At 66.2% G+C, this 55,910-nt stretch carries 55 protein-coding genes (2 of these 55 only partly in view); 31 read left to right on the top strand and 24 right to left on the bottom strand.

All coding sequences use genetic code 11. The features are described 5' to 3' along the window. From gspE to IPP28_03740, 4 genes are all read left to right on the top strand, one after another. Positions 1-1,463 carry the 3' portion of a type II secretion system ATPase GspE gene (gene gspE / locus IPP28_03725; protein MBL0040159.1) on the top strand. Its footprint begins 16 nt before the window's first position, so 1,463 of the gene's 1,479 nt are visible here — the last part of the coding sequence; the start codon falls outside the window, past its left edge; the stop codon is at positions 1,461-1,463. 1 nt (position 1,464) lies between these two features. Then, the gene (locus IPP28_03730; protein ID MBL0040160.1) at positions 1,465-2,019 is read left to right on the top strand and encodes a hypothetical protein; all 555 of its coding nucleotides are present in this window, start codon (positions 1,465-1,467) and stop codon (positions 2,017-2,019) included. Between the two features lie 145 nt (positions 2,020-2,164). Beyond that, positions 2,165-2,935 (top strand): DUF2884 family protein, encoded by a 771-nt coding sequence (locus tag IPP28_03735; protein MBL0040161.1) that lies wholly within the window; start codon positions 2,165-2,167, stop codon positions 2,933-2,935. Positions 2,936-3,089: 154 nt separating this feature from the next. After that, the gene (locus tag IPP28_03740) at positions 3,090-4,094 is read left to right on the top strand and encodes a CPBP family intramembrane metalloprotease (protein MBL0040162.1); all 1,005 of its coding nucleotides are present in this window, start codon (positions 3,090-3,092) and stop codon (positions 4,092-4,094) included. On the opposite strand, the gene IPP28_03745 is transcribed toward IPP28_03740, so the two are convergent. From IPP28_03745 to IPP28_03760, 4 genes are all read right to left on the bottom strand, one after another. After that, complete coding sequence (locus IPP28_03745; GenBank protein ID MBL0040163.1) at positions 4,051-4,683, bottom strand: glutathione S-transferase family protein; 633 nt, start codon at positions 4,681-4,683, stop codon at positions 4,051-4,053. The genes IPP28_03740 and IPP28_03745 overlap by 44 nt on opposite strands. Before the next feature lie 70 nt (positions 4,684-4,753). Then, a complete protein-coding gene (locus IPP28_03750; GenBank protein MBL0040164.1) occupies positions 4,754-8,362 on the bottom strand; it encodes a hypothetical protein in 3,609 nt (1,202 codons plus the stop codon). A gap of 9 nt (positions 8,363-8,371) precedes the next feature. After that, positions 8,372-9,256 (bottom strand): ABC transporter ATP-binding protein, encoded by an 885-nt coding sequence (locus IPP28_03755; GenBank protein MBL0040165.1) that lies wholly within the window; start codon positions 9,254-9,256, stop codon positions 8,372-8,374. Between the two features lie 110 nt (positions 9,257-9,366). Beyond that, positions 9,367-9,948 (bottom strand): GNAT family N-acetyltransferase, encoded by a 582-nt coding sequence (locus IPP28_03760; GenBank protein ID MBL0040166.1) that lies wholly within the window; start codon positions 9,946-9,948, stop codon positions 9,367-9,369. A 90-nt stretch (positions 9,949-10,038) separates the two neighbouring features. Between IPP28_03760 and IPP28_03765 the strand changes: the two genes are divergently transcribed. The 3 genes from IPP28_03765 (at position 10,039) to lpdA (ending at position 13,740) form a co-directional block, all read left to right on the top strand. Further along, a complete protein-coding gene (locus IPP28_03765) occupies positions 10,039-10,470 on the top strand; it encodes an organic hydroperoxide resistance protein (protein MBL0040167.1) in 432 nt (143 codons plus the stop codon). A 105-nt stretch (positions 10,471-10,575) separates the two neighbouring features. Continuing rightward, complete coding sequence (aceF, locus tag IPP28_03770) at positions 10,576-11,907, top strand: dihydrolipoyllysine-residue acetyltransferase (GenBank protein ID MBL0040168.1); 1,332 nt, start codon at positions 10,576-10,578, stop codon at positions 11,905-11,907. Positions 11,908-11,922: 15 nt separating this feature from the next. Further along, on the top strand, positions 11,923-13,740 hold the full coding sequence (lpdA, locus tag IPP28_03775) for a dihydrolipoyl dehydrogenase (GenBank protein ID MBL0040169.1): 1,818 nt from the start codon (positions 11,923-11,925) through the stop codon (positions 13,738-13,740). 42 nt (positions 13,741-13,782) lie between these two features. On the opposite strand, the gene IPP28_03780 is transcribed toward lpdA, so the two are convergent. Together IPP28_03780 and IPP28_03785 are read right to left on the bottom strand one after the other, a co-directional pair. Then, positions 13,783-14,064 (bottom strand): hypothetical protein, encoded by a 282-nt coding sequence (locus tag IPP28_03780; protein MBL0040170.1) that lies wholly within the window; start codon positions 14,062-14,064, stop codon positions 13,783-13,785. Beyond that, positions 14,061-14,321, bottom strand: coding sequence for a hypothetical protein (locus IPP28_03785; protein ID MBL0040171.1), 261 nt, complete (start codon positions 14,319-14,321; stop codon positions 14,061-14,063). Before IPP28_03785 ends, IPP28_03780 begins: the two co-directional genes overlap by 4 nt. Before the next feature lie 200 nt (positions 14,322-14,521). Between IPP28_03785 and IPP28_03790 the strand changes: the two genes are divergently transcribed. The 6 genes from IPP28_03790 to IPP28_03815 all read left to right on the top strand — a co-directional run bounded on the left by IPP28_03790 (position 14,522) and on the right by IPP28_03815 (position 21,290). Further along, the gene (locus IPP28_03790; protein MBL0040172.1) at positions 14,522-15,700 is read left to right on the top strand and encodes a carboxylate-amine ligase; all 1,179 of its coding nucleotides are present in this window, start codon (positions 14,522-14,524) and stop codon (positions 15,698-15,700) included. Beyond that, complete coding sequence (locus IPP28_03795) at positions 15,697-16,473, top strand: gamma-glutamyl-gamma-aminobutyrate hydrolase family protein (protein MBL0040173.1); 777 nt, start codon at positions 15,697-15,699, stop codon at positions 16,471-16,473. The genes IPP28_03790 and IPP28_03795 overlap by 4 nt, the downstream gene beginning before the upstream one ends. Positions 16,474-16,547: 74 nt before the next feature. Beyond that, positions 16,548-18,578: an FG-GAP repeat protein gene (locus IPP28_03800; GenBank protein MBL0040174.1), complete on the top strand. Its 2,031-nt coding sequence runs from the start codon at positions 16,548-16,550 to the stop codon at positions 18,576-18,578. 40 nt (positions 18,579-18,618) lie between these two features. Continuing rightward, positions 18,619-19,602, top strand: a complete 984-nt coding sequence (ubiA, locus tag IPP28_03805) for a 4-hydroxybenzoate octaprenyltransferase (protein ID MBL0040175.1) — start codon at positions 18,619-18,621, stop codon at positions 19,600-19,602. Between the two features lie 74 nt (positions 19,603-19,676). Next, positions 19,677-20,525: a hypothetical protein gene (locus IPP28_03810; protein ID MBL0040176.1), complete on the top strand. Its 849-nt coding sequence runs from the start codon at positions 19,677-19,679 to the stop codon at positions 20,523-20,525. A gap of 9 nt (positions 20,526-20,534) precedes the next feature. Further along, positions 20,535-21,290, top strand: a complete 756-nt coding sequence (locus tag IPP28_03815; protein MBL0040177.1) for a hypothetical protein — start codon at positions 20,535-20,537, stop codon at positions 21,288-21,290. A gap of 5 nt (positions 21,291-21,295) precedes the next feature. Here the strand turns inward: IPP28_03815 and IPP28_03820 are convergent, their stop codons facing one another. Beyond that, positions 21,296-21,994, bottom strand: a complete 699-nt coding sequence (locus tag IPP28_03820) for a ComF family protein (protein MBL0040178.1) — start codon at positions 21,992-21,994, stop codon at positions 21,296-21,298. Between the two features lie 183 nt (positions 21,995-22,177). Between IPP28_03820 and bioB the strand changes: the two genes are divergently transcribed. From bioB to IPP28_03870, 10 genes are read left to right on the top strand one after another with little or no spacing between them, the layout of a single operon-like run. Next, complete coding sequence (gene bioB / locus IPP28_03825) at positions 22,178-23,179, top strand: biotin synthase BioB (protein ID MBL0040179.1); 1,002 nt, start codon at positions 22,178-22,180, stop codon at positions 23,177-23,179. After that, a complete protein-coding gene (gene bioF / locus IPP28_03830; GenBank protein ID MBL0040180.1) occupies positions 23,176-24,342 on the top strand; it encodes an 8-amino-7-oxononanoate synthase in 1,167 nt (388 codons plus the stop codon). The genes bioB and bioF overlap by 4 nt, the downstream gene beginning before the upstream one ends. Further along, complete coding sequence (locus tag IPP28_03835; protein ID MBL0040181.1) at positions 24,339-24,728, top strand: ACT domain-containing protein; 390 nt, start codon at positions 24,339-24,341, stop codon at positions 24,726-24,728. The genes bioF and IPP28_03835 overlap by 4 nt, the downstream gene beginning before the upstream one ends. Before the next feature lie 3 nt (positions 24,729-24,731). Then, positions 24,732-25,505: a pimeloyl-ACP methyl ester esterase BioH gene (gene bioH, locus IPP28_03840; protein MBL0040182.1), complete on the top strand. Its 774-nt coding sequence runs from the start codon at positions 24,732-24,734 to the stop codon at positions 25,503-25,505. Continuing rightward, positions 25,502-26,389 carry a malonyl-ACP O-methyltransferase BioC gene (bioC, locus tag IPP28_03845; GenBank protein ID MBL0040183.1) on the top strand — a complete coding sequence of 296 codons (888 nt, stop codon included), beginning with the start codon at positions 25,502-25,504 and terminating at the stop codon, positions 26,387-26,389. Before bioH ends, bioC begins: the two co-directional genes overlap by 4 nt. 24 nt (positions 26,390-26,413) lie before the next feature. Continuing rightward, positions 26,414-26,962 carry an RNA polymerase sigma factor gene (locus IPP28_03850; GenBank protein ID MBL0040184.1) on the top strand — a complete coding sequence of 183 codons (549 nt, stop codon included), beginning with the start codon at positions 26,414-26,416 and terminating at the stop codon, positions 26,960-26,962. Then, positions 26,959-27,657, top strand: a complete 699-nt coding sequence (locus IPP28_03855; protein MBL0040185.1) for a hypothetical protein — start codon at positions 26,959-26,961, stop codon at positions 27,655-27,657. The genes IPP28_03850 and IPP28_03855 overlap by 4 nt, the downstream gene beginning before the upstream one ends. A 21-nt stretch (positions 27,658-27,678) precedes the next feature. Then, complete coding sequence (locus IPP28_03860) at positions 27,679-28,740, top strand: HEAT repeat domain-containing protein (GenBank protein ID MBL0040186.1); 1,062 nt, start codon at positions 27,679-27,681, stop codon at positions 28,738-28,740. Further along, a complete protein-coding gene (locus IPP28_03865) occupies positions 28,737-29,495 on the top strand; it encodes a hypothetical protein (GenBank protein MBL0040187.1) in 759 nt (252 codons plus the stop codon). Before IPP28_03860 ends, IPP28_03865 begins: the two co-directional genes overlap by 4 nt. Positions 29,496-29,542: 47 nt before the next feature. Then, positions 29,543-30,793: a putative Na+/H+ antiporter gene (locus tag IPP28_03870; GenBank protein ID MBL0040188.1), complete on the top strand. Its 1,251-nt coding sequence runs from the start codon at positions 29,543-29,545 to the stop codon at positions 30,791-30,793. On the opposite strand, the gene IPP28_03875 is transcribed toward IPP28_03870, so the two are convergent. Both IPP28_03875 and radC read right to left on the bottom strand, forming a co-directional pair. Next, positions 30,785-31,849 carry a hypothetical protein gene (locus IPP28_03875; GenBank protein MBL0040189.1) on the bottom strand — a complete coding sequence of 355 codons (1,065 nt, stop codon included), beginning with the start codon at positions 31,847-31,849 and terminating at the stop codon, positions 30,785-30,787. The two genes, IPP28_03870 and IPP28_03875, sit on opposite strands and share 9 nt — an antisense overlap. Positions 31,850-31,927: 78 nt before the next feature. Then, positions 31,928-32,602, bottom strand: a complete 675-nt coding sequence (gene radC, locus IPP28_03880; protein ID MBL0040190.1) for a DNA repair protein RadC — start codon at positions 32,600-32,602, stop codon at positions 31,928-31,930. A 41-nt stretch (positions 32,603-32,643) separates the two neighbouring features. Between radC and coaBC the strand changes: the two genes are divergently transcribed. From coaBC to IPP28_03895, 3 genes are all read left to right on the top strand, one after another. After that, positions 32,644-33,918, top strand: a complete 1,275-nt coding sequence (coaBC, locus tag IPP28_03885; GenBank protein ID MBL0040191.1) for a bifunctional phosphopantothenoylcysteine decarboxylase/phosphopantothenate--cysteine ligase CoaBC — start codon at positions 32,644-32,646, stop codon at positions 33,916-33,918. Next, complete coding sequence (dut, locus tag IPP28_03890) at positions 33,915-34,373, top strand: dUTP diphosphatase (GenBank protein MBL0040192.1); 459 nt, start codon at positions 33,915-33,917, stop codon at positions 34,371-34,373. Before coaBC ends, dut begins: the two co-directional genes overlap by 4 nt. Before the next feature lie 63 nt (positions 34,374-34,436). Further along, positions 34,437-36,833 carry a phosphomannomutase/phosphoglucomutase gene (locus tag IPP28_03895; protein MBL0040193.1) on the top strand — a complete coding sequence of 799 codons (2,397 nt, stop codon included), beginning with the start codon at positions 34,437-34,439 and terminating at the stop codon, positions 36,831-36,833. Between the two features lie 44 nt (positions 36,834-36,877). Here IPP28_03895 and IPP28_03900 read toward each other — a convergent pair whose 3' ends face one another. After that, positions 36,878-37,162 carry a type II toxin-antitoxin system RelE/ParE family toxin gene (locus IPP28_03900; protein MBL0040194.1) on the bottom strand — a complete coding sequence of 95 codons (285 nt, stop codon included), beginning with the start codon at positions 37,160-37,162 and terminating at the stop codon, positions 36,878-36,880. Beyond that, positions 37,159-37,437, bottom strand: coding sequence for an antitoxin of toxin-antitoxin stability system (locus tag IPP28_03905; GenBank protein ID MBL0040195.1), 279 nt, complete (start codon positions 37,435-37,437; stop codon positions 37,159-37,161). Before IPP28_03905 ends, IPP28_03900 begins: the two co-directional genes overlap by 4 nt. 209 nt (positions 37,438-37,646) lie before the next feature. On the opposite strand from IPP28_03905, the gene IPP28_03910 reads away from it, so the two are divergent. Continuing rightward, positions 37,647-40,391, top strand: coding sequence for an insulinase family protein (locus IPP28_03910; GenBank protein MBL0040196.1), 2,745 nt, complete (start codon positions 37,647-37,649; stop codon positions 40,389-40,391). Between the two features lie 52 nt (positions 40,392-40,443). Beyond that, positions 40,444-41,511 carry an acyltransferase gene (locus tag IPP28_03915; protein MBL0040197.1) on the top strand — a complete coding sequence of 356 codons (1,068 nt, stop codon included), beginning with the start codon at positions 40,444-40,446 and terminating at the stop codon, positions 41,509-41,511. Here the strand turns inward: IPP28_03915 and IPP28_03920 are convergent. Further along, positions 41,505-41,747 carry a hypothetical protein gene (locus IPP28_03920; GenBank protein MBL0040198.1) on the bottom strand — a complete coding sequence of 81 codons (243 nt, stop codon included), beginning with the start codon at positions 41,745-41,747 and terminating at the stop codon, positions 41,505-41,507. The genes IPP28_03915 and IPP28_03920 overlap by 7 nt on opposite strands. A 52-nt stretch (positions 41,748-41,799) precedes the next feature. Between IPP28_03920 and IPP28_03925 the strand changes: the two genes are divergently transcribed. Beyond that, on the top strand, positions 41,800-42,573 hold the full coding sequence (locus IPP28_03925; GenBank protein MBL0040199.1) for an SDR family oxidoreductase: 774 nt from the start codon (positions 41,800-41,802) through the stop codon (positions 42,571-42,573). Positions 42,574-42,586: 13 nt separating this feature from the next. On the opposite strand, the gene IPP28_03930 is transcribed toward IPP28_03925, so the two are convergent. The 3 genes from IPP28_03930 to IPP28_03940 all read right to left on the bottom strand — a co-directional run bounded on the left by IPP28_03930 (position 42,587) and on the right by IPP28_03940 (position 45,835). Beyond that, a complete protein-coding gene (locus IPP28_03930; GenBank protein ID MBL0040200.1) occupies positions 42,587-43,297 on the bottom strand; it encodes a hypothetical protein in 711 nt (236 codons plus the stop codon). 91 nt (positions 43,298-43,388) lie between these two features. Continuing rightward, positions 43,389-44,327 carry a hypothetical protein gene (locus tag IPP28_03935; protein ID MBL0040201.1) on the bottom strand — a complete coding sequence of 313 codons (939 nt, stop codon included), beginning with the start codon at positions 44,325-44,327 and terminating at the stop codon, positions 43,389-43,391. A 5-nt stretch (positions 44,328-44,332) separates the two neighbouring features. Continuing rightward, positions 44,333-45,835, bottom strand: a complete 1,503-nt coding sequence (locus IPP28_03940; GenBank protein ID MBL0040202.1) for a tail fiber domain-containing protein — start codon at positions 45,833-45,835, stop codon at positions 44,333-44,335. Between the two features lie 95 nt (positions 45,836-45,930). On the opposite strand from IPP28_03940, the gene IPP28_03945 reads away from it, so the two are divergent. After that, complete coding sequence (locus tag IPP28_03945; protein ID MBL0040203.1) at positions 45,931-47,574, top strand: CRTAC1 family protein; 1,644 nt, start codon at positions 45,931-45,933, stop codon at positions 47,572-47,574. 137 nt (positions 47,575-47,711) lie between these two features. Here IPP28_03945 and IPP28_03950 read toward each other — a convergent pair whose 3' ends face one another. From IPP28_03950 to thiD, 8 genes are all read right to left on the bottom strand, one after another. After that, positions 47,712-48,368 (bottom strand): response regulator transcription factor, encoded by a 657-nt coding sequence (locus tag IPP28_03950; protein MBL0040204.1) that lies wholly within the window; start codon positions 48,366-48,368, stop codon positions 47,712-47,714. Then, a complete protein-coding gene (locus IPP28_03955; protein MBL0040205.1) occupies positions 48,365-49,054 on the bottom strand; it encodes an ATP-binding protein in 690 nt (229 codons plus the stop codon). Before IPP28_03955 ends, IPP28_03950 begins: the two co-directional genes overlap by 4 nt. Before the next feature lie 38 nt (positions 49,055-49,092). Next, entirely contained in the window at positions 49,093-49,713 is a 621-nt protein-coding gene (locus tag IPP28_03960; GenBank protein ID MBL0040206.1) for a 2-hydroxychromene-2-carboxylate isomerase, read from the bottom strand. Further along, complete coding sequence (locus tag IPP28_03965) at positions 49,710-50,534, bottom strand: alpha/beta fold hydrolase (protein MBL0040207.1); 825 nt, start codon at positions 50,532-50,534, stop codon at positions 49,710-49,712. The genes IPP28_03960 and IPP28_03965 overlap by 4 nt, the downstream gene beginning before the upstream one ends. Before the next feature lie 16 nt (positions 50,535-50,550). Then, a complete protein-coding gene (locus IPP28_03970) occupies positions 50,551-51,111 on the bottom strand; it encodes a TetR/AcrR family transcriptional regulator (protein MBL0040208.1) in 561 nt (186 codons plus the stop codon). A 122-nt stretch (positions 51,112-51,233) separates the two neighbouring features. Continuing rightward, entirely contained in the window at positions 51,234-52,478 is a 1,245-nt protein-coding gene (locus IPP28_03975; GenBank protein ID MBL0040209.1) for an amidohydrolase family protein, read from the bottom strand. Further along, positions 52,475-53,827, bottom strand: a complete 1,353-nt coding sequence (locus IPP28_03980; GenBank protein MBL0040210.1) for an amidohydrolase — start codon at positions 53,825-53,827, stop codon at positions 52,475-52,477. The genes IPP28_03975 and IPP28_03980 overlap by 4 nt, the downstream gene beginning before the upstream one ends. Positions 53,828-53,973: 146 nt before the next feature. Then, positions 53,974-54,771: a bifunctional hydroxymethylpyrimidine kinase/phosphomethylpyrimidine kinase gene (gene thiD / locus IPP28_03985; protein MBL0040211.1), complete on the bottom strand. Its 798-nt coding sequence runs from the start codon at positions 54,769-54,771 to the stop codon at positions 53,974-53,976. 129 nt (positions 54,772-54,900) lie between these two features. Here thiD and IPP28_03990 point away from each other — a divergent pair, with 129 nt between their 5' ends. Beyond that, a complete protein-coding gene (locus IPP28_03990) occupies positions 54,901-55,680 on the top strand; it encodes an AMP nucleosidase (protein MBL0040212.1) in 780 nt (259 codons plus the stop codon). 42 nt (positions 55,681-55,722) lie between these two features. Here IPP28_03990 and IPP28_03995 read toward each other — a convergent pair whose 3' ends face one another. Next, a protein-coding gene (locus tag IPP28_03995) for a hypothetical protein (GenBank protein ID MBL0040213.1) crosses the window boundary here: on the bottom strand, positions 55,723-55,910 show its 3' portion. Its footprint extends 160 nt past the window's final position; 188 of the gene's 348 nt are visible here — the last part of the coding sequence; its start codon lies off the right edge, out of view; its stop codon occupies positions 55,723-55,725.

The raw sequence follows: 55,910 nt of genomic DNA on the forward strand, positions 1-55,910 counted from the left end.
CACGCCCGCCCTTCGCGTTCGCGAAACGCCATGGCGTGACCCTGCTCGAATGGCGCGATGCGGCGGCGGTGGTCGCGCATCGGCCGGACGCACGCATCGAGGCCTTGGCGGAAATGCGCCGTTATTGCGATGCACCGATCACGCTGCAGGAACTCGATGCGACCGCGTTCGAACGCTTGTTGCGCGATCTCTATGAGCAGGGTGGCGACGATGCCCGGCAAATGGTCGCGGACATGGACGGGCGCGTCGATCTCGGGGCGCTGGCCGAGGAATTGCCCGAACCCGAAGACCTGATGGAGAGCGACGACGACGCCATCGTCATCCGCCTGATCAACGCGCTGCTGACGCAGGCGGTGAAGGAAAACGCCTCCGACATCCACATCGAGCCGTTCGAGAATCGACTGGTCGTGCGCTTCCGTGTCGATGGCCAGTTGCGCGAGGTGCTGGCGCCGCAACGGGCCGCGGCCGCGCCGATCGTGTCGCGCATCAAGGTCATGGCCAAGCTCGACATCGCCGAGAAGCGCCTGCCGCAGGACGGCCGCATCGCGCTGCGCATCGCCGGGCGTCCGGTCGATGTGCGTGTCTCGACCATTCCGGCCGGATACGGCGAACGCGTGGTGCTGCGCCTGCTCGACAAGCAGGCGGGCCGTCTCGATCTGGAAAAGCTCGGGATGCAGTCGGCGATGCTGGCGCAGGTGAATGACCTGATCGCGCGCCCGCACGGGATCCTGCTGGTTACCGGCCCCACCGGGTCCGGCAAGACCACGACCTTGTATGCCGGCCTGTCGCGCTTGAACGACGCGACGCGCAACATCCTTACGGTCGAGGACCCGATCGAGTACTACCTCGACGGCGTCGGCCAGACCCAGGTGAACACCAAAGTCGACATGAGCTTTGCACGCGGACTGCGCGCAATCCTGCGCCAGGACCCGGATGTCGTGATGGTCGGCGAAATCCGCGATCTGGAGACCGCGCAGATCGCGGTACAGGCCTCGCTGACCGGGCATCTGGTGCTGTCGACCCTGCATACCAATTCCGCAGTCGGCGCGGTCATGCGCCTGCGCGACATGGGCATCGAACCCTTTCTGCTGTCGAGTTCGATGATCGGCGTGCTGGCGCAGCGTCTGGTGCGCGTGCTCGATCCGGAAACGCGCGAGGCCTATGCCGCGACGCCGACCGAACTCGCGGCTTTCGGGTTGCCGGCGAACACGCAGGTCACGCTGTATCGGCCGCGTGCCGGCCTGCCCGGCAAGTTCGCCGGTTACAAGGGTCGCACCGGCGTGTACGAACTGGTGCTGGTCGACGACGCGATGCGCAAGCTGATCCACGAAGGTGCGTCGGAAGCGGTGCTCGAGGCCGAAGCGCGCAAGCGCACGCCCTCGATGTCTGCCGACGGCTGGGCCAAGTGCGTGGCCGGCATAACCTCGGTCGACGAAGTGTTGCGCGTCACCCGCGAGGACTGAGATGTCGGGGCCGGCGCCGCGTTCCCTGTTCGTGTCGTCCACGGCCTGGTCGCTGATCGTGCTCGGCGTGCTCATGCTCCTGCTGGCTTTGCTGACGGCATTGCTGTGGCTGATGCTGAGCGCCGTCGGCACCGAAGAAGTGCTGGCCGACATGCCGCTGTTCGCGATCCTGCCGCCGGCCCTGCAATGGCTGATGCGTCATCTTGGCGTCGCTGCGCTGGTCCTGTTCGTCACCGGCGTCGCCGCCATTCCGCTCGGCACCGGATTGAATCGGCGTCGCGAATGGGCACGCGCCGCCAGCGTCTGGATCTGCGTGGTGCTGGCCGTGCTGCATGCGATCGCAGTGCCCTGGCAGTGGTCGCAGTTGGCGGCATGGCACGCGTCCCTGACGGCCGATCTGCCGAGTTTCATCCGCGACGGCATCGATTCGATCTACTGGCCGACCCAGATCAGCAGTGCGCTCATGACTCTGGCGCTGGCCATTGCCCTGGCTTGGACGGCCCGGAGATTGGCCGACCCCGGTGTCCGGGCTGAATTCGCCGTCGAGCAAACATGAACATGATCAACGTCTTGGGGCAATCCTCGGACATCTAGGTCATCAGTAATGGTGTAATGGTGTTCCAATACACCTACTAAACCACTACAGTTTCTCCCGCACCCCAAACGCCGCCCATTCCGGGCGCGACACCAGGAGAACTGACGTGAACCACCGCCTGACTGCCCTTGCCCTCGCTACCGCCAGCCTGCTGCCGTTCGGCGTCGCGAATGCCGGACATTTCGATCACGACTGCGACGTGCGCGTCAACAGCGCCTACGACCTGCGCATCGGCAGCGACGGCCTGAGCTTCGCACCCGAAACCGGCAGTGGCGCCAAGATCCGCGTCGACGCCGGCCGGCTGTTCGTCGATGGCCGCGAAGTGTCGGTCAACGCCGCCGATCGCACCCGCCTGATGCGCTTCGAAGACGAAGTGCTGGGCATTCGCGAAGAAGCCATCGGCATCGCGCTGGAAGGCATCGAACTGGGACTGACCGCGGTGCGTGAAGTGAATGCCGCGTTCGAGGAAGACGCGGACCGCATCGATGATTTCAATCATCGTCTCGACAAGATCCGTGTCGAGATGGTCAAGGCGGTGCGCAGCGACCTTTCGCATGGCCGCCCGACCGACGAGGAAATCGATCGTGTCGTCGACAAGGTGGTCGAGCCGCTGGTGAAGGAACTGGTCGCCTCGATCGCCGCGAACGTGGCCGGTGACGCCATCGCGATGGCGCTCTCGGGCGACGAGTCGCGCGCCAAGGAGATCGAGGCCAAGGCCAAGCGCCTTGAACGCACGATCGAGGACAAGGTCGAAGGTGCTGCCAAGAAACTCGAAGCCCGCGCCAAGGACCTCTGCCCGCGCGTGCAGGCACTGGCCGAACTCAATGCCGGCTTCGAAGTCGAAGTCGCCAACGGCAGCAAGCTTGATTTGATGTAATCCCGATCACGCCGATGGTCCACCGACGGCCCGCGCAATGCGGGCCGTTTGCGTATCCGGTCGCGCGATGCGCCGCGCTGATGCAGTGACTTCTGTGTGTTGCCGGCAGTGGGTGGGCGTGGCATGGTCCCGGCTTCTTCGCGGAGCACGGCCGATGACCACGGAAGACACGATGCAGGTGCCAGCGGATGTGGATGTGCCGCCGGCTGAAACGACGTTGGCCGAGACGCCGCCGTTGCCGGTGGACCAATCGCCGCCACGTTGGGTGCGGATCATGCGCAATCCGTTGCTGCGGATCCTGATCTTCATCGCGATGACGGTGGCCTTCAGTCTGCTGGTGCGCTGGGTGACCGGCACGCATCGCACCGGTCTCCGCGGCATGGCGACGGCATCACCACTGGCGCTGTGCGGTCAGGTGCTGATGGCGTCTTTGCCCATCATTCTCGCTTACGTGCTGCTGGTACGTGCGATCGAAGGTCGGCGGATCGACGAACTGGCATGGCGCAAGTTGCTGCCGCATTCGGCCCTGGGTCTGCTGGCAGGCGCCGGCCTGATGGGCTTGGCGGCAGCCTTGATGGCCGCGTTCGGCAGCTATCGCATCGAGGGCGTCAATGCATCGGCGAACCTCTGGTTTCCGCTGTTGATGGTCGGCATCGTGCCCGGCATCACCGAGGAGCTGATCTTCCGTGGCGTATTGTTCCGCGTCGTCGAGGATGCGCTCGGCACCTGGATCGCCATCGCGATTTCCGGCGCATTCTTCGGGCTCGTCCACTTCGGCAATCCGAACGCGACCTGGTGGAGCAGCGCCGCCATCGCGCTCGAAGCCGGCATCCTGCTCGGCATGCTCTACGCGTGGACACGTTCGCTGTACTTCGTCATGGGCCTGCACGCCGCGTGGAATTTCACGCAGGGCGGCGTGCTCGGCATTGCGGTCTCCGGCTTCGAACTGCCCAGCCTGTTTCAGGCGAAGACGCAGGGTCCGGAATGGCTGTCGGGCGGCGAGTTCGGCGCCGAGGCGTCCTTGCTCACCGTCCTGCTCTGCCTCGCGCTGTCGATCTTCGCGACCCGGCGCGCGTTGGCCGCCGGGCGCCTCCGCAAGCCTTACTGGTCGCGGGTCACGCCCATTCCGACAGACCTTCCCGCGCATACAGTGTCTTGAACGAGGGTCGCGCCTTCATCGACGCGACGAACATCGCGAGATACGGCCATTCGGTCGCCGGCTTCGGCATGTTGCGCGACCAGCGGCACAGCATGAACAGGAAGAAATCGGCTGCGGTGAGTTGTGCGCCGCAGACATAGGGCCCGTTCTGTTCGAGGTGCGCATTGACGCGGTCCCACATCCCCTCGATGCGCAGGCGCGCACTCGCCTTCACCGCGTCGGTCGCTGACTCGCCGGCCGGTTCCTCCGGATAAAACCAGGCGCGGAACGGCGGCTGCAGGCCGTTCGCGAGCAGCAGAAACCATTGCAAGTAATCGCGGCGCGCGCGGCCGCCGTCACCGGGCACGAAGCGTGCCTGCGGATCCTGTTCGGCCAGCCACATCAGCATCGCGCTGGATTCGACCATCGGTTCGCCGTCGACGACCAGGGTCGGCACCACGCCGCCCGGATTGAGTTTCAGGTACTCCGGCGACTTCTGTTGCTTCGCATCGGTATCGACTTTCTCCAGCCGATGCTCGACGCCGAGTTCGATCAGGAACTGGTGCACGCACAAGCTGGCGGTGCCGGGGGCGTAGTAGAGGGTGAGCATGGGTGAACTCCGGAATGGGCGCCAGCGAAGCAGCTCGATGGCGCAATGGTAACTGCAGGCGCAGCGGCACTCAGCCGTCGAGCGACACCCGCTTGCGGTTGTCGCTGGAGACGCGGTCGATGAGCTTGTTGAGCGGGTCGATGCCGGCGTCGTAGGGCAGTTCATCGACGACGACCGTGATCTTGCCCTCGGGTTGGTCGATGCGGTGCTTCTTCAGGTACAGCACCTTTTCGTCCTTTTCCTCGGCGCCCTTGGCGCGCGCGAAGATGCCGATGTCGATGTCGTCGGCCAGCACGAGATCGCTCTCCTTGCCGATGCCGTCGGACAGTTTCTTCGAGGCTTTCCAGGCAATCGTCACTTCGTACTTGCCGTTGTCGAGCTTCCTCGCGGTCACTTCCTCGGCGCGGTTGTCGTAGAAGCTGATGCGCTCGAACAGGTCGGTGATCAGTTGCTGCTTGTCAGCCGGTGCGACGGCGCGGAACTCCGCGATCAGCTCCTTCGAGATCGTGTACGGCGGCTCCTGGAACTTCACCTTGGCGATGTAGTTGCGCAGCGCCAGATTGATGGCGTCGGCGCCGATCTCGTCCTTGAGGCGATACATCACCAGCGAACCCTTGCGATAGTGGACGTAGCCCTGACTGTCCTCGACGTGGTCGAGCGGCAGTTCCTCGATGACTTCGCCGCCACGGCCGCGCAGGTACGCATCGAGTTCGTACTTGAGGAACTTGCGCATCTTGTTTGCGCCGTACTCCCGCTCCATCACCATCAGGGCCGAATACTGCGCCATCGTCTCGCTCATCAGGGTCGCGCCCTGCGCATTGGCGCCGATCACCTGGTGTGCCCACCACTGGTGCGCAAGTTCATGCGCGGTGACGTAGAACACGTAGTCGACCGCGTCCTCGGCGTCGACATCGGCGATGAAGCCGATCGCTTCCGAATACGGAATCGTGTTCGGGAACGACTGCGCGAAGCTGGCGTAGCCCGGGAATTCGAGGATGCGGAACTGGCGATGCTGGTAGGGCCCGAAGTGCGTCGTGAAATAGTCCAGCGACTTCTTGCTGGACTCGATCATGCGGTCAACGTTGTACGGGTGCTTGCGGTCGTAATAAACCTCGATCGCGACATCGTGCCAGCGGTCCTTCTTCACGGCCCAGTCGGCGCTCAGGTAGGACCAGAAGCCGAGGATCGGTGCATCCATCTCGTAGCGGAAGCAGCGGCGGTCGGCACCGGCAGCGTCGTGATCGGACCACTCCCGTTGCAGGTAGCCGGGTGCCATCGCGATCTGGTCGGGGCTGGTACAGACCGTGCTCTTGAAGTCGAGCCAGTCGGAGTCGTCGCTGAGATAGCTCTCGGTCCGCGCGGCGGTCTCCAACTTCGGCATGCGCCGCGGATCGCCGAGTCCGCGTTCGCGGCGTTCGTTGCGGTCCTGGATTTCGAGACCGGCCTGGTATCCGAACTGCGGGAAATAGGCGAGGTTGTCGAAGAACGTCCCGTTGTGATGGATGCGCCCGGCCTGTCCGTTGTTGGTGAAGCCCGGATTGCGGATGTCGATGCGATAGCCGAAGTCGAATTCGGCGCCGGGCGGCAAGGGCGTCGCAAACGCGTAGACGCGCATGCCGTTGGCAGGATCGTCCTGCTTCAGGGTGGCACCCGGCACATCCAGCACGACGTCGCCGCGGTCCGGGTCGCCGAACACCAGCAATTCCGGGATCGGCTGGGTCGTCTTGTTCTTCATCCGGTAGTGGCCGTCGATGGTGACGCGACGTTCGGACGGATAGATCTGCACGATGTTGTCGGTGGCGATGATGCGCGGCTGCGCGACGTTTTCGGCCTTGCGCCAGGTGGTCTCGTAGCGCGCCTGTTCATCGAGCGCGGTGTCGCTGGCCTGATAGCGGTTCAGCACCGTCGTGTTGTAGAGGATCCAGGCGCCGACCGCGATCGTCGCGACAACGCCCACGCCGAGCAGCAGGGCGGGACGGCCGGCGAGGCGCGATTTCGCGATCGCGACGCGAGCCCGGAACGGTTCCGGCGTACCGCGCACCCAGAAGGCGGCCGCGATCAGCAACGCGCACAACGTGAACAGGGTCCAGTAGCCCTCGAACCAGAACCAGCCCTTGAGGAAATGGCCGTAGCCGTTCATGTCCGAATACGGAATCGCCGGCGTACCGGCGAACGACACCAGGTTGTGGTCGAAATCGAGCGTGCCCAACACCATCCACGACACCATGATCGCGATCGTCGCGAGGTAGCCGACGAACTTGTGATTGGTCAGGGTCTGGAACACGATGGCCAGCCAGCCGGTCAGGATGAACAAGCCCGATGCAAGCGCCAGTCCCTTCAGGTACAGCAGCGGTTCGAGCTGGGTGTAGCCCTTGATCAGCTGGTAACCCATGCACCAGAGTGCGGCGGCGAGCATGAACACGGCGACCACCGCGACCAGGGCGCTGGCCTTCGCCGCGAGCGGTACCCAGTTCGGCACCGGAAAGGCGTCGATGACGCCGTCGAGCTTGGCGGAGCGTTCGCGCCAGACCAGTTCGCCGGCGTAGAACATCACCACGACCATCAGGATCCACGTATAGGACTCCTGGATCGACGTCAGCATCGTCGCCGTGACCGGATACAGCGGCGTGTCGTACATCGGTCCGGGTGCGCTCAGTGAACCGACGAGGTTCAGCAGCCCGAACGCGACCATGATCAGGAACGGCACCGAGAACAGCACGTGCAGGGTGTCGAAGCGCGTCTGCTTGAGGTACTGGCGGAACGCGCTGGCATCGCGCGGCGGCGTCGCTGCAACACCGCGAATCGGCGATGCCGGTGCAACCGACTCGCGTATCGCAGCCTTCTTCGCCCGCTGGAACCACGGCTTGGCGGCGCTGGTGCCGGCGCGCTGTGCACGGAACAGGCGCAGGGTCACGATGATCAGCAGCAGCGCGATGGCGAGCCACAGCGCGCGATTGGCGAGGATGTAATTGCCGAGTTCGGGCAGCAGGGTGTTGCGATCTTCCGCGGTCCAGTACTGCGTGGTCCGGCTCAGCGCACGGCCGCCGAACGGATCGGCCAGCGCGCCAATCCACTGATTGTCGAGGTCGCGCGTATACGAACCCGCGACGCCCCACATCACCAGGAAGGCCATGATCGCGAGATAGACGCCAAGCATCGACCGCATCAGCGCCGCGAACAGCAGGATCAGGGCGCTGCTGAACACCAGGTTCGGAATCACGAACACCGCGAGACCATAGAGATAAGGCAGGAGCGAGAACGGGCCGAGACGCGCCGGGTCGATCCATGGCATCGCGGCGCCGACCAGCATGGCCAGCGCGATGCCGAGATAGATCGCGAGCGCCGCGATGATGCCGGCGGTATAGCGGCCGAGCAGGTAGGAGCGTGCGCCGATCGGCTTCGAGAAGAACAGCTCCGAGGTACCCATTTCAAAGTCGCGCAGCAAGGTGCCGCCGACGAACGCGCCGGAAATGAACAGGCCGAGGATCGTAAAGATATTCAGCCATTGCACGACCACGAACGGCGCGTTGCGATGCACGTTGCCGATCGAGCCGCCGATCTGCACCGAGTCGGACGTGGTCGCGCCGAAGGCCAGGAAAGCGAACGCGGCGATACCGATCCACAGCAGCGGCTGACGCAACTGGTAGCGCAGGTCGAACTTCAGGAACTCAGTGAACATGGGTCGTCCTCAGGCCGCGAGCGACGCGCGGTGGCGCGTCAACTGGCCGAAGTACACGTCTTCCAGCCCCGCGGCGACCTGTTCGAAGCCCGGCTCCGGCTGCGTGTCCGACAGCACGTGCACCACCGGGCGACCGCCGACCAGGCGCGTCGACAACACCGTGAGGCGCAGTTGCACATCGGGCAACTCGTCCTTGCTCACCACCTTCTTCCATACCCGGCCATCGAGCGAGCGGATCGCCTCCAGCGGCTCCCCGGTCAGCAGCACCTGGCCCTGATTGATGATGGCCATGCGCGGACACAGGTCGGTCACGTCCTCGACGATGTGGGTCGACAGGATCACCACCACGTTCTCGCCGATTTCGGCCAGCAGGTTGAGGAAGCGGTTGCGCTCCTCGGGATCGAGGCCTGCGGTCGGTTCATCGACGATCACCAGGCGCGGCGATCCGATCAGCGCCTGGGCGATGCCGAAGCGCTGGCGCATGCCGCCGGAAAAGCCGCCGAGCTTCTGCTTGCGCACGTTCCACAGGTTCACCTGTTGCAGCAGCGAGGCCACGACATCCTTGCGTTCGCGACCATTCGTGTAGCCCTTCAAGGCGGCGAAATGGTCGAGCAGGTCTTCGGCCGACACTTTCGGATAGACGCCGAAATCCTGCGGCAGGTAACCGAGCACCCGGCGCACCGCATCCTTGTCGCGCAGCACGTCGATCTCGTCGAGCTTCGCCTCGCCGCTGTCCGCTTCCTGCAGCGTTGCCAACGTGCGCATCAGGCTCGATTTGCCGGCCCCGTTCGGGCCGAGCAGGCCGAACATGCCCTTGGGAATGTCGAGCGTGACCGATTTCAGCGCCTGAACGCCATTCGGATAGGTCTTCGAGAGGTTTCGAATCGTGAGCATGGCGGCGAGTCCGGAATGGGGTGGGTTGAAGTCGACTCCTGATCATTCCCGGTCCGACTGAAACCGGCATCTGCCCAAGGTCACGAAGCGTTACAAGGGAACGGCGCGCCTCAGCGCGCAAATTCCCGTGCCAGCAGGCCGTAATAGACGACGTCCTGGATCTCGCCGTTGTAGATGTAGCGCTCGCGCAGCACGCCTTCGCGCTGGAAGCCGGCCTTCTCGATGACCTGGATCGAGGCGTGGTTGCGCGGGTCGATGTCGGCCTCGATGCGGCGCAGACCCAGATGCTCGAAGCCGAATTGGCAGGTCCGGCGCACCGCTTCGGCGGCGTAGCCATTGCCCCAGTGCGCCGAGCCGAGCGCGTAGCCGATCTCGCCGGTGCGGTGCGGGCCATCGAGCCGGAACAGCGAGGTCGTGCCGATCAGTCGGTCATTGCCGCGGCGCGTGATCGCCCATTTGAATCCGGTGCGTTCGGTGAACTGCTGTTCGATCGCGGCCAGATACGCTCGCGCTTCGGCGAGATCGCGCATCGGCGGCGTGCTCCAGTAGCGCATCACGTCCGGATCGGCGAACACGGCGTAGAGGTCGGGCAGGTCATCCTCGCGGATCGGCCGCAGGTGCAGGCGCTCGGAGTCGAGCGAGGGCAGCGTGGCGAGGTCGGCGAGCAGCTTCGGCGATGCGGTGTCGGTCATGACTTTTTTCTCGATATTTGACCGACCAGTGTAGCGACCTTGGCGCCATCGTCACGATTTGTGGCTAGCATCGTCCTCCCCCAACGAGGAGTGACGCCGATGAAAGTGCTCTATACCGCCCACGCCACGGCCGATGGTGGCCGCGATGGCGCCGTGAAGTCGTCCGACGGCATGATCGACGTGAAACTCAACAAGCCGAAGGCGCTGGGCGGCAGCGAGGCGCCGGGCACGACCAATCCCGAGCAGTTGTTCGCCAGCGGCTATTCCGCGTGTTTCGCCGGTGCGGTGGCGTTCGTCGCGGCCCAGAAGAAGGTTGCGCTGAACGGCATCTTCGTTACCGCCCATGTCGACATCGGTTTGCTCGAAGCCGGCGGCCTCGGCCTGGGTGCCCAACTCGACGTGCGCCTTCCGGGCATCGACGCCGCGGTTGCGCAGGAGTTGATCGAGGCCGCGCATCAGGTCTGTCCGTATTCGAAGGCCACCCGCAACAACATCGACGTGAAGCTCAGCGTCGTCGACTGAGGTTTTCGGCGAGTCAAACGCCTGTGGCTTCCCGTTGCACCGGGAAGCCGCAACAATGTCGGCCTGTCTTGCCCCACTCTGGGGCAGCGCCTGGATGGAGGAGTCATGGCCGATCTGAAGGAAGCCCGCGTCCCGGATCTCGGGGGCAGCAGCGAGGTGCCGGTCATCGAGTTGCTGGTCAAGGTCGGCGACACGGTGAAGAAGGACCAGGGTCTGGTCACGCTCGAATCCGACAAGGCGACGATGGAAGTGCCCTCGGCCTTCGCCGGCGTCGTGCGCGAAATCAAGGTCAAGCTCGGCGACGCACTGTCCGAAGGTTCGCTGGTGGCGATCATCGAAGCCGATGCTGCGCCTGTAGGAGCGAGCCCCGGCTCGCGACCGACGCCGGCAGCGCCCGCGCCGTTGCCCGCACCGGCACCGGCACCGGCACCGGCACCGGCCACAACGGGTCGCGAGCCGGGGCTCGCTCCTACACCGGTGGCTGCGGCCCATAGCCACGACGCCACGCAACTGGCCGGCAATGCCTTGCCCTACGCCTCGCCGTCGGTGCGTCTGTTCGCGCGCGAACTCGGGGTCGATCTGACGAAGCTGACGGGCAGCGCACGCGGCGGGCGAATCAGCAAGGAAGATGTGCAGAACTACGTCAAGGCGGCGCTGGCAAAACCGGCTGCAGCGGCTGCGAGTGGCGGCGGTCTTGGCCTGAATCTGCTGCCGTGGCCGAATGTCGATTTCAGCAAGTTCGGTGCGATCGAGACGAAGCCGCTGGCGCGCATCAAGAAGATTTCCGGCGCGAACCTCGCGCGCAACTGGGCGATGATTCCGCACGTCACCCAGTTCGACGACGCCGACATCACCGAACTCGAAGCCTTCCGCGTCCAGCTCAACAAGGAAAACGAGAAGGCGGGGCTGAAGCTCACCATGCTCGCCTTCCTGATGAAGGCCGCGGTCGCCGGCCTGAAGAAATTTCCGGACTTCAATGCCTCGCTCGATGCGAGCGGCGAGCACCTGACGCTCAAGCAGTATTTCCACGTCGGCTTCGCCGCCGATACGCCGAATGGCCTGGTCGTGCCGGTGATCCGCGATGTCGACCAGAAGGGCGTGTTCGCGCTCGCGAAGGAAACCTCCGAACTCGCCGCGAAGGCGCGCGAAGGCAAGCTCGCCCCTGCGGACATGCAGGGCGGCTGCTTCTCGATCAGCTCGCTCGGCGGCATCGGCGGCACGGCCTTCACGCCGATCATCAATGCCCCGGAAGTCGCCATCCTCGGCGTCTCCAAGTCGTCGCTGAAGCCGGTCTGGAACGGCAGCAGCTTCGAGCCGCGCCTGATGCTGCCGCTGTCGCTCTCGTATGACCACCGCGTCATCGACGGCGCCGCCGCCGCGCGCTTTACCGCATTCCTTGCGCAACTGCTCGCCGATTTCCGGCGGGCGATGCTCTGAGTCGGAGACACTGCGATGGCGAACACGATCGAAGTGAAAGTCCCCGACCTTGGCGGCAGCAGCGAGGTGCCGGTGATCGAGGTGCTGGTCAAGGTTGGCGACGCGATCAAGAAGGACCAGGGTCTGGTCACGCTGGAATCGGACAAGGCGACGATGGAAGTGCCGTCGAGCGCGGCCGGCGTCGTGCGCGAGTTGCGCGTGAAGCTCGGCGACAAGTTGAGCGAGGGCATGCTGGTGGCGGTGTTGGAATCGGCCGACACCGCCCCTGTAGGAGCGCCCTTGGGCGCGACCGTCAGCCCGACGCCGACCTCGACATCCGCGAATCCCGCGACGGCGCCACAGGTCGTCGCGGCACCTGTCGCGCCCAAGGGCGCTCCTACACAGAGCATCGCGGCTTCCGCCGCTCCCACCGGCCGCAAGGCCGATCTCGAGTGCCAGATCGTCGTGATTGGCGCAGGGCCGGGGGGATACAGCGCGGCGTTCCGCGCGGCGGACCTCGACCAGAACGTGGTGCTGATCGAGCGTTATGCCGAACTCGGTGGCGTCTGCCTCAACGTCGGCTGCATCCCGTCGAAGGCGCTGCTGCACGCCGCGAAGGTGATCGACGAAGCCAGTCATGCGTCGGACTACGGCATCTCGTTCGGAGCGCCGAAGATCGAGCTCGACAAGCTGCGTGCCTACAAGGAAAAGGTCGTGAAGACCTTGAATGCCGGTCTCGCCGGCATGTCGAAACAGCGCAAGGTCACGCGCGTCACCGGCGTCGCGACCTTCGTTTCGGCGAACGAGGTGGAAGTCGCGACGGCCGACGGCGCCAAGCTCGTGCGTTTCGAGAAGGCGATCATCGCGGCCGGTTCGCAGCCGGTGAAACTGCCTGGCCTGCGTTGGGACGATGCGCGCGTGATGGACTCGACCGATGCCCTGGCGCTCGCCGATATCCCGAAACGCCTGCTCGTCATTGGCGGCGGCATCATCGGTCTGGAAATGGCCTGCGTGTTCGATGCATTGGGCTCGGAAGTCACCGTGGTCGAACTCGCCGATCAATTGATGCCGGGCGCCGACCTCGACCTCGTCAAGCCGCTGCAGACCCGTCTCGCCAAGCGTTACGCCGGCATCCATCTGAAGACCAAGGTCACCGCGCTCGATGCGCAGAAGGACGGCCTGCACGCCACCTTCGAAGGCGAGTCGATGCCGAAGACGACGGTGTTCGATCGCGTGTTGTGTGCGGTCGGGCGCACGCCGAACGGCAAGAAACTCAACGCCGACGCAGCGGGTGTGAACGTCGATGCGCGCGGCTTCATCGCCGTCGACAAGCAGATGCGCACGAATGTGCCGCACATCTTTGCGATCGGTGACATCGTCGGTCAGCCGATGCTGGCGCACAAGGCCACGCACGAAGCGAAAGTCGCTGCGGAGAATGCCAGCGGACACAAGAGCGAATTCGTCGCGCGGGTGATCCCGAGCGTCGCCTACACCGATCCGGAAATCGCCTGGGTCGGACTTACCGAAACCGAAGCGAAGGCCAAGGGCATCGCCTACGGCAAGGGCGTGTTCCCGTGGGCGGCGTCGGGTCGCGCCATCGGCATCGGTCGTACCGAAGGCTTCACCAAGATGCTATACGACGAAACCACGCATCGCGTGATCGGCGTCGGTATCGTCGGTCCGCATGCCGGTGACCTGATCTCCGAAGCCGCACTCGCGATCGAGATGCAGGCCGAGATTGCCGATGTCGGATTGACCATTCACCCACACCCGACGCTCGGCGAAACCATGGGTCTCGCGGCTGAAGTCTGCGAAGGCACGGTGACGGATCTGTACATCCCGAAGAAGCGTTGAATACCGCCCCGGCGGTTGTTGGCCGGGGCGAGCATCCAAGGATTATTCGAAGCCAGTCGCCAGGATCGCGTCGGCTTTCTGGATCAGCAGTTGATCAGCGGTTTGATAGGGACTGGTCGAGACCACGATCGGTGTCAGCGACACGATCTCGTAACCGGCCTGGGCCAGCGCGTTGATCGTGCCGGACAGGTTCGGGCCGCAATCGAACACGGTGTTCTGGTTCGGAGGCGTCGCCGCACCGAGGTCCATCGCCGGTGATCGGCAGATCTCCGCGTGCGCGCCGCCGGTCAGGCCGAGCAGGAGCAGGAGCGAGCTGGCTCTCATGGCTTCTGGATGATGAGCTGATCGGCTTGCGTGGTCTGCGAGGTGGTGACCGGCGTCAGTTGCACGATGCGCCAGCCGTCGGCCGCGAGTTGCGGCAGGGTCTTGTTGCCGGCCTGCGGACAGTTGAACACCGTGCTGTTGCTGGGCGGTGAATTCGCGCCCAGTGCCTGGTTCGGGCCGTAGCAGAGGTCGGCTTGCCCGGCCGATGCGCCGGTGGCGATGAACAGGGTGGACAGGACGAGGCTGTTGCGAGTCATGCGGGAGACTTCCTTGGCTGCGACGATATTGTCGCCCGCAGATGGTCGCACTGTGCCCGCGCCTGCGGCGTCGCATTTCCTGCGCATCGACGTGACCTGAATCGCAGTTCAGCGCGATAACGTCGCGTTAACCACGGGCGTGGTCCCCTGTTCCTCCATGACGCGGTCCCCGGCGTGATGGTCGACTCGGAGACACCGATATGAGCGAGCACATCTATACCTTCGGCGTCGAGGAAGAATTCTTCCTTGCGCACATCGACAGCGGTGCCATTGCGACCCGCGTTCCGACATCGTTCCAGAAGGATGTCGCGCGCCAGCTCGGCGACCGCGCCAGCCATGAGCTGATGCAGTCGCAGATCGAAATGGTGACGCCGGTGTGTGTCGATGGCACGACACTGGCGAGCTCGGTGATCGACAGCCGGCGCGTGGTCGATGCGATCGCGCGCCGGCATGGCCTGGGGCTGGTGTCGGCCGGTACGCATCCGCTGGCGGAATGGCGCGAGCAGAACCTGACGCAGAAGCCGCGCTACCGGCAATTGGTCTCGGACTTCCAGATCATCGGACGGCGCAACCTGCTGTGCGGCTTGCACGTGCATGTGGCGCCGCCGCCGGATCAGGATCGCGTCGACGTGATGAATCGCATTCTCGCGTTCACGCCGATCTTCCTCGCGCTGTCCTGTTCGTCGCCGTTCTGGAACCGCCAGGGCACCGGCCTGATGAGTTATCGCCAGGCTGCCTATGACGAATGGCCGCGCACGGGCATACCCGAATTCTTCAATGGCGAAGCCGACTACAACGCCTTCGTGCACCAGCTGGTGCAGGCCGGCGTGATCGAGAATGCGAGTTTCCTGTGGTGGGCGGCGCGCGTGTCGGCGAAATATCCGACCATCGAACTGCGCATTGCCGATGCCTGCACCGATGTTCGCGACGCGCTCTGCATTGCTCAGCTTTTTCGCTGCCTGGTGCGCGCCGCGGTCAGGCTGCCGGCGCTCGGCCGGGCCCGCGTCTCGACGACGCGCCTGCTGATCGAGGAGAACCGCTGGCAAGCGAAACGACACGGCATCGCGGCGCACTTCATCGACGAAACCGGTGCCGCCGGACGGATGTCGTTCGGTGACCGTCTGGCGCAGTTCTTCGTGCTGATCGAAGAGGATGTCGCGCACTTCGACTGTGCCGATGCGGTGGAACAGGCGCGCCACATCCTTGCGCGTGGTACCAGCGCCGACCTGCAAGTGGCCGAGTTCAAGCGTGCCCGCGACCAGGGCGCGACGCGTGCGGAAGCCTGTCGCGAGGTCGCGCGCTGGCTGGCGGCGCATTCGGTGCCGGCGCATACTTCGGCACCGTTCCGACCGGAACTGTCGCCGCAACCGAGTGCATGAGTGACCGTGTCCCGCTGATCGCCATTTCCCCGCGACTGTTGCACCAGGTGCCGAGCGAACTCGGTTTCCGCGGCAAGAAACTGCAATTCCTTGAACAGTCGGTATCGCACTGGCTGTCGCATGCCGGCGCCATCGTCGCGATGGTGCCGACGATCGAGCGCGGCGGCGAATTGCGCCGTGCCGATCTCGATGTCGACGGCATCGCCGCACGTTTCGACGGGCTGTTCCTGCAAGGCGGTGCCGATCTCGATCCGCGCCTGTACGGCGAGGAGACGCGGCCGTGCACGATGGGTGTCGACGCCGTCCGCGACCGCTTCGAGCTCGATCTGCTGCGCGCCTTCGAACGCGCCGGAAAGCCCGTGCTCGGCATCTGCCGCGGCATGCAACTGATCAACATCGCGTTCGGTGGCAGCCTGCATCAGGATTTGCTGCTCGACGGCGTCACCACCGAATCGCATGTCATCAGCGAACGCTACGACGAACACGGTCACGCGATGACGATCCGCGATGGCGGCCGCTTCGCCGACTGGTACGGCGCCGGCCGCCGCTTCCGGATCAACTCGATCCACCACCAGGCCGCAAAGGTGGTGGCGCCCGGCTTCGTCGTCGAGGCCCAGGCCGACGATGGCGTGATCGAAGCGATCGCGTGCCAGGACCGCGCGCGTTTCGTCGTCGGGGTGCAATGGCACCCGGAATTCCATGATGGTCGCGATCCCCAGTGGATGGACCGCGGCCCACTGATGCAGGCGTTTCTCGCAGCCTGCGCGCGTTGACTGGCCCTCTCTTTCGTCGGGTTCGCAGCCCGGGTGCCGCCGCTATGGTCGCGTCACTTGGACGGGAGCAGGCAGTGAGCGGACGTTGGATGATTGGCGCGTGGGCATGGATGGTGGCGGGCGCAGTCCAGGCCTCATGCTCGGTGTCCAGTACGACCCAGTGGTGTTTCGACCTGGCGCAGTCTCCGGTGGCGTTCGGCGATTCGCCGGTGGCCGACGGATTGTTGGGGACCGCGCTGGCATCGGGCGACTTCGACGGCGATGGCGAACGCGATCTCGCCATGGGCCAACCCGAACCCGGCACGGCCGACGGCGGCAAGGTATTCATCCTGTACGGCAACGGCAGCTATCCGCGCGCGACATCCACGAGTTACGAGCGCGTCGATGGACTGGCTGGCAACGATCGATTCGCCGTGAGCAGCGTCCGCAATGCCGAAACCGGGGCAAGCCTGACGGTCGGCGACCTCAATCGGGATGGCGTCGACGACCTGCTGGTCGGAGCGCCCGGCCACGACGTATCGAGCGATCGTTGTTCCAACCTGGTCGACGAACGATGCCCTGATCTCGGTGGTGTCTTCGTGGTGCTGTCGACGGCCAACGGCGACCCGCGCAGCAAGCAATTCGGAGCGGCGCCCTTTCTGGCCCATCAATGCTTCACCTTTCCCGACGTGGTCCACGACGGACTCGCCTTCGGTGCCGCGATGACGCTTGCGCGCGGCGTCTTGTACGTCGGTGCCCCCGGCGTCGGTCTGAACCTGGACGAGGATGCCGGCTTCGTCTGTGAACTGAGTTCGCCGCGAGCCACCGCGACCACGGTGTCGTTCCAGGAGGAATCCGCGTTCTATCCGAGCTTCCAGACCACGCCGAATCGCCGTGCCCAGGTCGGTGCTGCGTTGGCGGTTGGCCGGTTCGGTCATCCATTCCTCGCGATTGGTGCGCCCTACGCCGACAACGGCGGTTTCAGCGAGGTCGGTATTCCGATCCTGGTGGATGACGGTGGCATCAACCCGGCTCCGACGGGCTTCTATTCGCAGCACATTTCCTGGGCCCCTGCCGGCAGCGGCGATGATGACCATTTCGGTTCGGCGATGGCCTCGGGTGACTTCGACGGTGATGGCGACGAGGACCTGGTGTTTGCGGCACCGGACAAGAATGCCGGCGCTACCGATGCCGGCCGGCTGTATCTGCTGCGCAACGATACCGGCAGCACGCTCAGCAGCCCCTTGTCGATGACCCCGGATGGATTGATCAACCAGGGTGATCTCGCCGGCCAGACCGCAGAGGCGGGTGATCGCTTCGGTGCCGCCATGGCCGCGGGATACGTGAACGCCGATGGTTATGCCGATCTGATCGTCGGTGCGCCGGGTGAAACGGTGTCGGGCAGCGGGCTGAGCAACGAGGGATTCGTCTACGTGCTGTTCGGCAGTGCCGGCGGCCTGACCACCACGGGGTTCAGGAGCTTTCGCGCGCTCGATATCGGCGGCACCACGACGAGCGACATGTTGTTCGGTACCAGCGTGCTCGCCGCCGACTACAACCGCGACGGTCTCGATGACATCGTCGTGGCCGCGCCGCAGCAGGACGTGGCCGGCGAAACCGATGCCGGGCGCATCTACATCATGCGTTTCGACGACCTCGGCAGCGGCGGCGTCAATCTCGCCAGCGATTTCACCGGCACGACCAACAACGCGGGCGCGCCGGTGCCGCGCGACCAGCCGATTTTCGACCGCGTCGAACTCGATTTTCTGGCCGGGCCGGTGCAGCGTCTGGACCAGCTGAACATCGAGTTGACCTACTCGGCCGGATTTTCGTTCGGCGTCGGCAGCAACATTGGCTGGACCTGCACGCCGAGCGTGGTCGAGGCGACCGATCCGGATCGGGTGATGCGCTGCCGCCGCTCTGAACCGATCGCGGTCGGCGAGTCCGCGCCGGCGATCCTCGTCAGCGCGACCCTGCCCTCGGGCAACACCAGCCAGATCACCCAGCTGGTGCGAACCGCCACGGTCTCCTCGGACGTGTTCGACGGGGTGCCCGCGAACAACAGCGTGACCCTGACCGCGACCCTGGCCGCGAATCCGCAGTTGTTTGCCGACGGCTTCGAATAAGGCCTCGCCACAGGCTGGCCAGACGCCGCACAATCGCGGCATGAGCAGGACACCGAAATCGCAGGCGCGCCGAGTCGCGCCGTCGACACCACGCACGCCGGACGCACGTTCCGCGGCAGTCGCGCCAACGACTGCTGCGCCGCCGCGTGACTGGCGCGAGCGTGCGCGCAACTACGCGTTGCTGATGCGCCTCGACAAACCGGTCGGCTGGCTGCTGTTGCTGTGGCCGACCTACTGGGGCCTGTGGGCCGCTGCGAAGGGGAGGCCGGACTGGTCGTTGCTGGTGATCTTCAGCCTGGGCGTGATCGTCATGCGTTCGGCCGGCTGCGTAATCAACGACTACGCGGATCGCTGGCTCGATGGTCGAGTGAAGCGGACGGCGCAACGCCCGCTCGTCGATGGCCGCGTCGCCCCGCGCGAGGCACTGATGGTGTTCGCCGCGCTGATGCTGGTCGCATTGGTCCTGGTCGCGTTCACCAATACGCTCACCATTCAACTCGCCTTCGTCGGCGCCGCACTTGCGATCGCTTATCCGTACCTCAAGCGCCACACGCACCTGCCGCAACTCTGGCTCGGTGCCGCGTTCGGCTGGTCGGTGCCTATGGCCTACGCGGCGCAGAAGGGCGAGGTCGACCCGATCGCGTGGCTGCTGTTCCTCGCCAACGTGTTGTGGAGCACCGCCTACGACACGTTGTACGCGATGGTCGACCGCGACGATGACCTCAAGGCCGGGGCAAAGTCCACGGCCATCCTGTTCGACGACATGGACCTCGTCGCCGTCGGCCTGATCCACGCCGGTTTCCTGTACGCGATGTGGCTGGTCGGCACCCGCCTGCAACTCGGCAATACCTACATCGTCGGCTGGAGCGCCGCGCTCGCGATCATCGCGCTGCAGCACTGGATCGCCCGCAGCCGCCAGCGCGACGACTGCTTTCGTGCCTTTAGGCTCAGCCACTGGGCGGGTGCGGCGCTGTGGGTGGGCATGGCGGTGGACTTTGCGCGCGCCACGGTCGAGGCCGTCTAGAACGCGACGATCCGTGATCCCTGACCGAGTGCCGCGCCGTACGTGAGGTCAGCAACCTCACGACGGAGTGGATCATGCAGATCGTACGCAAGCGTTTCGGGCTCGGCCGCATTCTGACGGCGGCTTCATTGTTGATCGGGCCCGTGGTGGCCCAGGCGGCCGTCACGGTTGCGTTGGCGGCCAGCAACTTGACGCCGGTCGCCGGCGGCGGCGCCTTCGGCTACACCGTGACGCTGGCGAACCCGGACCCCGGCGCAGCCACCAATGTGGTGATGACCCTGCCGCTGCCGCCGGGCATCTGGTTCGAGAATCTGACCGTCAGCGGTGCGCAGGCAGGCGCCTTCAGCTGCGTCGGTCCGGGCGTGGACGACAACGGTTCGGTCGTGTGTCGATCAGCAAGCTTCGTGGCCGGTGGTGCGGTGACGATCGACGTGGTCGTGTCCACCGACCCCGATCTGTCGGGTGGTGTACGCACGGCGACCGCACGCGTGGTGGCCGGTGGTAGCCAGAACACAGCGAGTCGGCAGGTGACCGTGCAGAACAGTGCCGCACTCTCGCTCATCGTCGCCGCGACCGACTCGGCGGCGCCAGGCACGCGCGCCACGATGCTGGTGTCGATCAACAACGGCGCATTGTCGTCCGCAGTCAACGGGGTGTTCTCGATGGTGTTGCCGGCCGAGGTCCAGTTCGCCAGCCTTCATGGCACCCGGTCGTTCGCCGATGCCTGCAGCTACAACCCCGACACCCGCGAAGTCCGCTGCAGCATGAGCCGTGTTCCTACCGGGCTCCATTCCCTCACCCTGAATCTCGACGTGTTGCCGAACCAGCCCAATGGCAGCGCCCAGTTCTCGGCGGCGCTGACCGCGGGAGTCGGTTCGGTGAACGGTTCACCCGCGATTTCCGCCATCACCATCAGTCCCTGAGGCCGCGCGATGAGTCCGTTCGCAATACGCCGCTTCAGTGGTCGCATCGCCACGCTGGTGATCGCTGCGGTCTCGTTCGATGCGCTGGCGGCTGTCAGCGTCGGATTGTCCAGCAGCAATCTCGCGCCGGTAGCCGGTGGTGCCGCCTTTTCGTACACGATGACGCTCGGCAATGATTCCTTGGTCGGCGCCAGCTACGCGACCTTGACGTTGCCGCCGAACGCACGCTTTCTCGGCGCAACCATCGCAGGCACCGACGCCGGGCGCTGGGCTTGCGAAACCCCCGACTACGACACCAACGGATTGGTCGTCTGCGAGGGCGGCATCCTGCCCGCGAACAGCGCTGCCACAGTCACCGTGGTCGCCCATTTCGACGAGGGCATGGCCGGTGGCGTTCGAGTCACGACCGCACGCTTCACCGCATCGGGCCAGGAGGCGAATGCGCAGTTGCTGCAAAACGTCACCAACAATGCAAACGTCTCCACGGCCAGCATCGAAGCCTGGGAAGGGCGCCGCCTGTACCGGACCGCGCAGGTCCTGGTCGCCGGCAGCAGTTCGGCGATCGGGGTGCTGCATTCGGAAGCCTTGCCTGCGGATGCCGAACTGCTGTTCCTCAGTGCCACCCGCGACCTCGACAACCAATGTCGACTCGATCCCGACGCGCATACGGTCGATTGCATCGCCCCACGACTCGCGCCCGGCTTGCATCAATTGACCCTGGTCGCCGAAGTGCCGGACCGCATGTTCGCGGACGGATTCGAGTAAGTGACTCAGTCGTGTCGCGCCGGTGCGCGGGCGATGACGTAGACGCTGACGTCGCGAGCGCCGGCCAGCTTCAGCGCGCGGGCGCATTCATGGGCGGTGGCGGCGGTGGTGGCGACGTCGTCGATCAGGGCGATGTGGCGGTCGCGCACGCGGGCGGGGTCGGCGACGAAGGCGTCGCGGACATTCCGGCGGCGTGCGGCGGCGTCGAGTTCGGACTGGGCCGCGGTGGCACGGGCGCGTGCGAGGGCGGCGGCGTCGATGCGCAGGCCGATGGCGGGCGCAAGGCGCCTGGCGAGTTCCAGCGACTGGTTGTAGCCGCGCTCGCGCAGGCGCTGCGCGTGCAGCGGCACCGGCACGAGCAGGTCCGGGCGCGTGGCGGCATCTGCCAATCGTTTGGCCAGGGCGTCGCCGAGCAGATCCGCCAACAACACGCCGGCGGCGAGGTCATGGTGAAACTTGAAGCGTGTAATCAGGCCGTCGAGCGGATAGGCATAACGCAGCGGGGCCACCAGGCGGTCGAACGCGGGTGGATGTTGTTGGCATTCGCCGCAGTGTTCGGTCGACGCCACCAAGGGCAGCGCGCACTGCGCGCACTGGCTGCGATTCCATGGCAGGTCGGCTGCACAGGGCGCGCAAAGCTCTCGACCCGCCATCCCCGGCCCGCCGCACAGCAGGCAGCGCGGCGGCAGCAGGTGCAACGACAGGCGGCGCAGCCAGCCGTCAACCGGATTCAAACGATGCGCGTTGACAGGGGGAGTCGGGTCCATAGACTGCGCGGACTGTAGCGCGGTCGGTCCGCGTGTTCGGAGCGGATCATGACGATGGAATCGATGGGCGGTTGCGGTACGGGGTGCGGTTGCGCGGGCGGCAAGGCTGAATTGCGCAACATCGACGACGGCCTGCGTCACGACTGGTCGCAGGGCGAAATCGAAGCCCTGTTCGCGGCCCCGTTCAATGAGCTGATGCATCAGGCGCAGTCGGTGCATCGCACGTATCACGATCCGAATGCGGTGCAGGTGTCGACCCTGCTGTCGATCAAGACCGGCGCCTGTCCCGAGGACTGCGCCTATTGCCCGCAGAGCGCGCGTTACGACACAGGACTGAAGGCCGAGAAGCTGATGCCGCTCGACGCCGTCGTCGCCAAGGCCAAGCAGGCAAAAGAGGCCGGCGCCTCGCGTTTCTGCATGGGCGCGGCCTGGCGTTCGCCGAAGGACAAGGACATCGCGCAGGTGAATGCGATGGTCAGCGCGGTCAAGGCACTCGGGCTGGAAACCTGCGCCACGCTCGGCATGCTGACACGCGAGCAGGCCGCATCGCTGAAATCGGCCGGGCTCGACTACTACAACCACAATCTCGATACCTCGCCCGAGTTCTACGGCGACATCATCACGACACGCTGCTACCAGGATCGCCTCGACACGCTCGCGCATGTGCGCGATGTCGGCATGAAGACCTGCTGCGGCGGCATTGTCGGCATGGGCGAGACCCGCGCCGATCGCGCCAGCTTCATCCGCGCGTTGGCGAACCTGCCGGCGCATCCCGATTCGGTGCCGATCAATCGCCTCGTGAAGGTCGCCGGCACGCCGCTGGCTGAAGAGCGCGATCTCGACGCCTTCGAATTCGTGCGCACGATCGCGGTGGCTCGCATCACCATGCCGGCGTCGATGGTCCGGCTCTCGGCCGGCCGCGAAGCGATGAGCGAGGAGTTGCAGGCGCTGTGTTTCCTCGCCGGTGCCAATTCGATCTTCTACGGCGAGAAGCTGCTGACCACCGGCAATCCGGACACCGAAGCCGACCGCGCGCTGTTCGACAAGCTCGGCCTGAAGCCGCTGGTCGTGGTCGCGCATTCCGACACCGTGCACGCCGAGATCGTCGAGCGCGCGGCTTGATCTCCCTTGCGACCCGCGCCCGCGCACGCGTCGCTGAGCGCGCCGCGGCCGGCTTGCGTCGGGTCGTGCGCGAAGTCGACCAGGCGAGCGGCGTGCACCTGCGCATCGACGGCCGTGCGCTGATCTCGTTCGCGAGCAATGACTACCTTGGTCTCGCGCAACATCCGGACGTGGTCCGCGCGATGCAGGAGGCCGCGAATCACTGGGGCGTCGGCAGCACCGCCGCGCACCTGCTCGGCGGCCATCGCGGCCCGCATGCGCAGCTCGAACGCGAGGTCGCGCAGTGGTTGGGCTATGAATCGGCGCTGTTGTTCTCGACCGGCTATCTCGCCAATCTCGGCGTCATCGCCGGGCTGATGCAGCGCGGCGATGTCTGCGTGCAGGACAAGCTCAACCATGCCTGCCTGATCGATGGCGCCCAGCTCGCGGGCTGCACGTTGCGGCGATATCCGCACAACGACGTCGATGCGGCGGCACGTCAGCTCGACCGTGCCGGCGATGCACCGGCGCTGCTCGCGACCGATGGCGTGTTCTCGATGGATGGCGACCTGGCGCCCTTGTCCGAACTGGCGGCGCGAGCGCGTGAACGCGACGCCTTGCTGTTCGTCGACGATGCGCATGGTTTCGGCGTGCTCGGCGCCGATGGTCAGGGCAGTCCCGAGCACTTCGGTCTCGGTGCCGAAGATGTGCCGCTGCGCATGGTCACGCTCGGCAAGGCGGTGGGTTGCGGCGGCGCCCTCGTGCTCGGGTCGCAGGTACTGATCGATGCCTTGATCCAGTTCGCGCGGCCGTTCGTGTACACGACGGCGCTGTCTCCGGCGATCGCAGCGGCGGCGTCCACGGCCATCGCGATCATCCGTCGTGAACCGGAGCGGCGCGCGCATCTCCGCGACTTGATTGCGCGGTTTCGCAGTGGCGCGACCCAGCTCGGCTACACGCTGATGGACTCGGTCACGCCGATCCAGCCCTTGCTCATCGGGGACACGGAAGCGGCGCTCGCACTGAGCGACGCCCTGATGTCTCGCGGCTGGTATGTGCCGGCGATCCGCCCGCCGACGGTGCCCGCAGGGAGCGCGCGGCTGCGCGTAACCCTGTCCGCCGCGCACACGGCCGCGCAGATCGATGGCTTGCTCGCTGCATTGAACGACGCGAGGCAGTCATGACCGGCGAGACCCAGCTGACCGTGCTGCTGCGCACGCTGGCGCCGGAACGGCAGCCCGGCGACTACGTTTATGCCACGCTGCCGGCGCTGCAAGCCGAGCTCGACCCGATCCTGCTGTTTCGGGAGTCGGAAGGCTGGACCCACGTGCTGCGCCGCGAGGTTGCGGATGCGGCGGGGCTTGCGTACACCTTCCCCTGCGCCTGGCTGACCTTGCGGGTGCATTCGTCCCTGCAGGCGGTCGGGCTGACCGCCGCCGTCGCGGACGCGTTGGCCGATGCCGGCATCGCCTGCAATGCCGTGGCGGCGTACTATCACGATCATCTGTTCGTGCCGCTGGATCGCGCCGACGAGGCGAGCGACATCCTGCGGCGACTGTCGCGGAGCTGAGACATGCATATCGATACCTATGGTCACGGTGCCAACACCTCGGTCGTGTTGCTGCACGGCTGGGCCATGCACGGCGGGCTGTTCAAGACCTTGGCCGAGCGCCTCGCCAGGCACGCGAACGTGCATGTCGTCGACCTGCCCGGACATGGCTACAGCCGCGAGGGCGAGGACGGGTTCGATCTGGCCGACTGTGTCGAACGGCTGTCGCATTTGCTGCCGCCGTCGATCTGGGTCGGATGGTCGCTCGGCGGACTGGTGGCGTTGCGCGCCGCCTTGACCCCCGCAGCCCAGGTGCGCGGTCTCGGCATGTTGTGTGCATCGCCGTGTTTTGTCTCGAACGGTGCTTGGCAGCATGGCGTCGCGATGGCGACGCTGCAGCAATTCGGCAGCGATCTTGCAACCGACTATCGCGGCACCATCGAACGCTTTCTGGCCCTGGAGGCGCTGGGTGACGACAACGCGCAGGCTTGCCTGCGCGAGTTGCAGGACCACGTGTTCGATCGCGGCGAGCCTGGCACCGCCGTGCTTGAAATGGGCCTGTATGCGCTGGAGCACACCGATTATCGCGACCGCCTGTCGCAACTGACGTGTCCCAGCGTCTGGGTGCCGGGCGGGCGTGATCGACTGGTGCCCTGGCAGGCGATGGAATGGGCTGCGGAAGCGGCACGCGGGCGATATCACCGCATTGCCGGCGCCGCCCATGCGCCGTTCCTGACGCATCTGGCCGAAGTGACTGCGCAGATCGACTACCTGATCCGCGAGGTCGAAGCCGGATGAGGCTGGACGTGCAGCGCGTGCGCCGCGCGTTCTCGCGCGCGGCGCCGGCCTACGACGCCATCGCGACCTTGCAGCACCAGGTCGAAGCGGAATTGCTGGATCGGCTCGACCTGCTCAAGGACGCGCCGCAGCGCATCCTCGATGTCGGCGCCGGGCCGGGCCGCGCCAGCGCGGCGATGCGCAAGCGTTTCCCGAAGGCCGAGGTGATCGCACTCGATCTGGCCCTGCCGATGCTGCGCGAGGCGAAGTCGCGTGCCGGCTGGTGGAAGCCGTTTCGTCGCGTCTGCGGCGATGCGCGCGCCTTGCCGATCGCCGACCAGAGCGTCGATCTGATCTTTTCCAGCCTGTGCCTGCAATGGTGCGAAGACCTGGAGGCGGTGTTCGACGAATTCCGGCGCGTGCTGCGCCCGGGCGGCTGGCTGCTGTGCTCGACCTTCGGCCCGGACACATTGACCGAGCTGCGCCAGAGCTGGGCCGCGGTCGACGACGACCCGCACGTCAATGTCTTCATCGACATGCACGACGTCGGCGACCGCCTGCTTGCCGCCGGTTTCCGCGATCCGATGCTCGACGTCGAGCATTACGACCTGCGTTACTCCGACCCGAAGATCCTGATGCGCGAACTCAAGGGCATCGGTGCCGGCAACGCGGACGCCGAGCGCGCCCGTGGCCTCACCGGCAAGCGCAAGCTCGCGACCCTGCTCGCCGCCTACGAAGGCTTCCGCGGTGACGATGGCCGGTATCGAGCCAGCTACGAAGTCGTCTACGCCCAGGCCCTGGCGCCCGATGCCTCGCAGCCGCGCCGCCGCGGCGGCACCGACATCGCCGCGGTGTCGATCGACAGCCTGAGGGCGCAGTTGAAAGCGCGGCGTCGGGAAAGCTAACCGATTCTGCCCGGTCGCCATCCCATGCGCATGCTGACCGGTTTCATGCGGACCTCGCCGCGACCCGAGGACGAATTCCGTGACCTGATCGCCCGCCGCGGCGCGCGCATGCAGGCGGCCTGCCTGCGCATCACGCGCGATCCGGCGCTGGCCGAGGACGCGGTGCAGGAGGCGTTGCTGAAGGCCTGGCGCGCGCGCGACCAGTTTCGCGGCGAAGCCGAGCGTGACACCTGGTTGCATCGCATTGCCATCAACGCGGCGCTGGAACTGGTGCGGCGGCGCGGGCCGATGGCGGATCTCGACGTCGATGCACCCGAATACGACACACCCGGCAGCGATGATCCGGCGAAAATGCATCTGCGTACCGCCTTCGGTGTCGACACCGGTGCGGCGATGGCGCGGCTGACCGAGATGGAACGCGTCTGCTTCGTGCTCAAGCACATCGAACAATGGAAGCTCGACGAGATCGCGACGCATCTCGATCGCAGCATCAACAGTATCAAGCAGGCGCTGTTTCGCGGCGTCGGCAAGCTGCGCGGCGAACTTGCGCATTGGCAGGAGGATTCCCGATGATTTCCGATGACGATCTGCTGCTGTTCCACTGGCAGGATGGCCTCGACGACACGCGTCGACACGAGATCGCCGATGCGCTGGCCCGCGACGCCGCGCTCGGTGCGCGGTATGCGCGTCTGGTCGCCGAACTGGCGCGCTTCGGTCATGTGCCCGAGCCACAGATCGATGCCGTGCTGCAGGCGCGCTGGGCGCGTGCCATCCGCGATGACGCGTCGAAGCAACGCGCGCGACCACGCTGGTTCGTGCCGCTGGCGCTGGCCGCAGGTGTCGGCGCACTCGCGATCGTCGGACCGCAATGGCGCAAGACCGAAGTCGATCCGCCGATCGCGACGCCGACACCGGTCGCGGCTTCGCAGCGCGGCGACGAGGCGCGCATCGCGCGCAGCGTGCGCGTGCATCTGGCTGAAGCCGGCGCCGGTCTGTCGGCATGGTCCGAGCAGGCCGACGATGCGACGCGACGCGCCCTGGTGCAGCGCTGGATCGACGATCAACGTGCGCTGGCACAAGCCGCCGATGCGGCCGGCGATGCGCAACTCGCACGCACGCTGCGCGCCTTTGAACCGCTGCTGCGCGACCTCGCCAACGACGCGCCGACGGCATCGCGTGCGGAGCGCGATCAACTCGCCTTCGAATGGTCGGTGATGCAAACCAAGCTCGCGGCCTCCCCATCCAAGCCTTCGCCATCCGGCATCTGAATCCGAATCGAGGAACCCGACATGAAACCGAATGCCTTGTCCCTGACCTTGGCCCTGTGCCTGAGCATGCCGCTGGCTTGCATCGCGCAGGGTGCGCCGTCCGCGGCGGCCACGGCCCATGTCGCGGAAGTCGCGCGTGCACAGGCCAATGCTGCGAAGCTCGCCTCCGATGCGGCGCGCCTGGCGTCGGAGCGCGCCGCGGTCGAAGCCAAGCAGGCGCGCCATCTGGTGCCGGTCGATGAGGACGCGGAGCCCGTCAGCGACGCCGATGCGTTGGCGATCGCGGCGCTGCGCGGCCTGATGGCGGCGCCGCCGGAGCGTGCCCTGCCGCTGGTGCGCAAGGTGCTCGCGGGTCAGCAGACCGATCGCGTCAAGGAGCGCGCGGTCTTCGTCTTGGCGCAGATCGACGGCAGCGACGCCGCGGCCTTGTTGAAGCAGACGGCGCAGCATGGTCAGGGCAATGTGCGCATGCAGGCGGTGCGGGCGCTCGGCATCCGCGGTGATGCCGACAGTCTCGCGACCTTGAAGACACTGTATCCAGACGGCGATGCCGCTGTGCGCGATGCCGTGCTCGAGTCGCTGATGATCGCCAACGACCGCAAAGGTCTTTACGAGATCGCACTGCAGGCCAAGGACGAGGGCGAGGCGAGCCGTGCGATCCAGATGCTGGGTGTGGCCGGCGGCCGCGACGAACTGCGTGCACTGGCCAAGTCCGGCGTGCATGCGCGCAATCTCGTCGACGCATTCGCGATCTCGAACGACTTCGAAGGCCTGATCGCGCTCGCCCGCGATCCTGCCGATCCCAAGGTGCAGCGCGATGCGATCGCGCAACTCGGCATCCTGGGCGACGTGCGGGCGCGCGAGGCGTTGCAGGATTTCTATCGCAAGGCCACGACCGAAGAGATCCGCGACGCCGCGCTGCAGGGCCTCATGGTCTCCGGCGACGAACAGGGCCTGCTCGCCCTGTACCGCGCCGAGACGAAGCCCGAGCGCAAGCGCGAATTGTTGCAGACACTGACGACGATCGGCGGCGATGCCGCGTTCGAGGCGATCGATGCTGCGCTCGACGGAAAATCGCCATGAGGCGCCGGGCATCCTGGATCGCGCTGTGGACGCTCGCGCTCGCGGGTTCGGCATCGGCGGCGGAATGGCTGCGCTGGACCACGGCGGCGCTGCCCGACGCGCCGGCATTCTGCTGCGCGACGCGGCATGCGGGCGCCCTGCAGTCGTCGACCTGCAAGCTCGAGGGCGGCAACGACATTTACGGCAGTGTCGATGGCGCGCCGCGCAGCGACACCGTACAGGTCTATGCACGTTATGACGCCGGCGTGCTGGCCGCCGTGCGTGTCTACGACGGCGCGTGTGCGGTGCAGACCACGTCGCCGGTGCGCGAACTCGGCGCGCTGGAGGCATCAGCCAGCCTGTCGCGCCTGCTCGGCCCGATCTCGGACAGCCAGCGTGCCGTGCAGGACCGACTGGTGGCGGTGGCGCTGCATCTCGGTGAACCGGCGCTCGACTGGCTGAAGCAACGCAGCCGCGCCGGTGCCCGCGACGAGCGTCGTGACGCCTGGTTCTGGCTGGGGCAACGTCTGGGTGTCCGCGTTGAACCGCTGGTGCGCGAGGCCTTGCCGAAGGCCGATGCCGAGCTGCGCGAGCACCTGGTCTTCGTGCTGTCGCAGATGCCGGGCGCGGCCGGTGTCGATGCGCTGATCACGCTGGTCGAGGACCGTCGACTGGATCGCGACCTGCGCAGTCGCGCGCTGTTCTGGCTGGCCCAGTCCGAGGACGCGCGTGCCTTCGCCTATCTCGACCGTCGTCTCGATCCGGCCGGAAGTTGATGCGTCGTCGCTAGAATCCGCCTTCCGCACGACCGAGGAGGACGACAATGACGATGGAATGGATCGGTACCGGACTGTTCGCACTCGCCGTGCTGCACACGTTCTCGACCAAGTTCTTCGATCATCTGTCGCATGTGAAACCCGCGCACGCCGGCATCTTCCACCTGCTCGGCGAAGTCGAGGTGGTGTTCGGCTTCTGGGCGATGCTGCTGTTCGCCACGTTCATCGTGCTGCAGGGCAAGCCGGCGGCCCTGCATTACGTCGATGGGCTGAATTTCACCGAGCCGCTGTTCGTGTTCGCGATCATGGTGGTGGCTGCGAGTCGCGCCGTGCTGCAGGTATCGCAGGGACTGGTGGCGCTGCTCGCGCGCGTCGTACCGGCACCACGTGCGACCGCCTATTTCTTCGTGACCCTGAGTCTGGTGCCGTTGCTCGGCTCCTTCATCACCGAGCCGGCGGCGATGACCCTCGCTGCACTGATCCTGCGCGACGGCTACTACGCGCAGCCGATCAGCAATCGCCTGAAATACGCCGCGCTCGGCGTGTTGTTCGTGAACGTCTCGATCGGCGGCGTGATGACGCCCTACGCGGCGCCGCCGGTGCTGATGGTCGCGAACACCTGGGGCTGGGACATCGGCTTCATGCTGACCCACTTCGGCTGGCGCGCGGCGATCGCGGTCGTGGTCAATGCCGCGCTGTTGACCTTCGTGTTCCGGCGCGAACTCGGCGTGTTGAAGCTGGATGCCGCGGCCGCAGCAACGGCGCGCGTGCCCGGCTTGCTGGTGTTCTGGCACCTTGCCTTGCTGACTGGCGTGGTCGTGTTCGCGCACGAAGCGCCGGTCTTCCTCGGCCTGTTGCTGCTGTTCCTCGCCATTGCCGAGGCCTATCCGCAGCACCAGAACAAGCTGCTGCTGCGCGAGGCCCTGCTGGTCGCGTTCTTCCTCGCCGGTCTGGTGGTCCTCGGCGGTTTGCAGCGCTGGTGGTTGCAGCCGCTACTGACCCAGATGAGCCCGGACCAGGTGTACTTCGGCGCGACCGCGCTGACCGCGATCACCGACAACGCGGCGTTGACCTATCTGGGTTCGCTCGTGGAGGGGCTGTCGGCCGAGTTCAAGTACGCACTGGTCGCCGGCGCAGTCACTGGCGGCGGTTTGACGGTGATCGCGAATGCGCCGAATCCGGCCGGATTCTCGATCCTGCGCGTCAAGTTCGACGAAGAGTCGATCAGTCCGCTCGGATTGTTCGTCGCGGCACTCGCACCGACGGCGGTGGCGATCGTTTGCTTCTGGTTATTGTAGGTCCCACGCCACACGTTGCTGTGCGCGCAGCACGTCGGCGCCGCTGTAGCTGTCCTTGGCGCGCGCAGCGAATTCGGCGCGCAGGCGCAGCGACATTTCGCGTACCTTGTCGGCATTCGCAGCCTTGCCGGCGGCGTAGATGCGTTCGCCGAGCGGCGAACAGAAACGATGCAGTTCGAAGAAGTAGCGCTCTTGTCCGCCGGTCACGAAGCCGAGCATCGGTGCACCGGATTCGACCGAATCGAGTGGGCGCCCGGCGCGCATTTCACGCTCGCCGGCCAGGCGCGCGGAACTGTCGCTGAGCTCGATGAAGCTTTCGCCGACATTCGCGGTATCGAGATCGGAGGCCAGCAGCGCCAGCTCGAGCGCGCGTTCGACATCCGGCGCCGTGCGCCATCCCGGCGTCATGCGTTCCATTTCGCGGCCCAGGTGCGGCGCCAGCGGCCCGCCAGCGTGGATGACCTCGGCGGTGTTGTAGGCGCGGCGGTCGACCGGCTGCGGGCGCGCGTCGAAGGTGCTGCCGGCGATCATGACTTCCAGCGCCAGATACAGCGCGCGGTCGTGGCTGCGGTCGAAGCCGCAATGATCGAGGATGCGCTGCGTCTCGGCGATGCTCGCGGCTTCGTTGCTGCCGACCGGGTGGCCGGTGTCGACGACCTCGCGCTGGCGCAGGTCGTGGCAGCTCGCGAACAGGCTGAGCGCGATCCAGTCCATGCCGGACAGGGTATGCGGGCCAGCCTCGCGCATGACGCGGCCGATACGGCGGTCGAGGATCTCGAGCGCGTGCATCTCGTTGTGATAGTCGTGGTAGTCGTTGCCGAAGCGGCCGTGGCGCACGGCCAGGCGCACCAGACTCAGCGCCAGCGCGCGTTCGGCGCGATCCCAGGCGCGGGCGATGGCATCACCGAAGTTTTCCGCGAGCAGGGCGCGACGACTCGCGAACAGCGCCAGCACGTCCGGACGGCGCTCGCCGATCAGGCGCAAGGCTTCGCCGGGATCCTGCAAGCGGATCTCGATCGCGTCAGCCGGAAAACTGTCCTGCAAACCTTCGATCACGGCCTTGGGCGCATGCCCCTCCCCGGGTATGCGGCCGAGTATAGGTGCCGCAGCGCACGAGGCGTAAGGGGCGCGGGCTCACAGGTACCCGCGCGCCGCCAATGACAGCGGCCGGCCCTCGCCGACGATGAAATGATCGAGCAGGCGGACGTCGACCAGAGCCAAGGCTTCGCGCAGGCGTCGGGTTACCGCGATGTCGGCGGCGCTCGGTTCGGCGACGCCGCTGGGATGATTGTGCGCCACGATCACCGCCGCGGCACGGTGGTGGATGGCGCGTCGCACGACCTCGCGCGGGTGCACGCTGGCGCCATCCAGGGTGCCGTGGAACAAGTCCTCGAATGCGACGATGCGATGGCGCGCATCCAGGAACGCGGCGGCGAACACTTCCTGGGGTCGATCGCGCAGGCTCAGGGCGAAATAGTCGGCCGCGGCGGCCGGATCACGGACCGCATCGGGTCGGGTCAACGCGCTGGCGAGATAGCGTTGCGCCAGGGTGATCACGGCGCGCAGCTCGGCGCGCTTGGCCGGGCCGATGCCGCGGATGTCGGCGAGCGCCCGGCCCTCGTGCACGAACAGCCCGGCGAGCCCGTCGGCGTCACGCAGGACGCGGGTTGCGAATGCGAGCACGTCTTCGCCGCGCTGACCGGTGCGCAGGAACAGCGCCAGCAGTTCGGCGTCGGACAGCGCGTCCGGGCCAAGTTGCAGCAGGCGTTCGCGGGGACGGTCGGCGGGGGCGAGGTCGGCAAGGCGCATCGAGGATTCATCCATTGGGGGCCGCATTTTCGCGGCCGGCCATGGTTCGGGCATCGGCCACGGGCGCCGATTCGGCTAGGATTGCTCGCAATTTCGCATCGGACTCCTCCGTGGCTGGAACACTTCAAGGGCTGCGCTGCCTGCTCGGCGTCAGCGGCGGCATTGCCGCGTACAAATCGGCCGACCTGGTGCGGCGCCTGCGCGACGCCGGCGCCGAGGTCCAGGTCGTGCTCACCGAGAACGCGGCGCGCTTCGTCACCGCGCAGACCTTTCAGGCCGTGTCGGGGCGCGCCGTGCGGCACTCCTTGTGGGATGAAGCGGCCGAGGCGGCCATGGGCCATATCGAGCTGGCGCGCTGGGCTGATCTCATCCTGGTGGCACCGGCCTCGGCCGACCTGATCGCGCGTTTGGCCCAGGGCCAGGCCGACGACTTGCTCAGCACGCTGTGCCTGGCCAGCGAGGCGCCGCTGGCGATCGCCCCGGCGATGAACCGGGTGATGTGGGCCAAGGCCGCGACCCAGGCCAACATCGCGCAGCTGCAGTCGCGCGGCGTCGCGGTCTTCGGACCGGACAGCGGCGATCAGGCCTGCGGTGAAGTGGGGGCCGGGCGCATGCTTGAACCGCTGCAACTGGTGGCGGCACTGGCGACGCTGCGATCAGCGACCCAGCGGCTCGCCGGACGCAAGCTGCTGGTCAATGCCGGCCCGACCTTCGAGGACATCGATCCGGTGCGCTTCATCGGCAATCGTTCCTCCGGACGCATGGGATTCGCGATCGCCGAAGCGGCCGCGATGGCCGGCGCCGACGTGACCCTGATCGCCGGCCCGGTCGATCTGGTGACGCCGCGCGGCGTGCGTCGGGTCGACGTGCGCAGTGCGCGCGACATGCATGTCGCGGTGCTGGACGCACTGCCGGCGGACGTGTTCATCGCCACTGCGGCAGTCGCCGACTACCGCATCGCCGCGCCGGCCACGCAAAAGATCAAACGCAGTGCCGAGGCGCTGACCCTGCAGCTGGTGCCGAACCCGGACATCGTCGCCGACATCGCCCAGCATGCGCAGCGGCCGACGCTGGTCGTCGCGTTCGCGGCGGAAACCGAGAACGTGGTCGAGAACGCGCGCGGCAAGTTGGTGCGCAAGCGCGTCGACCTGGTCTGCGCAAACCGCGTCGGTGCCGATTGCGGCTTCGAACGCACCGACAACGCGCTGGATGTGGTCGCTGCGGACGGCGAATGGCATTGGCCGCAGGCACCGAAGACCGAACTGGCGCGGCAGCTGATCGAACTGATCGCGCAACGTCTCGGAGCAGCGCCATGAGGCATCGCCTCGACGTGCGCATTCTCGACGCACGCATCGGCCGCGAGTTTCCGCTGCCGGAATACGCGACCCCGGCATCGGCCGGCATGGACCTGCGCGCCATGCTCGACGCGCCGATGACCTTGGAAGCGGGCGCGACCGCGCTGGTGTCCAGCGGCATCGCCATCCATATCGGTGATCCGGGCCTGGCGGCGGTGATCCTGCCGCGCTCGGGTCTCGGTCATAAGAATGGCATCGTGCTCGGCAATCTGGTCGGGCTGATCGATGCGGACTACCAGGGACCGCTGATGCTGTCGGTGTGGAACCGATCGCAGGCGGCCTTTACCATCCAGCCCGGCGATCGCCTGGCCCAGCTCGTGCTGGTGCCGATCGTGCGTGCCGAGCTGAATCTCGTGGATGAATTCGTCGCGAGCGATCGCGGCGCCGGCGGCTTCGGCCATACCGGCAGGCAATGACGGAGCAATGCAGGAATGAAGCTCGCACTGGGTTTGGGCAAGAGGACGGCGCTGCAGGCTGCGATGGAGCGCCAGCAGGCGCCGCTGGATGCGCAACGTCTCGGCATCACCGCGGGCGTCGGCCTGGCGCTGGTGCTGGCCGTGATCTCGCTGTTCGACGGTGTGCAGCGCGGCCGCGAAGAATCGACGGCGGCCGCCCTGACGGAAGCCCGCGCGACCCTGGTCCAGTCGATTGGCGCGGAAGTGCGCAAGCAGGCGGATCGTGTGGCTGCGGCGGCCAAGGACACCGAACTGACCCTGGCCGTGACCGGCTTCGACAGCGCCGCGCAGATGCGTGCCGAGCAACGCTTGCGCAGCCTGATCCCGGAACTGGTCGACGCCGAATTCCATGATGCCTCGCTGCCCGATCTGATCGAGGCCGACCTCGCCAAGTTCGGCTATGCGAAGGCCGACATCCTCGCCGAGTCGCGCGAGTCGGAGCAGGGTGCCCGCGTCCAGGTGCATGCCTGCGGCGCCGATGCGCAATGCCTGGCGCTGGCGCAACCGATCCGCAACGGCGAGACGATCATCGGCTACATCTACGCACTTTTGCCGCTCGACGTGGTGCAGCAGCAAATGGACGCGGCGGCCGTGCAGGGTGGGCGGCTTGAACTGAGGCAAGGCAAGTCCGAGAAGTCGGCAGGTGCGGTGCTCAGCTTCGATCGTGGCGATGGCGCGGCCGACATGCCTGACCTGATCGAGCCGGTGCCCGGATCATTGCTGATGATCGCAACTCGGGTGCCGAGCCTGTTCCGCATCGGCACCGTGCTCGGCCTGTTCGAGGAACGCGGTTCAACCTCGCTGTTGCTGCAAGGTCTGCTTGCTCTGGCGGGCGTCGGTGGGCTGATCTTCCTGCGTCAGCGTTTGCCGAAGCTCGACGCATTGCCCGATGGCGAGGTGATGGCTGCACCCAAGCAGCGCGCGACGATGGAGCAGGTGCAGGAAAAACTGGCCGCCAATGCCGCAGCCAAGGATGCCGCGGTGACTGCCGAGCAGGCCGCCGTGGAGGCCGCGCGGGTGGAGCAGTCGACCAAGCCGGCGCCGGCCGGTGCACTCGATCGCAGCATGTTCCGCGCCTACGACATCCGCGGCATCGTCGACCAGAACCTGACGGCCGGCACCGCGCAATTGATCGGCCAGTCGATCGGATCGATCGTGCGCGAGCGCGGCATGACCGAAGTCTGCGTCGCCCGCGACGGCCGCCTGTCCGGACCGGACCTCTCGCAAGCCCTGATCCGAGGCCTGCGCATGGCCGGTTGCGATGTCATCGACATCGGAGCCGCGCCGACGCCGGTGCTGTACTTCGCGACCCATCATCTCAACACCGGCAACGGCGTGATGGTGACCGGCAGCCACAACCCGCCTGATTACAACGGCTTCAAGATCGTCGTCGGTGGCCAGACCCTTGCCGAAGAAGCGATCCAGGACATCTTCGCGCGCATCGTCGAAGGACGTCTCGCGCACGGCAATGGCGGCGTCAGTTCGGTCGACGTGAAGGCCGACTACAACGACCGCATCATTTCGGATGTACAGGCGACACGGCGCATGAAGATCGTCGTCGACGCCGGCAACGGCATCGCCGGCGCGTTTGCGCCCGCGGTGCTGGAAGGTATCGGTTGCGAAGTGATGCCGCTGTACTGCGACGTCGACGGGCGTTTCCCGAACCATCATCCGGACCCGTCCGACCTGCACAACCTCGACGACCTGAAGATCGCCATCAAGCAATACGGTGCCGACCTCGGTCTCGCCTTCGATGGCGATGGCGACCGCCTCGGCGTGGTCACGAAGACCGGCGAAGTGATCTACCCCGACCGCCTGCTGATGCTGTTCGCCGAAGACGTGCTGACCCGAAACCCCGGCGCCGCCATCATCTACGACGTGAAATGCACCGGGCAGTTGTCCGAGCACATCCTGCGCAACGGCGGCAGTCCGGTGATGTGGAAGACCGGGCATTCGCTGATCAAGGCCAAGATGCGCGAGGAGGATTCCGCACTGGCCGGCGAGATGAGCGGCCACTTCTTCTTCGGCGAACGCTGGTACGGTTTCGACGACGGCATCTATGCGGCGGCGCGCCTGATGGAAATCCTGGCGCAGCGCGACGAGACCCCGGAAGCGGTGTTCGCGACCTTGCCCAAGGGCGTCAGCACGCCCGAACTCAAGATTCCGATGGCCGAGGGCGACCACTACGCTTTCATCGAAAGGTTCCGCGAGCGCGCCAAATTCCCGGGCGCCAAGGTCACGACCATCGATGGCGTGCGCGCCGACTACAAGGACGGCTTCGGTCTGGTGCGTTGTTCGAACACGACGCCCTGTCTGGTGCTGCGCTTTGACGCCCTGAACAAGATTGGGCTCGACCGCATTCAGGACAGTTTCCGCAGCCAGTTGCTGGCGGTCGACCCGAATCTCAACCTGCCGTTCTGAGGCGCTGTGATGCGCTCCGAATCGATGCCGTTCGTCGACATCGTTCAGTCTCGTATCGGCGGCGATTGGCGGGCAGTATGCACGAGGGCAAGCACCCACACCGTGTTCCCGTCGATTTCATAGACGAGGCGATAGTGCTCGTGAGGCGTCAGTTCGCGCGTTCCCGCGATGTTTCCCGCCTTGCCCATGTGCGGATGCCCCGCCAACCGGCTGGCTGCATCGCTGAAACGCTCATCCATGCGGACGGCGGCACGAGAATCGTTGCTTGCGATGAAGTCCCAGATCTCGACGCGATCTTGCTCGGCTTCGCGCGTCCAAATGACGATCACGCCGAGTCCACCGCCTGATTGCGACGGGCAGCGAACGCAGCTTCAACATCCTCGTTCGACCGGCCACGTCCTGCTCGCATCGATGCGCGCCCGGCGTCCACCTTGAGTCGCAAGTAGACGTCATATTCACGCGCTTGACGGCGTTGGTCGAGGTAACCGCGCATCAACTCGCGCATGATCTGGGAAGCGGGCCGGTCTTCATTGGCCGCTTCGGCCATGAAGTCGGCGCGAAGCTCAGGTTCCAGCTTCATCGTGAACACGGCTTCTTTGGACATGATGAGATCCACACTCGAAAGGTACTGAAATAGTATATACGTCTTCAGTATCGTCAGTGCTTCTATTGCATTGGCCGGAGTTTGCGGACGCCGTGCATGCCAAGGACGATCGTTCCGTTTCGTCGCAAGATGACAATTCCCCACAATCCCGGCACGATGCCGAGCCCGCCGCGGCCGTGCCGCGCGACTCCGATCTCCAAGGACTATCCATGACCCTGAACCGACTCGCCTTCGGGCTTGCCGCCGTGCTTGCCGCTGCCCCGGTCGCTGCCGATTACAAGGCGCCGATCGACATTCCGTTTACGCAGTTCAAGCTCGACAACGGCTTGACCGTGATCGTGCACGAGGACCACAAGGCGCCGATCGTCGCCGTGAATCTCTGGTACCACGTCGGGTCCAAGAACGAACAGCCCGGGCGCACCGGATTCGCGCACCTGTTCGAGCACCTGATGTTCCAGGGCTCGGAGAACTACAAGGACGAATTCTTCAAGCCCTTCGAAAAGGTCGGTGCCACCGACCAGAACGGCACCACCGATTTCGACCGCACCAACTATTTCCAGAATGTACCCACCACGGCGCTCGATACAGCCCTGTGGATGGAGTCCGACCGCATGGGCCATCTGCTCGGCGCGATCGACCAGAAGGTCTTGGACGAACAGCGTGGCGTGGTCCAGAACGAGAAGCGCCAGGGTGACAACGCGCCTTACGGCAAGACGTTCTACTCGGTGCTCGAGGGCGTGTTCCCGGAAGGCCACCCGTATCGCTGGGAGCCGATCGGCTCGATGGCCGACCTCAACGCGGCCAGCCTCGACGACGTCAAGGAATGGTTCAAGACCTGGTATGGCCCGTCGAACACGGTGCTGGTGCTCGCGGGCGACATCGACGCGACGACCGCGCGGAAGAAAGTCGAGCAGTACTTCGGCGACATCCCGCCGGGAGGCCCGCTGACCAAGCGCGATGTCTGGGCCCCGAAGTTGACGGCGCCGGCGCGGGACGAAATGCAGGACCGTGTCGCACAGACGCGCATCATCCGCGCCTGGGTGGCGCCGCCGGCCGTCGCGCGTTCGTCGGACGAACTCGGACTGTTCGCGCGCGTGCTCGGCCAGGGGAAGACCTCGCGCCTGGTCCAGCGTCTGGTGCTGAAGGACCAGTTGGTGAGCAGCGTGGCATCGTTCCAGTACGGGCTGGAGATCGCCGGCCTGTTCATGATCCAGGCCGACCTGAAGCCGGGCGTGGATGCCGCCCGGGTCGAAGCGATCATCGACGAGGAGCTCGCGAAACTGGTGGCCGAAGGCCCGACCGTCGAGGAGATCAAGCGTGCGCGCGTCGCCATCGAGGCGGGCGTGATCCGCGGCGCCGAACGCATCGGCGGCTTTGGGGGCAAGGCCGACCTGCTGGCCGAATGCGCGACCTATGCGCACGATCCGGATTGCTACAAGACCTCGCTCGCGAACATGGCGGCAGCCACGCCGGCCAGCATTCGTGCGGTCGCGCAAGAATGGCTGACGCCGAATCACTACACCTTGACGATCTCGCCGTTCGCCGAGGTCAAGGCCGGCACCGCCCAGGTCGATCGCGCCAAGGGCGTGCCCGAGACGTCGAGTTTCCCCGACCTCGCCTTCCCGAACCTCCAGCGCGGCAGGCTGAAGAACGGCATCGAAGTGGTGCTCGCCGAGCGCCATGAAGTGCCGGTGGTTCAGATGCGCATGATCTTCGACGCCGGCTATGCCGCCGACCAGGGCCGCAAGCTCGGCACGGCCAGCTTCGCGATGAACATGCTCGACGAAGGCACCCGGACCCGCGATGCCGTGGCGATTGCTGCACGCAGCGAAGAACTCGGCGCGCAGATCGGCGCCTACAACTCGCTGGACGTGTCCGGTGCAACGCTGTCGGCACTGAAGAGCGAACTCGCTGGTTCGCTGGATCTGTTCGCCGATGTCGTGCGCAATCCCAAGTTCGACGGCAAGGAAATGGATCGGGTGAAAGGCCAGTGGATGGCCCAGATTGCTCAGGAGAAGACCAGCCCGAATGCACTCGGCATGCGCGTGCTGCCGCCGCTGCTGTACGGCGAAGGTCATGCCTACGCGATCCCGCTGACCGGTTCCGGCACCGAGGCCTCGATCGCGGCACTCACGCCCGACGACCTGGCCGCCTTCCATCGCGACTTCGTGCGCGCCAACAATGCCCGCATCATCGTCGTCGGCGACACCACGATGGCCGAGATCAGCAGCCAGCTCGATCGCGTCTTCGGCGACTGGCTGTACGACAAGATGAAGCGCCCGGACAAGAACATCGCGGAAGTGGCGGTGCAGACGAAGCCGCGGGTGTTCCTGATCGACAAGCCGAATGCCGAGCAGTCGGTGATCCTGGCCGGCCAGCTGATTCCATCGAGCAAGGCCGCGGACCGTCAGGTGATGCAGACCGCGAATTCGGTGTTCGGTGGCGAGTTCACCGCGCGCATCAACATGAACCTGCGCGAGGACAAGCACTGGGCCTACGGTGCGTATTCGTACACCAGTGGTGCGCTCGGACAGCGTCCGTTGATGACGTCGGCCGGCGTGCAGTCGGACAAGACCATCGAGTCGATCCAGGAACTGCAGCGCGAGTTCGTCGAGTTCGCGGGCGCGCGTCCGCCGACCGCCGAGGAGATCCAGAAGATCAAGACCAGCGACGTGCGCAGCCTGCCGGGTTCGTTCGAAACCGCGGCCGCCGTGCTCGGCGCGATCACCGATATCGTCGTCTACGGCCGTCCGGATGACTACGTGCAGACGCTGAAGGCGAGCATCGAAGCGCAGAACGACAAGGACATCGCCGCGGCAGCGCAGAAGTACTTCCAGCCCGATGCGCTGACCTGGGTCGTGGTCGGCGACCTGTCCAAGATCGAGGCCGGCATCCGTGCCCTGAATCTCGGCGAGGTCAAGGTGCTCGACGCCGACGGCAAGGCGATTCGCTGATCCGACCGCGCGACCGTTCCGGATATCCCCGGAACGGTCGCGCAGGCAGCCCATGCGAACAATCGCCGCAGCCGCCGCGCGCGACGGCGACAACTTCATCGGGCTGCGCCATGTCGCCGCGCTCATGGTGCTGTGGGCGCACAGCTGGTCCTATCTCGATCGTGCGACGGAGCCGTTGGCGCGCGCGCTGGCGGGATTCGACAGCGGTCGTTTCGGCGTCTACCTGTTCTTCGCGATCAGCGGTTTCCTGATCACGCTTGCCTTGTGTCGCAACGATGCCCTGCCGCGCTACGCCTGGCATCGTGCATTGCGCGTGTATCCGGCGTATGCCGCGTGTCTGTTGGTGTCGGTGTTCGCGATCGGCGCGACGTTCACGACCTTGCCGCTGTCCGACTACCTCGCGCATCCGCGCACGTGGTCCTACTTCACGTCCAACGGGATGCTGATCTCGCTGCAGTGGGACTTGCCCGGTGTCTTCGTCGACCAACCGCTGTCTGGATTGGTCAACGGTTCGTTGTGGTCGCTCGGTGCCGAAATCCGCTGGTATTCCCTCTTCGGCGTGCTGGCCTTGTTTGGACTGTTCCGGCATCGCCGGCTGTTCACTGTCGTGGCCGCATTGCTGATCGCCGACAGTCTGCGTCGGCACGGATGGCCGCTGGCGCACCTGACCACATCGCCAGCCATCACCCAACTCTTCCTGCTGGGTGCGCTCGCCGCACTTTGGCGCGACGTAGTGCCCTTGTCGGCGCGTGTCCTCGTGCCGCTCTGGCTGGTCGCCATCGGCTGCGTGCAGACGCGCTTCGGTGCCAGCCTGCTGATCGTGGCCTGCGTCTATCTGGCGCTTTATGTCGCTTATGCGCTGCCGGTACTGAAGCTGCCGAAGTTCGACTATTCCTACGGCCTGTTCCTGTACGGCGCGCCGATCCAGCAATCGTTGATCACGCTGTTTCCCGACATCACGCCGTTGCCGCTGTTCGCCACCGCGTTCGTGTTCACGTTGCCGCTGGCGATGCTGTCCTGGCACCTCATCGAAGCGCCTGCGCTGCGGCACAAGCATCACTTCGACGATCTCGACCCGCTGCGGCGCTGGCGTCGATCGACGCCGCGTCGCAATCACTGAGCCTGAGCGTCGATCTCTTTGCGACGTTGTTCGGCATCCGCGGCCATCTGATCTTCGAGACCGCGGGCCTTCTTCAGAGCTTCGCCTTGCGCGTCCAGCACCGTGCCTTCGAGCGGATTGCCCTTGGGGTCGGCGCGTTCGGCCTGTACCGACGGATCGGCCGGCGGGGCTTCGGTGCTGCAGGCGGTCAGGCCGCAGGCGGCAGCGAGGGTGAGGGTGAGGGCGATGATGCGCATGGCAGTGCCTCGGCAGCGATAATGTGCCGATCCTAGCGGGAGAACCGATGCCATGAATGCGCGCTGGCGGCTGGACGGAAAGATCGCATTGATCACCGGCGCGAGTCGGGGCATCGGGCTCGCGACTGCGCGCGAACTGGCGTCGCTGGGCGCCGATGTGTTGATGGTCGCGCGCGACGGCGATGTGCTGGAAGCGCGGCGCGCCGAACTCGAAGCCTTGTATCCGAAGCAGCGCGTGCTCGCGTTCGCGGCGGATCTGGCCGAGGCCGAGCAACGTCTCGACTTGTTCGACTGGATCAACGACCTCGGGCGCGGCCTTGACGTCCTGATCAACAACGTCGGCGGCAACACCACGCGCGCCACGCTCGACTATGCGCTCGACGAAGTCCGGCACATCTTCGAACTGAACGTGATGACGGCGTTCGAAATCTGCCGCATGGCGCAGCCCCTGCTGGTGCGCCACGGCGAGAGCGCGATCGTCAACGTCGGCTCGGTCTCGGGCATGACCGCGGTGCGCACCGGTTCGCCCTACGGCATGAGCAAGGCCGCGATCACCCAGCTGACGAGAAATCTCGCGATCGAATGGGCTGCCGACGGGATTCGCGTCAACGCCGTCGCGCCCTGGTACATCCGCACCCAGCGCACGGAGGCCAAGCTCGCGCATCCGGACTATCTCGACGAGGTGCTTGCGCATACGCCGATGGGCCGCATCGGCGAGCCGGAGGAAGTCGCGTCGGTCATTGCGTTCCTGTGCCTGCCGGCGTCGTCCTACGTCACCGGCGAAACCGTCGCGGTCGACGGCGGTTTCCTGCGCGACGGCTTCTGAGCGCGAATCGGCGCTAGCAACCGACGGAGCGGAGCACGGCCGCGGCGCCAACCAGTTCGCCATCCTTCGCTTGCGACGAGAGAAACAGCGTCGGTGCCGAGACGTTGTAGTGATCGGTCATGTCGATCAGGAGATCCAGTTGGCCGTCCCGATCGACATCGCCGGCCCAGCGCAGGTGCGGCCACGCATCCGAGCCCAGCATCAGTTGCGATTCGCCGGCCGCAGTGCTGGCCGACCAGGTACCGAGCACCTGGTCGCGGCTGCCCCGGGAGAGCTGCAACGCGCATTCGCGGACGTCATTGCCTACGCTGCAGGACATCCACAAGCGGCCCGCGCCTTGTCCGAACAAGTGGAAGGCATGATCAAGTCCGGCCAGTGACAAGGGATCACCGTTCGCCGAATAGGCCGTTGCCACCGTGCCCGACGCCGCGCCGGGCAGATCGCGCAGGTAGAACAGCACGTCGTCATGCGCGGCACCGACGCGCTTGCCGCTGGCACCGGTCTCATCATCGAGCACCGGATCATTGACCGCTTCGATCGCGACACTGCGCGGTTGAAGCCGCGTGCTGCCATGTTCGTCCTGCACCAGCGCGAACCAGGTATCGCCGTCGCGCGCGCTGATTTCGTCGCCATGGTAATCGCCCGGCAACATCAATTCGGTCGCGGACACGTGGCCCACACAGATGCCGGAAATGGCCAAGAACAACAGGCGAAGCGGGGACATGCGGACTCCATGGACAGGGCCACAGTGTCGCGATTCGCGACATCTCCGCGATGTCGTGGTGCCGATGAATTCGGGCTTTGCGCGGGCGCGCCTATTCGAAGCCGTCGCGGAACAGAAACACGTTCACCGGGACCGATGCGTCCACGTGCAGGCCGGCGCTGGGCGCGGTCGTCGGCAGCGGTGATGCAGCGCCGGATACGAGATCGAATCGATACAGGGTCGGCATGACCGAACCGATCGGGTAGGCGTAGACCTGAAAGCGATTGCTGTCGACCACCGCCGTGCCCGCGAGCACGAAGCAGCAGCCCGACTCGCCGGCACCGATCGCGGTGAAGGCGGCATTGGAACCACCCAGAATGACCTGGTGCAGCGTCGATGTCGCGCTTGCCTGATCATGTCGCAGTGCATAGACCAGTCCGTTTGCCGTGTTGACGGACAAGGCCTGCACGGTTTCCGCGGCCGGTGCCGTGAAGGCTTGCACGACGCCGTCGAAGCCGATCCCGAACACGCCTGCGCCGGCATCGCCACTGCGTTGTCCGATCACCAGAAAGCCGCGGCGTTGCGGCGACCACGTCGACAATCCGGCACGCAGGCTGCAGCAGTCGGAGGCCACCGGCGTCAGGGCCAGGCTTGCGCCGGTGCTGGCGGCATGGCGCTGCACGGACAATCCGCCCGCGACGCGGTCGCGCAGCAGGGCCACTACTTCGTTGCGTGGCGCATCGAAGGCCAGTGCGTCGACGCGGAAGCCCGCCGGCAAGGTCAGCGCGGTGCGCGTACCCACGGCGTCGAAGCGATACAGGACATCGACGCCGCCATCCACGGCACCGATCCATTGCCAGTTGTTCACGGCGTCGCGCGCAGTGGCGCCGGTCGCAATGAAGCAGCAGGGTGCCGGAACGCCGTTTGCGTAGATCGTGCCGGTCTCGGCGCCGTAGATCTCCAGCGCACCCGCGCTGCCGCGGACGCCGACGATCTCGGCCGCAACCGGTGCCGCCAGTAGCGCCAACAGCACAGCGGCATGCACGCGCATGATGTTCAGCGCTCCGTGCGTTGCTGTTCGAGGGTCGTCAAGCGCCGCTCCAGCGCCTCGATGCGGGCATCACGATCGGCGATCTGTGCGTTGAGTGCCTGGATCGCGGCCAGCGCGACGCCCGCCAGGTCGGTCGGTGCAACGTGCTCGTCATCGCGACCGAGCCCGAACGCGGCATGGAAATCCTGCGCCACCGGGCCGAGATGACGGTCGCCGCGGTCGGCGTCCTTGTAGCGCCAAGTCGTGATCGGCAGCCTTGCGACCCGGGCCAGCACTGCATCGGCGTCGGTCTCGGCGAAATCGGTCTTGGCGTCGCGGCTAGACAACTGGGTGATGCTGCCGCGGGCGCTGACATTGCCGTTCGAATCGACCGTGAAGCGGTCCGGCGCGGTGGTGAAGTCGCTGTGGGTATTGCTCACCCGCAGCTGGATCGTGGCCGGGTCGGCACTGGCAACGGCAGAAGCGACATCGAGCTTGGCATTGGGCGATCCCGTGCCGACACCGACGTCGCCATCGGAGGAAATGTCGAGGCTGGACGTGGGTGCGCCGGGACGGATCCGGAACGACAACCGCGAGCCGCCGGTCACGTCGCGCACGAAGAAATTCGCTTCGTTGCCGGCGACGTCCCAGGTCTGCGCCGTGAAGCCGCCGCTGTTGTTCTGCTCCAGGCGAATACCCGGCGTGTTGCTGGTGTTGACATGCAAATCGAGTGCCGGCGTCGAGGTGCGGAACCCGATACGCCCGGTCGAATCGACGTAGATCGAGTTCGTCGTTGCACCGCCTTCGACGGTCAGTGGCACGCGCGAGCCGGTGATGTCTTCGATGGAAAACTTGTTCAACCCGCCGTCTGATGAGTCGTTCGCGGTCAATTGCCAGTCGTTGGCCGGAAACGTCCCGACCGAGGTGTCGTCGAACTTGATGCGCGTGCTGTTTTCCTTGATCCGGATGCTGTCGAAGCCGAAGGACTCGTTGTTGACGCAGTCGAGGCCGATACAGGCCGAGCCTTGCACGATCAGGTCGTCGGGAATGACCTGGTCCTTGGGCCGCAGCGACGGCGCGACGGTCTTGCCATCGTCGCCACGCGAGGCCTGCTGCGTTCCGGGACTGAGCACAACCTGTCCGCCACTGATCCTGAAGCTGCCATCGACCGGATCAGGCGCGCGTGCGCCGGCGGCGGTGCCGAGGCGGCGCCCGTCGCTGTCGGCACCGCCGGCGCCGGCGCCGGCACCGTTGCCGAGCGAGGGTGCGCTGAACTGGATGCTGTAGCGATACTCGCCGTCGGCCAGGCCGGCGGTATTCAGCAGGAAGCCGTTTCCGGTCACCACACCTTGTTCGAAGCGATAACCATTCGGACCCTGCACGCGAATCTCGGCACGACTGTAGGCCTGCGATGTGGCGTGGTGCGCACTCTGGCCGGCGGTCGAGACATCGATGGCCAACGCCGGCGCCGCGGCGACGAGGGTGAACAGCGAGGCCGCGAGCAGCGTGCAGTGTCGGTGTGGGATCATGGTCGTTCCTCGGTGTCGGCCCTCTTATAGCCGCATGCCGCAGCAAGGACAAATGCGACGTTGCGCAATACATCCGATGCGGGCAGCATGCCCGAATGCGACTGCTCGTGATGCTTGCCTGCTGTTCGATGTTGCTGCCAGACGCGGCCGCCTTTCAATTCACCGAGGCCTCGGTCGCGCGCGGTGCCGCACGTACGCACGGGTTCCCGACCGGTTTTCGCTACGGTCCCGAAATGATGGCGGGCGGTGCGGCGGGCGGCGATATCGATCGCGACGGCGACATCGATCTCGTCCTGTTGCGTGGTGCCTTGATCGGCAATGACCAGCAACTGCTGCCACCGTCGGTGCTGTTGAACGATGGCCACGCACAGTTCAGCGATGCCACCGCGGCGTCGGGTTTGTCCGCGATCCACCTGAATCCGGAGACGCAGATTCACAATGGCGCCTACCTGATCGATCTCGATGGTGATGGCGATCTCGACCTGCTGCTCGGCGCGCTGCTCGCGCCGCCCGAGATCTGGCGCAACGACGGGGCCGGTCATTTCACCCGTGATCTCGACAGCGGGCTCGAGACCATCGGACGCGATACCTGGGGTGCGAGCGCGGCCTCGTTCTGGCCGCTGGCCGAGGACGAGCTCGCGCTCGTGCTGTCGCACTGGACCATGGACATGAGTCAGGTGAGCAGCGTACGTGGACATTTTCTCGCCCTCGGCACGGATGGGCGTTACGTCGACTTCAGCGACATGGTCTGTTGCGCCGAGATGGCGACGACGCGCGATCATTCGTTCACTGCCAGCCTCGTCGACTTCAGCGGCAATGGCAGCGCCGACGCGTTCTGGGCGCGCGACTTCGGCACCAGCACGATGCTGTTCGGGATCGGCGACGGCGGGTTCAACCAGATGCCGGAAAGCGCCGACGTGCCGGACGACGAAAACGGCATGGGCACCGCTGCCGGCGATTTCGACAACGACGGCCAACTCGAATGGTTCGTGACCAGCGTGTTCGATCCGACCCCGACGACGCCGGAAGATCCGGATGGCAACTGGGGTCACAGCGGCAATCGCCTGTACCGCTACGACGGCGGGGCCGCCGCATGGACCGATGTCAGCGCAGCGGCTGGCGTCCGCGAGGGTGGCTGGGGCTGGGGCGCCTGTGCGCGCGATTTCGACCTCGATGGTGATCTCGATCTGTTCCACGTCAACGGCTTCTTCGGCGCACAGGCCGCCGAATTTCATGCCGATGCGGCGCGTCTGTTCATCAACGACGGGGCGATGCATTTCAGCGAACAGGCTGCGGCACGCGGCATCGCCGACACCGGGCAGGGCCGCGCCGTGGTCTGCGCCGATCTCGACCGCGACGGCGACATCGACGTGCTGGTGCAGAACTCGGGGTCAGAACAGTTCGCGAGCAGTCGCCTCTATCTCAACGACGCCGCCGACAGCGCGCACGGCATCAACCTGGTGCTGCGCCAGCCCGGCATGAATCGCGATGCGGTGAATGCGCGCGTCCAGGTGCGCGGCAGCGATGGCGTCATGCAGCTGCGTGAACTTGAAGCCGGCGGCAGCTTTCTCGGCACCCATCCGATCGAAGCCCATGTCGGCCTGGGTATTGGCCAAGTGACCGGTATCCGGGTGCGCTGGCCGGACGGCAGCGACGAGCAGTTTCGCCCTTCCGTCGCAACGACGCAGCTGCTGGAACGCGGCAATGGCTACGACCTGTTCATCGACGAATTCGAGTGACCCCGCAAACGCGGGGTACCGCCGTGCCCCGGGTGCGCCTAGCATCGGTGTCGTGAGCAGTGACGATCAGGTGCCGAAGAGCATCGCGCCCAATTCCATGGCCGGCATACAGGGACGAGGCCGGCCCTGGTCTTGCGTCAATGCGCCGCGCGGTCGACGAGACCGCGCCGGGTTGCTTCCAGCGTCGCTTCGGCGCGCGAGTTGATCTGCAGCTTGCGGTAGATGTCCTTCACATAGCTGGCGACCGTGTGGCGGGTCAGTTGCAGTGCGTTCGCCGTGTCGATCACCGTCAGGCCTTTCGCGATCAGTTTCAGGACATCGCGTTCGCGTGCGGTGAGCGGATCGTCCAATGCCTTCGCCGCAGGTTCCTGCGCCTGGAAATGTCGCAGCACGCGCCGCGCGATCGAGGGCGACAGCGGCGGTTGGCCGTCGACGATGCCGCGCAGCAATTCCGCGATCGATTCGACCGTCGCGTCCTTCAGCAGATAGCCGTGCGCACCGGCGCGCAGCGCCGGGAACAGGTGCGCGTCGTCGTCGAAGACCGTGGTGACGACGACTTGGCTCGTCGGCGATTCCCGGACCAGCAGCTCGATCAACTGCATGCCGGAACCATCGGGCAGACCGAGGTCGCAGAGCACCAGCGGCGGTGGCGATTGCAGCGCCGCGCGACCGCTGGCGACATCGACCGCGAAGCGCACGTCGATGCCCGGAAACGCAAGTTCGAGTGCGCGCGCCAGCCAGTCGCGGCAATGGTCGAGGTCGTCGACGACGAGGGCCTGCGCGAAACCGCTCATGCCGCGCGCTCCGGCGCTTCGTTCAGCGCCACGCTGAGAATGACCTTGGTGCCATGCCCGGTGGCATCGCGCCAGGTGACGTTGCCGTCGAGTTCCTTCGCACGCTCGCGCATGTTGTGGGTGCCGCGCCCGCGCCCGGCGCTGCCGCGGCCGATGCCGTCGTCGCTGAGTTCGAGCGTCAGGCGCTCGTTCGTGGCGTCGACCCGCACGCGCAGTCGCGTTGCGCCGGCATGGCGGATGGTGTTGCTGATCGCTTCGCGCACGATGCGGAACAGGTGCAGGGCCTGATGTTGCGACAGCGGCGGATCGGCGATCCCGTCGTCCTGCTGCCAGTCCAGCACGATGGTCACGGCGGCCAATCGCTGCGTCGCTTCCGAGCGGATGTCGGCGAGCACGTCGCCGAGCGTGCCCGGCTCGCCGCGCGAGCGCGTGACCACGTCGCGCAGGTCCTGCAAGACCGCCCGCGCCAAGTCGGCCTGGCGCGGATCGCTCGCGGTGTGGATCAGTTGCAGCAGCTTGGCGCCGAGATCGTCGTGCAGGTCGGCATAGATACGTTCGCGTTCCTCGGCCAGCGCCTGGGCGGTATCGACGTGTGGCATCGCGACGACCGGCATGGATCGCTGCCGCGACCACCATGCGACCAGGTAACCGGCGACAAAGGCGAGCAGGGTGATCAGCGCAGTCATCGCCCTATCTTGCCGCAGCGGCGCGATCGCGGCCAGTCTCAGCCGGCTGCCTTGCGCATCGAGGCCATGGGCAGTGCATCGATGCGCACGTATTCGTCGCGTTCGAACAGTCCCGGATCATCGCGATAGGCCAGCGCCATCGCGGTGGCGTCGTCGCCCCAGAACAGCGCCTCGTCGATGACGAGCGTGGGCACGCCGAACACGCCGCGCGCAATGGCCGCCTCGGTGTTCGTGCGCAGTCGCGCCTTCACCTCGTCGCGCGCGATTGCTGCGGCGACATCGTCAATGTCGAAGCCGCGCGCGAGCGCTGTGAAGTCGTCGGTCGAGCCGCCGTGACCCCAGATCTGGGCGAAGATCGCGTCGACGACGTCGGGCTTTGCGTCCAGGGCAATCGCGAGACGCAATGCGCTCAGTGGATTGAAGGGATGTGCATCCGGGAAGCGGAACCGCAGGCCGCGACGTTCCGCTTCGAACTGCACGTGGCGATAGGTGAAGCGGCGCTTCTCCGTCATTTCGGCCGGGCCCTTGTGACCAAGATGGTCGAGCACGCCGGCGAACAGGATCGGCACCGGTTGCACGGTCACGCCGAGCGACTTCAGCCGCTGCCACTGCAGGTAGGCGAATGGCGAGATGAAGTCGAAGTACCAGGTCGGCGTCATCCGTTCGTTCCGGTGATGAAACGCACGGCGCGGCCGACGACCATCGGATCAGCGAGCACGAGGCGGTGGCCGAGCCCCGCAGTCGGGAGGAACTCTGCGCGCAGCCAGCTTTGCGAGAGGGCCACGCCTTCGCTGAAGGGCACCATGTCATCGTCGCGGTCGTGCACGATCAGGCCGCTCACGGGCAGGCGCGGACCGACCTTGGCCATGTCGAGATCCTTCGCGGCGACGCCGACGTGGCGATCGACGACATCGAAAAACGTGTCGCGCGCCGATTCCGGCAGGCCGACGAAATCGGCGAAGCGACCGAGCACGCGATCCATCGCCGCCGGCGCGCCGATGATCACGGCCTTGTCGGTGAAGCGCTGCCGGTCCAATGCGATCAGGGAAGCGGCGCCGCCCATCGAATGGCCGATCACCGCCTCGATGCCGCGTAGCTCTCCGGCGGCCTCGATCAAGGCTTCGGCGAACAGCAGCGGATGTGCTTCGCGTCCCGGCGAACGCCCGTGCGCGGGTGCCTCGAGCGCGATGACCTGACGCCCGGCCGCGACCAGTGGCTTCACGAAATGCTTGAACTGCGACGGTCGCCCCTGCCAGCCATGCAGCGCGAGCACGATCGGACCGGGCGCACCCCAGCGCCAGCCGGCGAGGCCGAAGCGGAAGGTGATGCGTTCGGCGCCGGCGTAGGCGTCGGATTCGAAGCTGCGCGGCGGGTTCATGCGCGGACGCATGAGCAGGCGGCGCGCCATGCCGGCCGCCACGCCCGGGGCGATGCGGCCGACGATCTGGTTCGTGGTGCGAATCGCGGACAAGGTATTCATGCGACCTCCTGGAGGTTCAGCGGATGGCGGCTTTCGCCGCGGCAAGCAATTCGTCGGAAAACGGCGTGGCCCCCAGGGCGCGCGACAGGGTCAGTGCACCGATCATGGTGGCGAGGTCGGCCAGCGCGATGGTGCGTGCAGCCGCTCGGTCGGATTCGCCTGCCACCATCGCCCTGATCAGTTGTTCCAGATGCTGTTCGAGCAGGTTGCGGAAACCTTCCGGCTGTTTCGGCAGCTCCGACAGGATGGCGGGCAACGGGCAGCACTGGGCGTCCATGTCGCGGTGTTTGCGCGACAGATAGGCGCGTGCGGCCTGTTTGCGCTGCTCGACCGGCGTGCCCGGCTGGATCAGGCCGAACAGAAGTTCGCGGCGTTGCACGAAGACGCGGTCCAGCGCCTCCAGCATCAGCGCGTCCTTGTTGTCGAAATGGGCGTAGAAGCCGCCAACGGTGAGGCCGGCGCCGGCCATGACGTCACCCACCGAGGACGCCGCGAGGCCGCGCTGGCGCAGCGCTTCGGCCGCCGAAGCCAGTATGCGACTGCGGGTTTCCTGCTTCTGTTCGCTGCGCGGCAGCATCGGTTCGACTCCGTATGATGGCCGTCATATTACGACCATCATGGCGGAATGTCCGTGCACCGGGCGCCACCGACGTGGCGAAAACGGACAGGCCGCCTGGCGACGGCCTGCGCTTCCTGCAGTCAGTGCTTCGGCATGTAGCGGTCCCGCAGCAAGGTCTGGCGAGACACCATGGATTGCGCTTCGCCGCCGATCCAGACCTGTTCCGCGAGCGAGGTCACGTCGAGCGGGTCGGCACTCCACAACACGAGGTCGGCACGCTGCCCGACGGCGATTCGGCCGCGGTCGTTGGCGCCGAAGATGGCGGCCGGGTTTGCCGTGAGTGCGGCCAGTCCGGCCTCCCAAGGCAGGCCGTTGGCGACCGCGATACCGGCTGCCTGGCGCAGTTTGCGCGCCATGTGCGAGGCATCGCCGGACATCGAGAACGCGACCGTCACGCCGGCCTTGTGCAGGCGTGCGGCGTTTTCGAGGGTCGCGCCGAACTGGTCGAAATTGCCCGGCAGGTTGACGAAGGGATCGACCAGCACCGGCACCTTGGCTGCAGCCAGTTCGCCTGCGACTTGCCAGGCTTCGACGCCGCCCGAGATCACCGGCCGCATGCCGTTCTTCTTCGCGAAGGCGAGGGCGCGACGGATGTCGATGGCGCGATCGACCGCCAGCACGACGCGTCCGCCCGCGAGGTATTTCGCCATGGTCTCGCGTCCGGCGACGGTGAGCAGGCGGTCGCCCTCGAACAGGGCGCCGCGGGTCTCGCGGATGGCCTGGTCGAGCAGCATGTATTGCGCGGCCCGCGAATTGCCGGTGAGCGGCGATGCACCGCTGCCGAGTGCGATGAACAGGGAGCGCGAACCCGGCAGCAGATCGATGCTTCGGCCGTCCAGTGTCGCCAACCCACCCTGCCCGCCGACGAGGGTGCCACCCGGCATCGCGTTGGGGGCAAGCATGCTGAAGGTGATGCCTTCGACGACCTGGACCGGAATCACCATCGAGCCGGGATTGTAGGCATAGGCGACGTCGAATTCGGGCCGCATCGACAGCGGCTGCGCCGGCATCAAGGCGCCGGGCGTGTAGGCGCTGTCGACGGTGGCGATTTCGGCCGACACGTCCTCCAGCCCCAGTGCGGTCAGTCCGCCGAACAGGCCCGGCGTGAGCGCCTTGCCCTTGGCTTCGACGACGCGGGCGTCGGTCGCGACGATGGCCCGGCCGACCTGCGCGATCACGCCGTCGCGGATCAGCACATCGCTGTTTTCCAGCACCCCGGCGGCGTCGACCGTGTGCACCCGTGCGCCGCGGATCAGCAGCGCTTCGGCCGCCACCTGCGCGCTCGCGGCGAGCGCGAACGCCACTGCGATCAGTCGACGGATCATGGCGTCACCTCCTTCTGCAGTCCGAGCATCACGTCGGCCTGATGCCAGGTCGATCGATCATTGCGGTCATAGCGCAATGCGCCGTCGATGAAGACTTGTTCGGCCTTGGCGTAGACACTGAACGGCGTGCCGTTCCAGATCACCACGTCGGCCTGCTTGCCGGCTTCGAGCGTGCCGACCTGGTCGGCGATGCCAAGCGCCTTCGCGGCGTTCGACGTGAGCCAGCGGATCGCATGCTCGGGCGTGATGGCGAGTCCCGCGCGGTTGCCATAGGCCATGGCTTTCGCGGCCTCCTGATTCAGACGCTGGATGCCCTCGCCGGAATCGGAATGCACGATGGCGCAACCGTTCTTCGCCGCATCGACGAAGGCGATGTTTTCCTGGATGCCGTCGAGCGCCTCCATCTTGAAGCCCCACCAGTCGGCCCAGAGCGCGCCGCACACGCCCTTCGCCGCGAGCAGGTCGGCGATCTTGTAGGCCTCGACGGCGTGATGGAAGGCGGTGATCCTGAACCCGAACTCGTCGGCGAGATCGAGCATCGTCGCCATTTCGTCGGCGCGATAGCAGTGGTTGTGCACCAGGATCTCGCCGCGCATCGCAGCGGCCAGCGTTTCCAGCGCGAGGTCGGTCTTCGGCGGCGTCGGGCGTTCGCCACGCTCGTCCTTGTCGCCAGACTTCCGGCCGGCGCCTTCCCAGGCCATCAGCTTCTTCGTGAAATCTTCCTGCGCACGCATGTACTCCTGCGCTTCGAGGAAGGCCTTGCGATAGCCGGCGACATTGCCCATGTTGGTCATCGGCGCGACGCCCTTGCTGCCATAGACCCGCTTCGGATTCTCGCCGCAGGCGATCTTCAGGCCGTAGGGCGCGCCCGGGAATTTCATGGCCTGGAAGGTCGTGGCCGGCACGTTCTTGATGGTCACGCCACGGCCTCCGATCAGGTTCGCCGAGCCGGGCAGAATCTGCATCGAGGTGACGCCACCGGCACGCGCGGCGTCGAAGCCGGGATCGTTCGGATTCAGCGAGTGTTCGGCCCAGACGTTTGGCGTCGTCGGTGCGGTCATCTCGTTGCCGTCGTTGTGTGCGCTCATCCCCGGCGCCGCGTACACGCCGAGATGCGAATGCACGTCGATGAGACCCGGCGTGACGACCTTGCCCTTGCCATCGATCACGCGCGCGCCCTCGGGAGCGTCGAGGTCGGCGCCGACCGCCGCGATCAGGCCATCGGCCAGCAGCACGTCGGTGCCGTCGAGTTTGTCGCCGTTGCCGATCAGCACCGTCGCGTCGCGGATCAACACCGGAGTACTGGCCGGGACCTGGTAAGTGCTCGGATAGGGCGCTTCCGCGGCCATGACCGGCAACGACAGCGCGAACGCGGTCGCCGTGCGCAACAGTTTCACGTGGGACTCTCCGTGACGGGAAAGTCCGAACTATGCCAGACGTGGTCAGGCTGGCCCGGCCCGATGGTCACGGATGGCGGCCGCGCGGGGTCGACTCGTCACGTGCGCCAGAAATGATCCAGCACCGCGACGTTGCCGCGACCCGGTCGATAGGCGTGGACCAGGGCCCCATGCACGTAGTCGGTGGCGCGAGCGCAGGCCTCGGGCAGCGCATGCCCGAGCAGCAGTTCGGCGGCGATTGCGGCGGCGAGCGTGCAGCCGGTGCCGTGGCCCTCGACGTCGAGGCGTGCGTGCGTGAAGCGGGCGCGCGTACCGCCGGCAGCGAGCCGGTCGATCATGCGTGCACCGGGCAGATGCCCGCCCTTGAGCAGGACCGCCGAGGCACCCAGCGCGGTCAACGCGTCCAATGCCGCTTCGGCCGCGTCATCGCCGGCGATGCGGTGGCCAAGCAGCAGTTCGGCTTCCGGAAGGTTCGGCGTGATCAGGGTCGCCATCGGGATCAGGCGCGTGCGCAGGGCGTCGAGCGCCGCGTCCTCCAGCAGTTTCGCGCCCGAGGTCGCGACCATGACCGGATCGAGCACGAGCTGGGGCGGACGCCAGTACGCGAGCGCATCGGCGACCGCATGGATGATCTCGGCGGTCGCGAGCATGCCGAGCTTGACCGCGCCGATGCGGAAGTCGTCGAAGCAGGCATCGATCTGCGCACGCAGGAACTCCGCCGGCGGCACATGCACCGCGGTGACCCCTCGGGTGTGCTGCGCGGTCAAGGCCGCGATGGCCGAGAGGCCGTGAACGCCATGGGCCGCAAAGGTCTTCAAGTCGGCCTGGATTCCGGCGCCGCCGCCGGAATCGGCGCCGGCGATGGTCAGCGCGCACAGCGGTCGGTCGTCGCTCATCGGTTACTCCGCGAATGAAGGCGCTGATGATACGCAGGCAGGGCGGGCACGTATCCGCCCGAAATGGCCACTGCCCTTCTGCCTGCGTCCAACCTCTACAATGGCGCGGATACGCAAAGGGAGATCATGATGAAAGACAAGCACGAGATCGTCGCGAACTGGCTGCCGCGCTACACCGGCGTGCCCTTGAACGAGTTCGGCGAGCATATCCTGCTGACCAATTTCGGCGGCTACCTGGAAGTATTCAAGCGCGTGATCGGCGGCGGCGAAGTCCGTGGCCACGATCGTCCGATGCCCAGCGTCACCTTCGACGGCATCACCATGATCAATTTCGGCATGGGCAGTGCCAACGCCGCGACGGTGATGGACCTGCTCTCGGCGATCGCGCCGAAAGCATTGCTGTTCCTCGGCAAGTGCGGCGGCTTGAAGCGGAAGAACGAGATCGGCGACCTGGTGCTGCCGATCGCGGCGATTCGCGGCGAGGGCACGTCCAACGACTATCAGCTGCCCGAAGTGCCGGCATTGCCCGCGTTCTCGCTTCAGCGCGCGGTCTCGACGATGATCCGCGACCTGGATCACGACTACTGGACTGGCACCGTCTACACCACCAATCGCCGCGTCTGGGAACACGACGAGGCGTTCAAGGAATATCTGCGCAAGACGCGTGCGATGGCGATCGACATGGAGACGGCCACCGTGTTCGCGGCCGGATTCCACAACGAGATTCCGTCCGGCGCCTTGCTGCTGGTTTCGGACCAGCCGATGATCCCGGAGGGCGTGAAGACCGAGGCGTCGGACAAGAAGGTCACCGAGGGCTTCGTCGATGCACACGTGAAGATCGGCATCGAGGCATTGCGACTGATCCGTCGCCACGGCAAATCGGTCAAGCACCTGCGCTTCGACGAATGACGCAGCCCGTACACGTTGACGGGGCCGAAGCCCCGTCATCGATCAGAAGTTGAATTGCAGCAGGATCACCGTGGGATCGGCATCCGGCTTGGCCGGATCGAATTGCACGCGACAGGTGAATTGCTGCTTCGATTCGTTCGCCTGAGCCGCATCCAGCGTGATTTCCGACTCGATATCGATGATGTCGCTGCCGTCGGCCTTGGCGGCGGCCGCGATCTTGGCGATATCGG

The organism is Lysobacterales bacterium (assembly GCA_016721845.1).
Classification (GTDB): domain Bacteria; phylum Pseudomonadota; class Gammaproteobacteria; order Xanthomonadales; family Ahniellaceae; genus JADKHK01.

Excerpts from the sequence above, each read along its gene's own strand:
- IPP28_03730 (MBL0040160.1), top strand. The coding sequence starts at position 1,465 with ATGTCGGGGCCGGCGCCGCGTTCCCTGTTCGTGTCGTCCACGGCCTGG.
- IPP28_03740 (MBL0040162.1), top strand. The coding sequence starts at position 3,090 with ATGACCACGGAAGACACGATGCAGGTGCCAGCGGATGTGGATGTGCCG.
- IPP28_03745 (MBL0040163.1), bottom strand. The coding sequence starts at position 4,683 with ATGCTCACCCTCTACTACGCCCCCGGCACCGCCAGCTTGTGCGTGCAC.
- IPP28_03750 (MBL0040164.1), bottom strand. The coding sequence starts at position 8,362 with ATGTTCACTGAGTTCCTGAAGTTCGACCTGCGCTACCAGTTGCGTCAG.
- IPP28_03755 (MBL0040165.1), bottom strand. The coding sequence starts at position 9,256 with ATGCTCACGATTCGAAACCTCTCGAAGACCTATCCGAATGGCGTTCAG.
- IPP28_03760 (MBL0040166.1), bottom strand. The coding sequence starts at position 9,948 with ATGACCGACACCGCATCGCCGAAGCTGCTCGCCGACCTCGCCACGCTG.
- aceF (MBL0040168.1), top strand. The coding sequence starts at position 10,576 with ATGGCCGATCTGAAGGAAGCCCGCGTCCCGGATCTCGGGGGCAGCAGC.
- lpdA (MBL0040169.1), top strand. The coding sequence starts at position 11,923 with ATGGCGAACACGATCGAAGTGAAAGTCCCCGACCTTGGCGGCAGCAGC.
- IPP28_03780 (MBL0040170.1), bottom strand. The coding sequence starts at position 14,064 with ATGAGAGCCAGCTCGCTCCTGCTCCTGCTCGGCCTGACCGGCGGCGCG.
- IPP28_03785 (MBL0040171.1), bottom strand. The coding sequence starts at position 14,321 with ATGACTCGCAACAGCCTCGTCCTGTCCACCCTGTTCATCGCCACCGGC.
- IPP28_03790 (MBL0040172.1), top strand. The coding sequence starts at position 14,522 with ATGAGCGAGCACATCTATACCTTCGGCGTCGAGGAAGAATTCTTCCTT.
- IPP28_03795 (MBL0040173.1), top strand. The coding sequence starts at position 15,697 with ATGAGTGACCGTGTCCCGCTGATCGCCATTTCCCCGCGACTGTTGCAC.
- ubiA (MBL0040175.1), top strand. The coding sequence starts at position 18,619 with ATGAGCAGGACACCGAAATCGCAGGCGCGCCGAGTCGCGCCGTCGACA.
- IPP28_03810 (MBL0040176.1), top strand. The coding sequence starts at position 19,677 with ATGCAGATCGTACGCAAGCGTTTCGGGCTCGGCCGCATTCTGACGGCG.
- IPP28_03815 (MBL0040177.1), top strand. The coding sequence starts at position 20,535 with ATGAGTCCGTTCGCAATACGCCGCTTCAGTGGTCGCATCGCCACGCTG.
- IPP28_03835 (MBL0040181.1), top strand. The coding sequence starts at position 24,339 with ATGACCGGCGAGACCCAGCTGACCGTGCTGCTGCGCACGCTGGCGCCG.
- bioH (MBL0040182.1), top strand. The coding sequence starts at position 24,732 with ATGCATATCGATACCTATGGTCACGGTGCCAACACCTCGGTCGTGTTG.
- bioC (MBL0040183.1), top strand. The coding sequence starts at position 25,502 with ATGAGGCTGGACGTGCAGCGCGTGCGCCGCGCGTTCTCGCGCGCGGCG.
- IPP28_03850 (MBL0040184.1), top strand. The coding sequence starts at position 26,414 with ATGCGCATGCTGACCGGTTTCATGCGGACCTCGCCGCGACCCGAGGAC.
- IPP28_03855 (MBL0040185.1), top strand. The coding sequence starts at position 26,959 with ATGATTTCCGATGACGATCTGCTGCTGTTCCACTGGCAGGATGGCCTC.
- IPP28_03860 (MBL0040186.1), top strand. The coding sequence starts at position 27,679 with ATGAAACCGAATGCCTTGTCCCTGACCTTGGCCCTGTGCCTGAGCATG.
- IPP28_03865 (MBL0040187.1), top strand. The coding sequence starts at position 28,737 with ATGAGGCGCCGGGCATCCTGGATCGCGCTGTGGACGCTCGCGCTCGCG.
- IPP28_03870 (MBL0040188.1), top strand. The coding sequence starts at position 29,543 with ATGACGATGGAATGGATCGGTACCGGACTGTTCGCACTCGCCGTGCTG.
- radC (MBL0040190.1), bottom strand. The coding sequence starts at position 32,602 with ATGCGCCTTGCCGACCTCGCCCCCGCCGACCGTCCCCGCGAACGCCTG.
- coaBC (MBL0040191.1), top strand. The coding sequence starts at position 32,644 with ATGGTTCGGGCATCGGCCACGGGCGCCGATTCGGCTAGGATTGCTCGC.
- dut (MBL0040192.1), top strand. The coding sequence starts at position 33,915 with ATGAGGCATCGCCTCGACGTGCGCATTCTCGACGCACGCATCGGCCGC.
- IPP28_03895 (MBL0040193.1), top strand. The coding sequence starts at position 34,437 with ATGGAGCGCCAGCAGGCGCCGCTGGATGCGCAACGTCTCGGCATCACC.
- IPP28_03905 (MBL0040195.1), bottom strand. The coding sequence starts at position 37,437 with ATGTCCAAAGAAGCCGTGTTCACGATGAAGCTGGAACCTGAGCTTCGC.
- IPP28_03910 (MBL0040196.1), top strand. The coding sequence starts at position 37,647 with ATGACCCTGAACCGACTCGCCTTCGGGCTTGCCGCCGTGCTTGCCGCT.
- IPP28_03915 (MBL0040197.1), top strand. The coding sequence starts at position 40,444 with ATGCGAACAATCGCCGCAGCCGCCGCGCGCGACGGCGACAACTTCATC.
- IPP28_03920 (MBL0040198.1), bottom strand. The coding sequence starts at position 41,747 with ATGCGCATCATCGCCCTCACCCTCACCCTCGCTGCCGCCTGCGGCCTG.
- IPP28_03925 (MBL0040199.1), top strand. The coding sequence starts at position 41,800 with ATGAATGCGCGCTGGCGGCTGGACGGAAAGATCGCATTGATCACCGGC.
- IPP28_03930 (MBL0040200.1), bottom strand. The coding sequence starts at position 43,297 with ATGTCCCCGCTTCGCCTGTTGTTCTTGGCCATTTCCGGCATCTGTGTG.
- IPP28_03935 (MBL0040201.1), bottom strand. The coding sequence starts at position 44,327 with ATGCGCGTGCATGCCGCTGTGCTGTTGGCGCTACTGGCGGCACCGGTT.
- IPP28_03940 (MBL0040202.1), bottom strand. The coding sequence starts at position 45,835 with ATGATCCCACACCGACACTGCACGCTGCTCGCGGCCTCGCTGTTCACC.
- IPP28_03945 (MBL0040203.1), top strand. The coding sequence starts at position 45,931 with ATGCGACTGCTCGTGATGCTTGCCTGCTGTTCGATGTTGCTGCCAGAC.
- IPP28_03950 (MBL0040204.1), bottom strand. The coding sequence starts at position 48,368 with ATGAGCGGTTTCGCGCAGGCCCTCGTCGTCGACGACCTCGACCATTGC.
- IPP28_03955 (MBL0040205.1), bottom strand. The coding sequence starts at position 49,054 with ATGACTGCGCTGATCACCCTGCTCGCCTTTGTCGCCGGTTACCTGGTC.
- IPP28_03960 (MBL0040206.1), bottom strand. The coding sequence starts at position 49,713 with ATGACGCCGACCTGGTACTTCGACTTCATCTCGCCATTCGCCTACCTG.
- IPP28_03965 (MBL0040207.1), bottom strand. The coding sequence starts at position 50,534 with ATGAATACCTTGTCCGCGATTCGCACCACGAACCAGATCGTCGGCCGC.
- IPP28_03970 (MBL0040208.1), bottom strand. The coding sequence starts at position 51,111 with ATGCTGCCGCGCAGCGAACAGAAGCAGGAAACCCGCAGTCGCATACTG.
- IPP28_03975 (MBL0040209.1), bottom strand. The coding sequence starts at position 52,478 with ATGATCCGTCGACTGATCGCAGTGGCGTTCGCGCTCGCCGCGAGCGCG.
- IPP28_03980 (MBL0040210.1), bottom strand. The coding sequence starts at position 53,827 with ATGGCCGCGGAAGCGCCCTATCCGAGCACTTACCAGGTCCCGGCCAGT.
- thiD (MBL0040211.1), bottom strand. The coding sequence starts at position 54,771 with ATGAGCGACGACCGACCGCTGTGCGCGCTGACCATCGCCGGCGCCGAT.
- IPP28_03990 (MBL0040212.1), top strand. The coding sequence starts at position 54,901 with ATGAAAGACAAGCACGAGATCGTCGCGAACTGGCTGCCGCGCTACACC.